Below are 57,671 nucleotides of genomic sequence, written 5' to 3'. Positions count from 1 at the left end.
ACCAAGATTCGTCATTAACTCTGTCTCAAAATAATGGTTCGTTCTTCATCACCACTGAGCGGCCAAACATCCCTGCAGTAAAGCAAGCAATCAAATACACCTTTGGCTATGAACCGCTGCAGCAGTACATGGTTGAGGATGAACGCGGAGGATATGCATTCATCCCATTGGCTTGGGACAGCAGGACTAAAGCACAGGGCGGACAAAGATGGTTTGTGCTACATCCTGAGCAAATGCCAACTGATGAGTTTCACCACACTCAAATGGGGCAAAGTTGGAATCACATGTGTGCAGATTGCCACAGCACGGATTTTGAAAAGAAATTTGACCTCAATACCAAAAAATTCGCTTCGCGCTATTCACAAGTCAACGTAAGTTGCGGCGCTTGCCATGGTGATAGCAATCGACATTTGGCATGGGCAAAAGGTGATAAAGAGATAAAAAACAGAGGGTTTTCCAAAAATATAGGCACACAAGTCGCCTTATTTACGCAACAAAGCGACGGCACCATGCAAGCCGTAGGTGAACAAACTGACTCAGAGCAGTTACACATGTGTGCCACTTGTCATTCACGCCGAGCTCAATTAGCCCCAAGGGATAACAGCAAAGATTTTCTCGATTTATTTCGCCCATCTTTGGTGACTCCTGAGCTCTATCATGTTGATGGGCAAATTTTTGATGAGGACTATGTGTGGGGCTCATTTTTGCAAAGCAAGATGTTCGCAGCAGGGGTAACGTGCAGCAATTGCCACAATCCTCACTCAGGTAAATTAAAGCTCGAAGGTAACCAAACCTGTACACAGTGTCACAACGCAGCGCAATTCGATAGCAAACAACATCATGGGCACCCGAGCGATGTCGCTGGCAGCCAATGCGTTGATTGCCATATGCCAGAAACTACTTACATGCAGGTTGATCCGCGTCGAGATCACAGTTTACGCGTGCCACGCCCGGACTTAACAATAAAAACCCAAGCACCCAATGCCTGTAATACCTGTCATGAAGATAAAACGCCACAGTGGGCAGTGAATGCTATCAAGTCATGGCACCCTGATAGCTCACGAATGGGCAGCGAACATTTTTCACTGGCATTTCATGCCGCCGACCAAGGGTTACCTAATGCGTCGCAGTTACTGACTCGTATCGCACAAAACAGCCAGTACAATGACATTATTCGCGCCTCAGCTTTAGCCCGCATGCGCAATTTCCCTGACCAAAACACGGTTGTTGCGATTAGCCGAGCGGTCCGAGATGAAGAACCTCTCAAACGATTGGGTGCTATCAATGCCGCACAAGGATTCCCTCCTGCGCAGCGCTATCGTTTATTACAACCATTGCTCACTGACTCGCGCTTGGCTATTCGCGCCGAAGCGGCCCGCAGTCTTGCTGGTTTACTCAGCGTCCCTTTTCCAGACAACCTCAAAGGTAAGGAACGTGAGCAGCTAGAAAAAGCGCTAGAGGAATACCGACAAACAGAACGTTTTAATGCTGAGCGCAGTAGCAGCCACACTAATTTGGGTAACTTAGCGCTGGAATTAGGTAAACCGGATGAAGCAAAAGCACACTATAAGCGAGGTATTGAAATTGAGCCCATTTATATTCCTGCGTACGTGAATTTAGCTGATCTACATCGTCGTCTAGGCAATGAACAACAAGCACAAAAGGTATTGAAGCAAGCGCTTGAGATTGATGCTAATAATGCCGATGTGCACTATGCCTTAGCGATGAGCTGGGTTCGTCAAAAGGACAGAGAAAAAGCCAAAGACCATTTGAAAATTGCCGCTGAGCATGGCTCTGTTAATCACATTTATACGTATGGTTTGCTTCTCAATGAAATGGGGGAAAGCCAACACGCCATGACACAATTGGAGAAGGCGTTTACGCTCAATCCAAACAACCCTGACTTATGTTACACCCTAGTGCAATTACATATCACAGGGCAAAATTACGCTGAGGCGGTACGCTTTGCCAGTAAGTTGCAACAACTGGTTCCAAATGATCCGCAAATACACGCGCTCGTACAAAAATTAACAATGATGCAAAGTGTGTCAGGTAACTAAATGCTGGCATTCGAACGATGTTGAAATTACGAATACCGCCATTAATATTGGTTTTAATCGTGCTGTGGTTAATGTTTCTTACCGCTGTTAAAGCACCACAGGCACGATGGCACTTACCTTTTCGTGAGTTGATATCTCTAGCGATTGTGATGCTTGGCGGTGTGTGTACTGCATTGGGTGTTATGCAATTTCGCCAAGCGCAAACCACCTTTGACCCACGTATTCCTGAGCAATCTTCAAAACTAGTCACTTCTGGGATATACCAATATAGCCGCAACCCAATGTACGTAGGGTTTGTGCTCATTTTAGTCGGCTGGGGAGTATTCCTTGGTAACTATGCAGCATTTGTGTGGGTACCCGTTTTTGTGCTTTATCTCAACCAGCACCAAATCAAGCCAGAAGAACAGGCGTTACTAAGAAGCTTCAAGAGTGAATACGTGCGGTACTGCAAAAAAGTACGGCGTTGGATTTAATCACCCACTAGGCGAAGAACCCAGTGGATGATCTGATGTAATTAGCGATTGTTAGCCGCTGATTTTGCTTTACTGATCGCTTCATTAATATTGAGTGAAGCTGCCTCTTGACGAGGTGGGAACTTCTCAAAAGTCTTGATGTGTTCCGTCAGCAAGGCAATTGCAGGTTGCATTACCCAGCTCTTCTTCATGATCTGATGGAAACCAGTGACGCCATCATAGTGTTCCATTGGATCTTTTCTTAAATTGAACAGCTTAGGCATGGTATGCGTTACCAAATCCTCGTAGTAACGACCGCCAGGCTTAGATGCGAAGTGCATTTTCCATGGGCCAACACGAACTGCAGTCAACTGCGATTCATAGTAATAGAAGAAGTGATTACGCGCTGACTTATCCGTTTTACCGCGCCAGTAATCAAGATTGTTTTCACCGTCGATGTAGACGTTGAACTCTTTTTCCATTGCTTTACGCAGGTTTTTCTCACCCACGGCGGCCGCAATGGTCGGGAACACGTCTTCGTGTGATGAAATACCGTTGAGTTTCAAACCGGCAGGGATTTTGCCTGGCCAACGCACCATAAACGGAACGCGAACGCCCCCTTCCCAGGTGGTCATTTTCTCACCACGGAATTTAGTGGTGCCCGCATCCGGCCATGAGCTCTGCTCTGGGCCGTTATCTGTGGTGTAAAGTACGATTGTGTTGTCAGCGATTTTGAGCTCGTCAAGTTTATCGAGTAATTGTCCCACATGACCATCATGCTCAAGTAAACCACTACCGAACACGTCTTCTTCAGAGCTGATATTCGTTGCCAAATGGCGGCTTTCTGGTTTTAAATGCGTGTATACGTGCATACGACTTGGTGCGTGCCAGATGAAGAACGGCTTGTCTGCTTTAACCGCACGTTCCATAAAATCTAAACTGCGAGCTAGCACTTCTTCGTCAAACGTTTCCATACGCTTACGTGTGAGTGGTCCTGTGTCTTTAATACGACCGTCAGCGTAAGATTCGATGACGCCGCGCGGACCGAACTTTTTCTTAAACTCTGCCGTTTTAGGATAGTCTTCCTGCTCTGGTTCTTCTGACACATTGAGATGATATAAATTACCAAAGAACTCATCAAAACCGTGGCGGGTGGGCAAATGCTCATCCAAATCACCCAAATGGTTTTTACCGAATTGCGCCGTCATGTAACCTTTGCTTTTTAAAAACTCTGCGATGGTTGGGTCTTCTTCCTTGATACCCAATGGGTTGCCGGGTTGACCGACTGTTGTTAAGCCCGTTCGCACTGGCAGTTGTCCCATCAAGAAGGCAGCACGACCAGCCGTACAACTTGGTTGCGCATAGTGATCAGTGAAAAGTGCGCCTTCGTTAGCAATACGGTCAATATTGGGAGTATTATAGGTCATACCGTGGGAATATGCGCTCAGCGACACCTGCGCAACATCATCCACCATGATTGCCAAGACATTAGGGTCCTTGGCTTGAACAGACAGGGACAGCACCCCTGCAATTACACTTACTAATGGTAATTTCATCATTTCTCCTTGTGTATTAGTAAGATACAAATTGAATTCGATAAGAAACACTGCAATCTTAAATCCAAGCTTTTACTATAGCCCTTTCACATAAATTTGCATGTAAAAAAGGAACAAAATAGTGACTAAAATCAATACTTCGTCACTACAACTTAGACAATACGATGCTATAGATTAATTGGATTTATTTTAATCAAGGAGAGAACCGTGCTACGTCTTGTAGTGTTTATAGCTAGTCTACTTACCGGTATTCCCTCTTCGCCCCAGAAAAAACCAACGTATTAGTCATTTGGGGTGATGATCTGGGGGATGTGGAATATCAGTAGCTACCACCGCGGCATGATGGGTGGAACCACACCCAATATCGACCGTATTGCCAATGAAGGCATGATGTTTATGGATCATTATGCGCAAGCGTCTTGTACTGCGGGCCGCGCTGCGTTCATCCTCGGCCAATACCCAATTCGTGCCAGCCTGAGCACTGTAGGCCTACCCGACGCTAAAGAAGGTATTCAAACTTCCGATCCAAGTTTAGCAACAATGCTTAAAGCACAAGGCTACACAACAGGTCAGTTTGGTAAGAACCACTTGGGTGACCGAGATGAGCATTTGCCTACGAACCAAGGTATTGATGAGTTTTCCGCCAATTTGTATCACCTTACAGCCGGTGATTTCACTGAACAGATAGAAAATGACGGCAGGGCAAACGCCCTGCTTATTTACTTACGCACCAGATGCCAGGTTGCGTTAAACGCAGGATGGCAACCTTTAATTCCTTCGCTTACTTCCTTATTAGCTAGCATAGATACGCTGTAATCATGCGCGTACAGCTCGCGCAAATGGCTATGGGATATTGATTGCGGCGTGCTGTCGGCTTCTGGTTGCGGGTACTCTACAGTCACCACTAGCTGATTTGCTGTTGGGCACAATACACTGAGCGCGTTAGCATACTTCACACGCAGGTTATAAGGCAGAGCAACTAATGCTGCGCGGTCATAAATGGCGTTGGTTTCGCCCAGTTGTTGTGTAGTTAAATCAAAGATATCACCAACAAAAATACGTAATCGGCCATGTCGATAACATAAGTGATCACCACTTTTATCTACCTTAGGCTGAATACCCAGTGCCGCAAACAGAGACTTCACGGCATCTTCACTGAGTTCAACCCCCGTGATCTGGAAGCCTTGCTCTAATAGCCAAATAACATCTATACTCTTGCCGCACAAAGGCACAAAAATATGTGCCCCCTCATGCAATTCCAAGGTATTAAGATAAGTCACTAAGTTGGTGTTAGGCTGGGTTTGATCAAAACCAATATCCCCTGCCTGCCAACGAGATAACCAATATTGCGGTTCCATAGTATCCTCTTGCATGCTTCGCACAGCGTTTAGCGCTCTTTTGAACCGTGCCATTATATGTTAACTCGTGCATAATAAGCAGGAGAATTGGCACATACTCAAAGAGAGTTAATTGTGAATTTCCACTCGTTCACACTGGCTGGAGTTTAATGAATTACCTAGCTCATCTTTATTTAGCGCAGCCTACTGCAGATTCCCATATTGGCAATCTGTTAGGTGATTTTCGCCGAGGTGTTAATACAGATGAACTCAGCAAACCGGTCAAGTTAGGGTTAGACAACCACATATTGGTAGACAAATTCACCGACAATCACCCTTTCGTAAAGCGCACAAGGGCACTGTTCAGCCCCCACAGACGTAGGTTCGCAAGTGTCGCAACTGATGTGTTGTTTGATCATCTCTTGATTCAACATTGGTCAACATTCAACTCGTTGCCATTTAGCGATTTTTGTGCGCGCAGCTACCGTTTATTGCAAACTAAATCACAATCTATGCCAGCGAGGATGCAGCATGTGGTCGGGCGTATGTGTAACGATGATTGGTTTGCAACGTATGCCTCACTCGATGGTGTGGACTTAGCGTTAAACAACATCGCCAAGCGCATCCGTTTCACTAATTCATTTGCAGGTGCCGTGCACGACATCGAAGCTCACTATGATGAGTTCAATGCCGTGTTTTTAACATTTTTCCCAGAGCTCGTGGCTCATGTAACTAGTTACAATATTGAGCAAGCCACAGAATTTCGACGCTAGTCCTGCAAACGGTACAACTGCTGCTGATAGGCCATTGAACTAAATAGAACATGGGCCAGCGCTTTGTGACTAATCACTTTCATACTCGCATCTTCTGGCACTTCTGTTTGCTCTTTGGCGTGTTTGTCATAGTGCCAATAGCTCACTTTTTTCCCCGGCATAAGTATGCTGGCGGTGTTATTTTCAATGTAAGCAAAATTGTCGTAGTACTGCATCATTGCCCGCTCTACAGGATACTCTTTGGTAAGATCCAAGCCTGTCATCGGAGTCGGTGCATCAACACCAACAAGGGATAGCAATGTGACGGGTAAATCAATTTGGCTCACTAAGCGCTGATCTCGCTTTTGCACCCCGGCATTGAGAATAACTGCTGGGATGTGGAAAGATTTAATGGGCACTGGCTCTTTGCCGTAAACCCGCACATCATGATCAGCAACGACTAAGAACACCGTATTTTGCCAATATTCTTGGCGTTGCGCTGTGGTAATAAATTCACCTAACGCTTTGTCTGCATACATAATGGCCTTGTCTCGCGCAGGGTTGTCACTACTAAATCCCTGAGGTAGCTCAACACTGTCTTGTGGTATCTCAAATGGGTCATGGTTGCTAGAAGTAAAAATAAGACTGAAAAACGGTTTGTCCTGAGCATTCAACTTAACAAGCTCCTTATCAGCTTGGCGGAACAAATCTGCGTCACTGGCTCCCCAAGATGACACAAATTGTGGGTCTTCAATGTCATCGAAATCAACAATTTGCTGCACGCCGTTGCCTAAAAAGAAGCTTTTCATATTGTCAAAGTGGCTTTCTCCACCATACACAAATTGAGTTGTATAGCCTTGATTTGCAAGCACTTGGGCAATTGTCGAAAAATGTTGCTGAGATTTAGAAAGCTTTACCACAGAACGTGACGGGGAGGGTAAAAAGCCTGTCATGACTGCTTCAATTCCACGTACAGAGCGCGTACCTGTGGCGTATAAACTATCGAAGCCCCAGCCTTGCTCGTAAAGCTTGTCAATGTAGGGCGTGAGGCCCACACCACCCAGCGTGCCGACAAAACGTGCCCCCAAACTTTCTTCTAGGATTATCACAAGGTTCTTTTTAGGTCCCTGATTGAAAGGTGTATTGGTTGCAAGCGTCGGTATTTGCTCAGACACAAACGACCCTTTAAAACTCTCGTGTTTAACAATATCGATAATCTCATCTTGACTGAGTCGTCCATACAATTCCTGAGCACCTTGTTCACTGCTCATATTTTTATATGCGAAGGCAACGCTATAAAGTGAATTCAGTGTCAGGGAATTAACTAACGCATCTTGTGAGAAATAGACAAGAGCTGGATTTATCGGGCGATGACCTAGTGTGCCTCTTGCCCCCAATGCCACAAGCGGTAAAACCAACAAACACAACAAGCTAGCGCTCAGCAAAGAGCGTGAGTCCTGCTTGTTTTGTCCTATTCGAGTGAAAAATTGTTTAGCGATGACAAAAGCACCTGCAGCCAATACCACACTGACTAAAAGCGCCGCCAAGTGACCATGTACCAGCATCGAAAACACTTCTTGTGGGTACGCCAAGTATTCGATGAATAGTCGGTTAGGGCGAACATCATATTGGTTTATAAACGCTGGCGTAGCTAATTCAGTGAGCACCACAAGGGTGACTACAAATGCGCTATACACAGAGGTAACACGATTTAGACTATTGGCACCTTTGCCAACAAATGAGGTAAGAATGGTTATCAGTAGCAACGGCGCACTTAGATAAGCACTGGTGCTGATGTCTATGCGTAAGCCGCCTATGAATAATTGTGCTGCATTGATGTCACCAATACGTTGTTGCAACCACAAAAACAGCGCAAGTCGACTGATTGAAAGAATCGCTAAAAGTACAACTACCAACGCGAGATAAGGTTTTAGAACAGTGTAAAGATGGTTTATTGCTTTCATAACATACTACAACAATGACGCTGTTAGCAGGTTATAAAATGAAACTTAAGAAAAACTTAAGAAAGTCTTAAGTATGGGTAAAGTGGGTAAAACTGAAAATAGAAAGGGGTTTATGAGCGAAGCGAACGCTTCGCTCATTCGTATCAGCTAATTAGATAGCTTTAACGTCAGAAGCTTGAGGGCCTTTTTGACCTTGCTCTACTGTAAACTCAACGTTTTGACCTTCAGTTAGAGTGCGGAAACCGCCTTCTGAAACGATCGCACGGAAGTGTACGAATACGTCTTTGCTGCCGTCAGCAGGAGTAATAAAACCAAAGCCTTTTGCTTCGTCGAACCATTTAACTGTACCAGTTGCTTTAGACATAATGTGTCTCCAAAAAATAATGTATATCATAGTGTTGCAAATGCAACGGAATTGCCGAGTTAAGTACTAGCTAACACGATTGGCTTACGCTGCTTTAATTCGGGGTGGAACATTACTTAGATAGAACACACGAAGAACTGAAGTACAAAAGCAAATTTCGAATCTGGGTAGAACTCATCAGACGCGTGCATATTAACACAGCACTTTCACTTTACCTAGGCATTCAGCGCACTTTTTGTGCAAAAAACAGTCAACTCAATCAAACTTGGTAGTTAATTGATTGAGTTGACTGAAATACTAGCCGATTGGTGGCAATAAGCCGCTGTATTGGATACCGCTGAGTAACGCCATATCGCGATTCCAAGTGGCGATATCATCTGGGTTGAACTGATTTAATGAATCGTGCCCGCAGGCTCTTGCCATTACTTGCATGAGCTCTGTACTGGCTGCTAGGAAATTACCTAGTCGTTGCGCCGAAGCATCTATATTTAGACGCGCTCTTAATTCTGGCTTTTGCGTTGCTATGCCTGCAGGGCAATTATTGGTATTGCACATGCGCGCCCCCACACAACCAATTGCTTGCATTGCAGAATTAGCGATTGCGACGCCATCCGCTCCGAGCGCAAGCGCTTTGACGAAATCAATCGGTACTCGCAAGCCCCCGGTGATGATTAGGGTGACTTCACCACTCTTCCCTTGAGCATTGAGATAATGGCGAGCACGTGCTAACGCAGGGATAGTAGGGACACTTATGTGATCACGAAACATCTCTGGTGCAGCACCTGTGCCACCCCCTCGACCATCGAGTATGATGTAATCTGCACTGGCATCGAGTGCAAATTGGATATCTCGTTCAATGTGATTCGCACTGAGCTTAAAGCCTATCGGAATGCCGCCGGTAATTTCTCTGACTCGGTCAGCAAATCGTTTGAAATCCTCTACGGTATGCAAGTCTTTAAAGGTTGGCGGAGAAATAGCAGGTTCCCCTTCAGGGATACCACGTACTTGGGAAATTTTGCCAATATTTTTGGTGCCAGGTAAATGCCCACCAGTGCCTGTCTTTGCCCCCTGCCCCCCTTTAAAATGGAACGCTTGCACGTTTTTGAGCTTCTCTTCATCAAAGCCAAATTGTGCGCTCGCCAATTCATAAAAATAACGAGAGTTGGCCTGCTGCTCTTCTGGCAACATCCCCCCTTCACCAGAACATATACCGGTGCCCGCAAGTTCAGCCCCCTTCGCTAGCGCCGTTTTTGCTTCTTCTGACAAGGCACCAAAACTCATATCCGAAACAAATAGAGGGATATTCAATATCAGTGGTTTTTTTGCCTTTGGCCCGATCACTAACTCAGTGGATACAGACACATCTTCCATCAATGGCTGCGTTGCCATTTGTGCCGTCATGATTTGAATATCGTCCCAATGTGGCAACTTATAGCGAGGAACCCCCATGGAAGTCATTGGTCCATGATGACCAAAGGTGACAAGACCGTCTTTCGCCAACTGATGAATGAACTCAACCGTTGGCTCTTCTTTTGTTGCCTTCGCTTGAGGCGCACCACCTTGCTTGTCTTGTTGTTGAGGCCCTTCACTTCCGACGTCCTCGGCTTCAAATTGCTTATGCGTGCCATCGCAAAATGGCGTATTCGCGCTGTATTTACATTGGCACAAATAAGCATCGCCCGTTTCTTGCGCTACAAACGACTTGGGTTTGAATTCAGTACCCGCATGAGAACCATCACAAAACGGCTGGTTATTAGATCGACCGCAGGCGCAAAAATAGTATTCCTCTCCTTTCGTTAGGTTGACTTTGGCAGGTTTGTTATCGGCTATGACAGGTTTCATATTTCCCTCGATGACTGATAAGTTGCTTCAATCTAGAATTACTGTGAACAAAGCTAACTATAGACGCTGACCGTGATTTAATTTGTACCCCAAAAGCAACCAATTAGAAACTAGAAAGTTAATTCAATAAATGTAACTATCTGCTTTGGGGCGTTATCGCGATTTTTAGCCGTGCCGTAATGACACTAAAAATGGCCAACGCGCATTACAACTTCCTAAGAATAAAGATAGAAAGGACATCTTATGAATCGATTGCTCTGCTCTTGCATTGCGGCCAGTGCGCTTTTTTTGAGTGCTCAATCACATGCAGAACCTACTGTTTTTGAATACCAAAAAGTTTCTGGTGGTGTTTCAGCTAAGAAAATGAAAGCCATTTACGATTTGATTCCCAACCCAACTGGCAATTCAAAAAAAGCACGATTGGCGATTCTCAAAGGCATGCAACAAACGAAAGGAGTAGCCTGGTTGGTCGAAGGTGAAGGAGAGGGTTATGTGTTAGCTCGATGGGATTATAAAGGTCATGCAATAATCCATCGAATCGAATACAACGATGATGCGGTGCAGATAAAATTTGCAGGGGGCGTGAATGACTATCAATGTGCCATCCAAAAAGGTGATTTTTGCTATAAAACGCACCGCAATTATTACAAATACAATCGCTCGTTGGTAAAAGAGCTCAAACGTGCTTTGGGGAATGTGTAACATGAAATCATTACAACGATCAGTACGCTTGTGTATCGCGGGCATCAGCCTAGGTTTAGTTACAAACGCAATTGCCCAGACTTCTGTAGAGTATACCTTTTATAATGATCCCTTTTATCTGTCAGACTATGTGACCGACCCCGCAGCGGTTATCAATAAAGGCTTGAAGCAGTATGAATGGAACGTTGTGGAGCAATCTCCCGGTCTTGTTAAAGCCTTGCTGGATCACAAAGGCTACACGCTGCGCCTTGATATCCATTATTCCGAAGACAAGATTTGGTTTGAGCAAATATCAGCAGAAAATAACAATTGCTCCAGAAAACCCTGTGAAGTTGAGCAGCGCCATATCGATCGCTGGCGTATGGGATTGCGCCGCGGAATTGCCAAGGCTATTACTGACGAAGCTGTAAAAGATGCCTACAACGCGGTTTACAGCAACAAATAAAACTAAAAACGGCGCTTGAATTAGCGCCAATTTTTTATTTCACCACGAAATCAAAATAAGTATCCGCATAGGGTTGCGGTTTAAGTGAGAAATGCCACCATTCCATTGCGTATGGTGCAAACCCATAGGCAACCATGATGTCGCGCAGTAAATAACGATTCGCTCTTTGCGCATCCGTAACGCGTGGATCGTCGGTGTTCGATAGCGTATCGAACATATCAAACGGCGACCCCATATCCAGTTCCTCACCCGTTTTGTTATCAACGAGGGTCAAGTCCATCGTCGCCCCGCGACTGTGACCAGACTTTGCCGCGATGTAGCCACCGAGTAATTTGTCCTTTCCTAGATTAGGGTAATATTCTGCTTTCGTTTTAAGATCTGTTTCATCATTCACCCAGCGCACAAAGTGGTCCACTGCGCGTTGTGGGCGATAACAGTCGAATACCTTAAACGTGTAACCTTGCTTGCTGGCTTGTTTTTGCGCAGCCGCCAATGCCTTTGCTGCATCACGATGCAAAATACATTTGGCCGCTTCATAACCATCCACAGGCGCACCAACAAAGTTATTATCTGTGAAATAGCGAATGTCTTGTATAACATCAGGCGCGATTGACGCTATCGCCACAAACTCCCCTTTATCTTGATTAGCAGGGACCTCCGTCGCCGCTGCGTTGAGCGACAGTAACAAGGTGGTTGCAGCATATAGATACGCTCTCATCGACTTTCCTTTTTATGTTTTTAGACGCGACACGAAAAATACATTATTCTAAATTAAAATTATAAATAGAATAATGATTTCCTTATGTTTAAAACTACACTAGTTTGCGGTGCTTTGTTAACCCCCTTTACAGTTATGAGTGCAAATAATCCTGAACATGCAAGCATTGCCAACACCTATATAGAGAGTTTCAACGAACTCGCTATCGCGCCAGATGACATTTACCCTGTTATCGAGTCCTTGGCTAAGCGGGATGATATAAAGGTCGAACTGCTCGGCAATTCTTACGAGCAGCGACCAATATATGCTATCACCCTAGGTAACGGACCAACCAAAGTGTTGATGTGGAGCCAAATGCATGGCGATGAAAACACCGCAACCAAAGCCCTGTTCGATTTCCTCTCTTTTAGCCTTGATGATAACCAAGAGCAATGGCGAGCGACGTGGCAAAACAAGATCACGCTAAAAATGATCCCCATGCTCAATCCAGACGGTGCAGCCAAGCAAACACGACGCAATGCTCAAGGAATAGATATAAACCGAGATGCTAAAGCACTCAATACACCCGAAGGCAATATCCTCATGGGTGTTGCGCAAGAGTTTGGCGCCGATTTCGCATTTAATCTTCACGACCAAAATGCCTATTATGGTGTGGGTCAAACCGCCAAACCAGCCACTATTTCTGTGCTGGCACCTGCTTATAATCATGCACGCGATATCAATACGAGTCGTGGTGATGCCATGCGCTTAATCGCGCATTTAAGCACCAGCATTAACCAACACGTTCCAGGGCACCTTGCAAAATACGATGATAGTTATTCCTATCGCAGTTTCGGCGACACCTTCTCAGAAATGGGCATGCGCACCATTTTGATTGAGTCGGGCGCTTACTTTAATGACCCCGCTCGCAGCGTAGCTCGCAAGCTTAATCGCGTGATGTACAAAGAAATAATCGACAGCATCGTCGCTCAGTCATGGCAAGGCACCGATATTGCTGTGTATGACGCTATTCCTTTTAACGCCAAAGATGCCTTCGTTGACGTATTAATTAAAAACGTCACCGTCCGAGGTCCGTTCGGTAATTATCAAACTGACTTGGCCATAAAGAACGAAGGCAACGGTGCAAGAGTGAGTGAACTAGGCGATATCGACAGCGTTCGCGCAGGATTTCAGGAGTTAGACGCACAAGGACTGTTTTATCAATTACCGCTTCCTATTAGTCGTGATATGGGAAATGAGCTAACCCAGATGCAATTTACTGATGCAATGAGACGAGGACAAGGTTGCACTGAACCATCTGTCGTCACCCTTGTTAATAAAACACCGCTCCTTGTGTGCCCAAAACAAGCGTTCCCTTATCGTCATCAAAGCGCGGCTTTTTTATTGAGCGATGATAAAGGGCAAGTCCACTATGGCGTTGTTGGCACTGACATAATTAAGGTGAGTATCAAATAACAGGCATAAAAAAGGGCTCTTAATGAGCCCTTTGGGTTTCTATGAAGTCTGTAGCTAATTAGCTACGCTTACGTCTCAATAGCGCAAGAGGGCTCAGTAGTAACAACCAAGCGAGTGAACCTGAGCTTGATTTTTTAGGCTCAACTTCTGGCTCTGGCGTTACCACAACTGGTGCATCTTCACCATCCGATACAACCGTTAGGTTGAAGGTACTTGATACTGCATCAGCTGGGTTCTCAATATCTTGAACCGTCACTGTTACTTCGATATCACCGTAGAAGTACTGCTCTGGCGTGATAGTTACAGTGTCACCGTCAACTTCTGCGCTCATGTGGTCACCCGTTACGATGATTTCATTTGCAGAGTTGTGCTCGTCTACATAGGTAACGTCGAATGAGATTGCTTCATTCTCGTCAGTTTCCATGTCATCAAGCTCTACCATTACGATGTTGCTTGGTACAGAAAGCGTGTGTGACTTAACCATAGTGTCCATGCCATCAACTTCGATTGTCGCAGTGAACTCCATGTCACGGCCTGCTGAAGCAGTCGTGATATCAGCCCATGCTGTTACTTCGAATTGTGAAGACTCAGGACCTACATAGTCCATACAAACAACCATTCCATCTTTAACCACTTCATCAACTTCATTTAAGCTGATTTGCTTACCAAGGTATGCACCTAGTGGACCACGTGAGTAAGATTGACCTTTAAAGCCTTGAATACCAATACTGCCGCGTGTATTTGTCGAACCGAAATCAATGTTGTCATAAGCCAAATAGATCTCATGCTGGTTCTCGCCAAAGCGAGTAAACGGTGTGAAAATCACCTCGAAGTCGAACGAGTTGTCACGTTTCGTCCACTCATATGAACGCGTAGCACGGTCATAAATTGGGTCGCCATAGTCAGCTGCGTTATCCCACTCGATGATGGCCCATGTGCCTGTAGTTGCAACAGTGATACCTTCTTGTGAACTCAAGCCTACACTCATCACGTCATTTGGATAACCTGGGAACCAACCACGCCATAGTGCACCAATACTCTCATACGGGAATGACTCGTATGGGAATGGCAAAGCAAATGGAGAGAAATGACGAGTTGGGCCAAATGACACTTTACCATTGCCGTGTACAGACATGGTGCCGTAGCTTACGTTAGACGCATCAGCATTGTTATATAGGTTCACATCATCAACACCACTAAATAATGTATTTACCGGTAATGTGTAACCACGGTCGAAAGTGATCAGGTTGTTTTCGTCAAAACCAGATAGAATCGGTGTCAAACCAAATTTTGACAAGTCAACGTAACCACCTGGGTTCGTGTTACCAAAATCAGGTGTGCGACAAGATTCATCAGTGATGTTATTAGTCACGATGTAATCTGGTGCTAGGTCACGCGTGTCTTCTTGTGTACCAGAAACAATCAATTTGCCATCAGCGACTTCGATGTTCACATCTTTACGTGAGCTCAACACATTTTGGGCATTGATGTTAAGGCCTTCAGGGATTTCTGCAGTGAACGTGAAGTTACGATCGCTACCTGTGTTGTTAGCTAATACTTCAAACGTAAACGGTACTTTTTCACCGATTTTGGCTTTTGCTTGCGGTACATCTAGGTGTACACGGTCCACGCCACGCTCTAGTTTGAATGGAATTGAGCCAATGTTATTTGGATTAACATCAGATGTACCCACATCAATCAGGCTGTAGAAAACGTCATCTTGTTCCATTTCCATGTCCCAAGATACGTTCATATCGACCGTATTGATACCGTCACTTGAAGGAAGTGACGCTGAGATAGCACTGTCTACTTCATCGTTTACAACCGCAACAGCATAGTCGAATGTTTCTTCTAAACCTTCATAGCCGTTGTCACGGTGGTTATATAACATATACCAATATTCACCCTCTTCTGGGTTATTGATGTTACAGAAGTTGTCGTAAATAACGTGACTTGATACACATAAGATTTCATCTTGAGGCTGAATCTTGCCATCGCCATTGTAATCTTTACCTACATAAACACCTGGGTTACCAACAGCGAGTGTATTCTCAAGTTCAGATTCAACACCTAGCACTTCAACAACAAGACGTTTCGCATTAGGGCCAACTGTTACTGTACCCGTGTGTACCGCTTCATCAAGAATATCGGCTTCATTAGCCTCAGTTGTTCGATTAAGCGCCCACGGGAATGTACCGTCGTCATCTTTTGGAATAGTCGCCGTTTTTACATCTGCTTTTACTGGCTTATAGGCACGTGCAACTGGGTTATCTACCAACGGCATTACAATGCCTTTAGCCACGTAACTTTCGTTATCAGCATGCGCTACGGCGTTCAAACGTGAAGGTAAGTCACCACGGTCATATTTGAATGCCATTGGCCAGTGTGCGTCTGGAATGTTCTCTTCTTGCGCTTGGAAAACAAGATTAGTGTGCAACTCTACTTCTGAGTTAGAGAACCAATCTTGCGTGTCCATGACCGATGCTTTAACAACGATTGTTTGCGTTTCACCCGCTTTAAGTGAGAACGTTTTCGGAGTAACTTCGATGTTCACACCGTTTTGCGCAGACTGTGAACGCATATCAAATGCCCAGTTCACTACGTCCTCGTGACTTACCGTCCAAGTACCATCTTTGGTGGCTTTAACAGTACGTACCCACTGACACTCAGGTGCACATGAGAAGTCAACAAGGTTAGGCATGTTTAACTGGTGAGGAGTACCACCATTGAATGGGTCAGCAGCTAGGAAGTTCGCTGCAGTTTCATCCATTACAAGACCTGATTTAACCGCGTTTTCAACGTTGATACGGCCTGTACCTGCACGGTAGATACCCGCTTGGTCAGACTCTGAACCAACTTGGTTTAAACGCCAGTACTGAACTTCATTGTCAGTCGTCATCATCAACGCCGATTGCACTTCAGATGCAGTCCACTCTGGGTTCGCTTGACGAATAAGCGCTAATGCACCAGCAACATGAGGAGAGGCCATTGATGTACCACTTAGTGCCGCATAGTCAGCGCCAAATGGCATAGATACGAATGGGTGCTCGTCTGAGAACGCTGCATAAATATCAACACCCGGTGCTGCTACAGTCGGCGCTAGAATTTCAACGTTTGAGTATGAAGGGCCACGTGAAGAGAAGTTTGCTAACCAATCCGCGTTTTCTTCATTGATACGACGCTCAATTGCAGTCGGTTTGATAGTGATCATGTGACCTTTTTCACTAAAACTATCAACCCAATCTTCTAGACCATCATCAGGGTAAACACCATTCCACTGATTGTATGTGAAGTGGACACCTGGTAGAGAGTATGACTGTGGAACCGTACCTTGGTCTTTATTTTGGTTGTACATGATGAAACCATCTGCACCGCCCGCCTTAACATTGTCTACTTTTGCAGTACGCGCGTTACCATTAGGATCTTGTGGATCATGACGCTGACAGATAACAATGACGTTCGTATCGCCAGAAGCTGCGCCTGGGATTTCAGAACCATCTTTGAAGAAATCGAACGTACCTGCAGGGTATTCAGTTACGCAATAACCTTGGCTGTCTTTTGCACCATTGATGTCTTCATAGTCTTTTGCCCAAACCACGACACCCGTGATTTCTGTGTCGTTCAATGCACCACCCACTAGGCCCATATCAGCCCATTTAGGTACTTCTGAACCCATTGCAGGGTCGATAAAGCCTGCATATTCAACAACAGTATCAATCGCCACTTCACGGCCATGCGTTGTTGCAGCAACTTGCGCTAACCAAGGTGACGAGTTATCAAGGTAACCCATACACTCAGAGCCACCGCAAACGCCCGTACCTGAGTTACCCGCCGCTGCTGCAACGTTGATACCTGCTTCACGTGCTGACAAGAATGCTAACTGAACTGGGTCAGCCCACACATTTGAGTCTGCACCACCGATTGAGAAGTTAATAACATCAACGCCATCAGAAATGGCATCTTCGATACCCGCTACAAGTGCTTCACCAGGACAGCCACGGTAACCTGATTCGTTGTCGGCGTGACACACTTGATAAGCAATGATGTTAGCGTGTGGAGCAACACCTGAAATCTCAGGGAACAATGCTTCTTTTAGTACAACACCGTCTTGGTTTTCACCCACACCGGCCATCATATAGGGCACGTCTTTTACAACGTTACCGGCTGCGGTAGAAGCTACGTGTGAACCGTGACCTTGGTAATCTTCACCGATTGCTGGCCAGCCTGGAATCATCGCAGAGAAAGTATCTGTGATAATGTCGTAAGAACGTACACCGATTAGTTTGTCGTTACACTGGATGTGCTCTGCATCTTCAACACAGTCACCTACGTATTGATCTGGCCCCCACGGGTTAGTGTGATCGTAACCGTCACCGCCCACATCTGCGAAAGATGGGTGATCCGAGTTGATACCGGTATCGATAATACCGATGATTTGACCTTCACCTTTATGCTTTACACCTGTTGGTGAAGCTGCACCTGACCATACTTTGTCAGCGTGAATTGTTTTTGGACCTTCATCACTGAGTAAGTCGTAATGCTTAGAGCGCATTACAGATGCTACGCTGCCAAGATTTGCAATGTTTGCGGCTTCTTGCTCAGTCATTTTCACTGAGAAACCGTTAATCGCTTTAGTGAACTGATGGCGCATTTCAGTGCGGCCAGTCACAGCGGTTACTTCTTGCATTACGCTTTCTTGCTTGTTACGTAGTTCACGCTCGTACATAACAACGGCTTTTGAAGTAGGCTGTCCACGTTCAAAAAGCTTACCTGTATTAGGACCCATTGAACGAGTTAGTGCAGAGTTGGGATCCTGAGCAGCGACAGCTACCGACGCGTCGCGAAGACGAACGATATAAATATGTTCACCTTCGATGTTTTCCTTAACAAATTTACCTGCTTGCGCATTCAGCTGAACATTAACACCGTCAATATTTCCAGCTTCAAGACCTTGAGTACTTAATTGTTGTTGTAGTGCTTGAACACCTTCAAGGCTGATTTGAGGCGCTTTTAGTTTGTTTTCTACATTGACCGATTGGCCACTTGCGTTCACTGCAGCATACAATGATGTCGCACTAAACAGTGCAACACCAACAGCAGTTGCGATAGTTGTCTTCTTCATAATTAACCCTAACTATGTGTATAAAAGAGGATGTAATTTCGAATACATCGAAAATATTTAACATCTCGATTCAATCACATTAACTCAGAGCACAACTAACAACTCCGTGTACACTTTTGTACATTGCTGATACAAAAATATTAATTAGTGTTAACACTCTAAATACTGTTGCAACCTTCCATCAGTTATGTAGCTTTTTGTACACCTAAGCAGAATTCTTGAAATAAAAATACCATTTAAATCATAAGGTTAATTATTGGTGAAAATTTTATACTGGTTATAGATGCTACAAAGGTGAGAGACTATCGAAACCTGTGTTGCACAACGGCGCCAATTAATTAAGATTCAGTTAACACTGAAAAGGAACACACTTGAGTTATGAATAAATACATACTCTTAGTATGCACACTATTTCCCTTATCAGGGCTTGCTCAAAGCAAGGCTCCTGAGGCTGCGCAATACATAGAGGTTGGCACGTTTGAGGCGTCTATCACTGTGGGATACGGTGGTATCGAAAATCCGATACGTGGCGCAGAACACGTACGTTCTGTTGTCTTGCCTCACTTCGCTTATTATGGCGAAAACTGGTACTTCGATGATTTTTCCCTAGGCTATAGTCTTTATCAAACTGATTCTTTCTACGTTGATGTGGTAGGTACATTCAACGAAGATGGGTTTTTCTTCGAATTAGACGGAATTGACAAGTTATTCGCAGTGAATGCAGTGCGAGACTTAGAGCGTCCGGGCAGACCACAAGCAACGCCAATCTATTTAACGCCAATAGAACGAAGCATCTCCTATGAAGCTGGACTAACATTTGGTTATGCTGGCAAAAACTGGGGCGTGGAATTAACAACATTGCATGACATCACCAGTGTTCACAACGGTTCTGAAAACAAGTTTGCTGCGTATTATGCAAAAACGATTTTCGGTGGCCAGTTCGTCAGTGAAGTGGGTGCCACCCAAAAAAGTAGCGAGTTAATTGAATACTATTATCGCGTACAGCCAACTGAGTCCATATCACGTATCCTAAGATATGACTTAGGTGGTGCTGCTGTGAACTACCATGCAAAGTTAGAATACACGTACCCACTTAGTGAACATTTTAGTGCTATGCTAAGTGTCTCAAATACGTGGATTGATAAGGATTTAAGTGATACTCCTATGTTCAATCGAGACCAGTATATGACTGGCTTTACGGGAATTACATTTGAGTTTTAATCTAATAAGAATCACATGCTGATTGATTACTTTGTTGCTTTAGCGTTAGTACCGTCTGCGTTGCAGGGTAACGTTGCGCCTACTTTAGACGTGACGCCGCACACCTGTATTCAAGATAACGAGGCAACAAAGTGTAAAATGGAGGTGCAAGTAAGTGCCTCATCATCGGTTCACCAAGGGTTATGTATTGTTATTGATTTACCCAAGGTGCAACGCGAATGTTTCGCCGGCAACAGGGTGAAAACCACATACAGTTTAACTCTTGCGACAACGACAAATATCACATTAATCAGTGAATCAGGCGAAATACTTGCTCAAAAAAAGCTCACCGTGGGAAAACTGACATCTAAGAATTATCGCGTTCGAAGACGCTTTGGTTGGGGTATATAACAGTGAATCATCAAGTTTTATTAATTGAAGACGACAAGGAATTAGCCAACTTAATTAGTCGTTTTTTGAGTCAAAACGGACTTGATGTTACGACCGTGAACACAATTGCTCAGTTCAAGGCTGAATTCGCACAATTTCATCCTGACATTATTTTATGTGATGTAATGCTGCCAGACGGCAACGGTTTTGAACTTTTCCCCATGCTGAAAAAGAACTTCAGTTGTCCGGTGTTATTTCTTACAGCATTAGATTCTGATCGCTCACAAATTAAAGGGCTAAATTTGGGAGCCAATGACTATCTAATTAAACCAATTCGACCCGAAGTCTTGCTTGCCCGAGTGAATAACAGCTTACGCCTCAGTGGCAAAGGGGAAGCAAGTAAAGTAATCGGCCCCTTAAAACTTGATACAGCCCATCGCTGCCTCGTTTGCCACAAACAACAGAATCACCTTAAATGATGATGAAATTCGTTTGTTGACGCTGTTCATTCAAAACTACCCAACCCCATTGTCCCGAGAGTCTTTGTTTAAAGAGATTATCGGCCGAGAATATGATGGGTTAGACAGAGCCGCAGATCTCAAGATCAGCCGACTAAGACGTAAAATTAGAGAACATGACATCGAGGGGCTCGATATCATTTCCATTCGCGGCGAAGGCTACCTATTGCAGATACCCAGCGAGCCACATGCGTAAGCAATTTTTCCGACTCTATGCATTCATCATTTTTAGCGTCATAGCCGCGTTAATTGCCTTTGGACAGATATATCAAAACTATGTATTTGAGCAATCTCCAAACATCGCGCTACCTATTTCGCAGTGGCCATCCCTGATAGAAAATAAAACTGAGTCCATGGCAATGTTAGCTCGACAAGAGCTCGCTTTGCCTCCTTCATTACAGCAGCAACTCAATGAGCATAAAATGCTTACTGTCAGCCAAGAAGAAGGCAACTATGTGTATTTGCTCGGTGATGATATCAATAAAGTCTATCGTATCGGTCCCATCACTGTTGCGCCCCCACCCGAAGAGCACAGCATATACTTTTTGCTCGCTTACAGTGCAATTGCATTACTTGTGATGTCATTTATTTGGCCTGTTTTTCGCGATCTAGCGCGCCTAAAGCGTGCTGCACGGCGCTTTGCAAAAGAAAAGAAAGCATTCAAAACCAAAGTAAAGCCCAGCTCAACGGTCTATCCTTTAGCGCAAAGTCTCAGCGACATGTCCGAACGAATTAGCAAATTCATTCAACTTCATGAAGACTTATCCCGTATTATTTCCCATGAAATTCGTACGCCGTTATCGCGCATGCGCTTTATGTTGTCATTGAAAAGTGGTGTTGATGACGAACTCGAGCAAACGATGCAACGAAATATAGACGAGATAGAAAACCGTTTATGCCAGTATTTAGACTTTGCACGCGTTGAATACTTAACTAAACCGCTTGAACTCGATGGCATTGATGCAAACCACTTTATCTCTCAAGAGGCCAGCAAAAATCAAGTGTTCACTGATGTGAGCATTGAAACAATTGTCGACGTTGAACAATTGTTTTGCGAACCTGCGAGCTTTTCTGTATTGGTGCAAAACTTGCTCTTCAACGGCGTCAAATATGCGCAGAAAAAAGTGGTATTAACTTTGAAAACTGACGGCGATAAGCAAGTTCTTGAAGTTTACGATGATGGTCCTGGGCTGCCTAACGATGCCGACTCCCTGCTCGATCCATTCTCATCATCTAAAGAAAGCGCGGTGGCCAGTGGCTATGGTTTAGGCTTATACATCGTTGATCGCATATGTCTGTGGCATGGAGGTCAATTAACACTGAATAATCACCCGCACACAGGCGGCGCGTACATCACTGTCGTGTGGCCAAAAACAAACTAGTGCCACCATCTTTTCCTCTGTAGCACTGCTCGCGCTTAATTCATTCATGACTTAGCACTTTGTTACATTACACAGCCACTCATCAAAACCAATACTTTAATCTCATTTTTTAAATATTAGTTATTAATAACTAGTTAAATAGCATGGTTAGGCATACACTTTCGCCAATCTAAACTAACACTTTAGGATTGGCCATGTACCGATTAATCAGTATTTTAGTACCAATTTTGGTTACACTAGTATTTTCCTTCAACGTGGACGCCAGAGGAGCAAAGGACGTCACAACTCAGGGAAAGAAAACACAAGACCCTGATTCAGGGCAGACCTGTCGTCCGCGTAAGCGATGCCAACCTGAAGAGCCGCCAACAGATCCAGAAGATCCGCCAACTGAACCACCTACAGAGCCACCAGCAGATACATTTTTAACCGCAGGCGCGAGTTATCAAATGCAATTACAAGGCGCATTGAACCTCGAGTATACAGTGGATGCCTATGTATTCGACTTGTTTGACGTGAGCGAACAGACAATTGCCGATATTAAGAACTCTGGCGCCAAAGCGATATGCTATTTTTCCGCTGGTACATTCGAAGAATGGCGAGAAGATGCCACTGATTTTGCACCAGAAGCCTTAGGTGAGCCATTGGGTGATTGGCCCGGAGAATATTGGTTAGATACGAGGCACGAATCTGTGCGAGCAGTGATGTTAAACCGCATTGCGCTCGCTAAAGCAAAAGGCTGTGATGCAGTAGACCCTGACAATGTAGACCTGCATACACAACAGAGTGGTTTCCCTATAAGCTACGCCCAACAACTTGAATACAATCAGTTTATCGCCACCTCCGCGCATGACGCCCAGTTGTTTGTTGGCTTGAAAAACAATCTCAGTCAACTTGACGACTTACACACATTCTACGACTTCGCTATTAATGAATCCTGTATTCGCTGGAATGAGTGCGAGATGCTCACTCCCTTCATCGAAAATAACAAACCGGTATTTCATATCGAATATTTGGGTGTGATCGGTGCAGGCAGCAGTGAGTTCGAGCAAATGTGTACACAGACAGGTGATATTGGCTTGTATTCGCTGGTTTTACCTCGGGCACTGGATGACGGTTTCCGTTTTAGTTGCCAGTAACCCTGTATGAAGAGCAGCCCAAGTACACTGCTTGGGCTGATTTAGTTCCTATTTTTTTTAAAGTCGTAATGTCGTGTAATAACCCTTGAAAGAAACCTCCACTAGAGTGTACTGATACCAGTCTATCGCAAGGGAGTGCTCTTTCGGAGTTACGACTATGAATAACAAAGCCAAAGCGCAATACCACACGCACAAACACGTGTTAGCTGTGGCTCGTTCAGTACTCGTGGATGCAATCACTCTATTTATCCGCACCGTTATAATGCTATACCACGCGTTCACCAGTAAAAACTGTTCCAATGCACACCGTTTGGCCATTTATGGTGTCTTCGTGTACCTATTTATTCCTGCTGATTTGCTGCACGACCTCACACCCACACTGGGTTACGTTGATGATGGCCTGTTGATCATCGCCGCTATTGCATCGCTGTTGTCCTGTGTAGATTTAAACATTCGCATCGCAGCCAAAAATAAAACCTATAAGCTAATGGCGAAATGGTTTCATCGTTCAGCGCCCTGAGATTGTTCATCAAGCAAGTGCAATAACGACTTAAAAGGCACGCCACTGTGCTCTTTTAAACCAATTTCACAGGTGCGGCTGTTTGAGTAACCTTGCTCGCAGGTAGACGGTTTATTTGCTTTGAGGCCACGTAGTGCATGAGCATTTAATTGTGGCTGGGTGAAGCCTTTGTCGCCAGCAAAGCCACAACAACTCACCGACGTTGTTTGCACGTCTTTACTCAGTGCATTGGCCAGTTGCAACATGGTTTTGCCGCCATCCATATGCTGAGAACTACAGGTAATATGCACCCACACGGTGTCATTGCGCTGCTCAACATCAAGGCGTGGTAGTAAGTGTTCTGTAGCAAACGTCATACTATCAATGACTTCAATTTTATCGCCAAGTTGGCTTGTCATCGCACACGGACTTGCGTCCATGACCACTGGCCACTTGCCATCTTCGCTCAACGAAGCAATTGTTTGGTGCAACTGTGTTTGCTTGTCCTTTGCTTGCTCGTTCAGCCCTTTACTTTTCCATGGCATGCCACAGCATAGCTCTTCAAGCTTAGTAGGGGACACTATGCTGATACCGGCTTTTTGGCACAGGCTTGCAAATACAGATTGCACACTGCGCTTATCATCATTCGCGAAGATACGATTGGCGCAGCTGGGGACATACACCACTTTACGAGGTGATGTGCTTTTATCCGTTACAGTAATTTGCTGCTGTTGCGCGTGCGGCCAAGCACTGTAATAAAGGGGCGCACCAAAATTCTTGTGCAGCCAACGGCTCATGTTCTGCATTCGTTGCTGCCCCAAGGTGTTAGCAACAACGTGCGCGCTACGAATTCCCACCCGGGCAAATGTTGATGTAGTCGAAAAGTGCGATGCCGCAATCTTGCCCACTGCACGGATAACGCGACTACTTTGCGATTTTTGCGCCCGTAGAGACTTAATGTACTCGCCGGTATTGATGCCCACAGGACAGCGCGTTGCACATAATCCAGTCGCAGCACAGCTGTCGATAGCTAAATGCTGATAGCGCTGCTGCACTGCGCCCAGTTTCTGACGCAAACGTTGGGTTTGGCTTGCATCTTGTTGCAGGCGCAACTGCTCGCGTATTTGTTGTTCGTGACGTTTGAGGCTGATACGCTGACGCGGCGTTAAAGTGTATTCTTTTGACGGGCAAACAGGTTCACAAAACCCACATTCGATACAGGGGTCAATTTGCGCATCACTTGCGGGCATTGCTTTGAGGTTTTTCACATGCGCTTTTTCGTCAGGGTTGAGGATCACCCCAGGGTTTAAAATACCCTTCTCATCGAACAAGGCTTTGATGCGCTGCATAACCTGATAGCCATCACTGCCCCACTCCAATTCAACATAGGGTGCCATGTTTCGACCCGTTCCATGCTCAGCTTTAAGCGAGCCATTTAAGTCAACAGCGACTAACTGTGCCACGTCAGCCATAAAGCGCTCATAGCGGGTTATTTCCTCTTCACTATCAAACCCTTGCGTGAAAACGAAATGTAAATTTCCCGCCAAGGCATGGCCAAAAATGATCGCTTCATCGTAGCCGTGTTTATCAAACAATTGATGTAGGCGGTGAATGCCTGTGCTCAAGTCTTCAAGCGCAAAAGCAACATCTTCAATAATCACTGTGGTGCCCGTTTTGCGCACAGCCCCTACCGCTGGAAAAGTGCCTTTGCGTACATTCCAAAGTGCTTGCGCGCGTACTTTGTCATCACTCAATGGGTAGTGATGTACTAGGTGGTCGGCGTATGTATCTAGCAGCTCAGTCACTGTCGAGTTGATTGCATCGAGCTGCGCTTGGCTTCCACCTGCAATTTCGATTAGCAGCGCCGCAGCATCATCAGGAAATTCGTTAACATTTTGCGGCATTACACTGTGGTCTCGCACCGACATGAGTGCCCGCTTATCAAGCATCTCCACCGCTTCAATTTCCAGTGTACTTAATTGCTGAATGAGCGCACACGCGCTTTCAACGTCAGCAAAGGTGTATAGGCCTGTTTGTTTGAAGCGCGGGTCAACAACCGTGTTATAGGTGATATCGGCGATAAAGCCTAAGGTGCCCTCAGAACCGATAAGCAGATGCTTAATGATGTCGATGCCATCGTTGTAATCCACAAGCGCGTTAAGGCCGTACCCCGTGGTGTTTTTCAAACGGTATTTATGGCTGATACGATGTGCCAAATCCGTGTTTTCTTTGACCTCTTGGGCAAGCGTTTCTAGCGCTTCTATAAAGGTTTCATGAGATTGCTTAAACTGCTCGATGCTGGCCACACTACTGGTATCCAGTCGCGTGCCATCGGCGAAGATAAGGGTCATGTCTTTAAGCGTGTGGTAACTGTTATTCTTTACCCCACAACACATACCCGAGGCATTGTTAGCAGCAATACCGCCTATCTTACAGGTGTTGATTGACGCCGGATCAGGGCCAATTTTTCGCCCGAATGGAGCAAGTAAGGCATTCACCTTCGCCCCTATCATTGAAGGGCATACTTTGACCCACTCACCACTTGGTGCAATATCGATATCCTGCCAATCATCGCTGAGTACCACTAACACACTGTCGCTGATTGCCTGCCCTGACAAACTGGTTCCAGCAGCCCTAAAGGTCAGTGGGATAGCATAACGGTTTGCTTGTTTAATGATATGTTGTACTTGGTGGGCGTTTTTTACCATCACCACATAATGCGGTATCAATCGATAAAAACTGGCGTCAGTCGCCAACGCATATCGCAGGGCATAATCATCCACAACTTGCTCTTTTGGCAATGTGGGTTGGAGGGCCTGAATGAAGGCTTCCATGGCGCTAGGAGACTCTGACATAATGAGATGAACGGTTATTACAACTAGCCCTAGCATAACTTGGAATAAAATATTATTAAACTGCTATTCATTAAAAGTGAATTATGAACAGACCTAACAAAGGATTGAGCGTTATTTATATTCATCGACAAAGCTTGTTTTTTTACCAGTAACCGCTATAGAATCATGAATACTTTATTCCAAACGCGTAATTAGAATCCTGCTAGGGAAGTGATGTGAACTACCGCACAATAACAAAAGCGTTTGCCGCAGGCATGCGCAATAAACTGAATCTCGTATCGATTGTAGGATGTGTTTTTATGAGTGCTACCGCTCACGCGAAGGCGCCAACGTTAGCAGAGCAACTTGGCCAAAAATTGATGTTGGACTTTCGCTATTATTGCCAAGATAGCACTGACGAAAGTGAAAAGTGCCGTGTGCCTATGACTTTTTTGCCCCCGGCATTGGCAGATTTAGTGGCCAAACACAACATTGGTGGGGTGATCTTATTTGCTGAAAACATCCAAAGCGCACCGCAGGTTGTGACCCTAAACCAACAATTGCAAGATGCCGCTAGACGCAGCTCACTCGGCGCCCCTTTATTTATCAGTGTTGACCAAGAAGGTGGCCGCGTAGCCCGTATTCCACGCGATATCGGCACTGCGATGACAGGTAATATGTCTATCGGTGCCACTTACCAGCAGCATGGTACCCACTACGCCACTGCTGCGGCACAAGTATTAGCAAAAGAGCTCAATGTACTCGGATTTAATGTTAACTACGCGCCCACTGTGGACGTAAACATGAACCCAGAAAACCCAGTGATCAATGTTCGCTCCTTCGGTGAAGACCCATCACTCGTTGCTGAACTCGGGGGTGCACAAGTTGCAGCTATGCAAAAAAATCAAATCATTGCAGCACTCAAGCATTTTCCAGGACACGGCGATACCAGTGTTGATAGCCACACAGGTTTGCCTAAAGTGGAACATGATAAGTCACAGGTGATGAGCCAAGATATCGCGCCATTCAAAGCCATTATCGATGCTGGCCATGCGCCAGGTATGATCATGACCGCACATATTCAATACCCAGCACTGGATAACTCGACCTTCGTCAGTAAAGACGGTAAAACGATGGTCAAACCCGCAACCATGTCACGGGCGATCATGACCGACCTGTTACGTGATGAAGTTGGGTATGACGGTGTAACGATTACCGATGCACTCGACATGGCCGGTATAAGCCATTTCTTCACGCCAAAAGACGCGGTGATCAACACCTTCAAAGCAGGTGTGGATATCGCTCTTATGCCAATTCCTATTCGCAATGAGGAAGAAATAGCGCAATTCGACGCACTCATGAGTGACATCATCACTGCAGCAGAGCGCGGCGAACTAAACAAACAAGAAATTCAGCAATCCAGCGCGCGCATTAAGGCATTGAAAACCCGTTACGTCCTAGGTGCACAATCTCTGAGTGTGGAAAAACAGGTTAGCCAAGCGCAAGTCGTGCTCGGCAGCAAAGCGCACCGCGTGATTGAAGCACAACTCGCCGAAGCCGCAATGACAGATATTAAAAATGCGCAAGAGGCACCAGCGCTCTTGGCCCAAGCCAAACGCATTACACTTATCATGCCCGACACGCGTAAATGCGTCGCCCTACAACAAGCATTAGCAGCGAATGGTGTTAAGGACAAAACGTTTCATTGTGTGAGTCTGCAAGGGTTTGATCCTGAGCTAACACAACAAACACTTAAGAACACAGATTTGGTCATTGCGGCTAATGCAAGTCCTGCGCAAAGTGCAGTGGAAATTGGCGGCATGGATGACGTTGAAGCGCTTGAAGCCTTTTCATTGTCGCGTTCAGAGCAGCCAAAAGCACTCGAAACTCTGATGGCACAAGCACAAGAAAATAACGCTAAAACCATTTTCATAAGCTTGCGTGCGCCCTACGACGTCGCTCAATTTGGTAAATATGCGCAAGTAGCACTTGCGACCTATGCCTACAATATAGATAGAGACGACGGGCAAACAGTCAAAGGTCCTGCATTTAGTGCTTTGGCTAAGGTGTTAGTCGGCAAAATCAGCGCACAAGGCACCTTGCCTGTGACGATTAACCAAGCAGCAACCGAGTAGCAACACGATGAACGCCAATGCCTCTTTAAAAACGCCACACGCCATTCGCGAACTTATTCGCAATGGTGATTACAGTGGTAACACTTCGGGTTTTGCACCCGGTTTTGTGCAAGCCAACCTAGTCATTCTACCTAAGGCCTATGCCTATGACTTTTTGCGTTTTTGCCAACTCAATCCACAATCATGCCCCTTGCTAGGGCAAACGGATGAGGGTGCCATCGGCTTAGATGCACTGGCTGAAGAGTTAGATTTACGCAGTGATTTACCGCGTTATCGCGTCTTTAAACATGGCCAACTCGTTTCTGAGCCTACCGATGTCGCTGATATTTGGCGCGACGATTTAGTCAGCTTTTTAATTGGCTGCTCTTTTTCCTTTGAAGAAGCGCTTATTGCCGATGACATTGAGATCCGCAATATCACCGAACAAAGAAATGTGCCTATGTACATCACCAACATGCCTTGCCAAAGTGCCGGTCCGTTCCAAGGCAATATGGTTGTGAGTATGCGACCGATGAAACCCAAAGATGCCATTCGCGCAATTCAAATTTGTAGTCGGTATCCGAAAGTTCATGGCGCCCCTGTTCATTTTGGCGACCCAGAGGCCATTGGCATCAAGGATATCAACACGCCTGAGTTTGGCGAGGCAGTCACAATCAAAGACGGCGAAGTACCGGTATTTTGGGCTTGTGGTGTCACGCCGCAAGTTGCCATCAGCAATGCCCGCCCTGATTTTTGCATTACCCACAGCCCGGGTCATATGCTGGTGTTAGACATTAAAAATACGTCACTGGCGACGTTTTAGGAGCGCGTATGTTACTCAATTGCGACTTAGGTGAAAGTTACGGCAGCTGGAAAATGGGCGAAGATGCATTGGCCATGCCCCATATTGACCTTGCCAATATCGCCTGTGGCTTTCACGGTGGCGACTCCCAAGTGATGACGCGCACCCTAGCGTTAGCAAAAGAGCACAACGTGAAGGTCGGCGCACACCCAAGTTATCCTGACAGACAGGGCTTTGGTCGTCGCTCTATGGTGTTGAGTAAACATGAACTCACTTGCGATATACACTATCAAATAGCCGCGCTCAGCGGTATGGCTGCGGTACAAGGTGTCGATGTTCACTATGTGAAACCACACGGCGCACTTTATAACGACATGATGGCCAATGAAGACATTCTTATCACCGTGCTTGAAGCCGTCAGTCGCTATCCGAGCGATCTCAAACTCATGATGTTGGCAACCAATCAGGCTGCGCATCACATTGAGCTTGCCAAAAACAAGGGTGTCGCTGTGCTTTTCGAGGCCTTTGCCGATAGGCGCTACACCGATGTGGGCACCTTAACACCACGCAGCCAAGCTGACAGCGTGTTGAATAAGGAACAAATGCTGGCGCAAGTTTCGCAACTTGTGAATGAAGGGTCAGTGACAACAGACACAGGTAAGGTGATTGCGCTGCAAGCGGATACCTTGTGCGTACACGGCGATAATGTAGAAGGTGTTGCCGCCATTAAAGAGATACGAGCGCTATGCGCCCGCTAACGCCTGAGTTGCAACTGAGCCGAGCAATCGAGGATTTGCTGGTTGCGCGCAATTTACGTGGTATGGCAACCATTAAAAAAGTGCTAAGCGCAGGCTATGTGCATCGCGCTGCAAAAACCTTGTTCGAGGCACAAGGTGAAGTTCTAATTAGCACAGGATTTCCGGTCATTGGCACCTTTGAAACCGATGGTCCGGTAGGTGCCATTGCCCTATATAATGCACTTGCTGCAATGGGGAAAAGCCCAATTTTGGTCTGTGGTGACCCGCTTTACAGCAAGTTAGTGACGGACTTTGAATGCCTCCAACTGGCTATCAATGACCTTGAGGGTGCGAAACAGCAGGCGTTAAGCTTTTACGAAAGCCGCGACGTCGGCTGTGTTGTCGCAATCGAAAGGCCCGGCCTCAATGCCCAAGGGAAATATTGCAATATGCGCGGCGAGGATATAAGCCAAGGCTGCGCGAACTTCGACCCCTTTATGACCTTTGCCCCTTGCCCTACCATTGCGATTGGCGATGGCGGTAATGAAATCGGCATGGGCAATGTGATCAATGCGCTAAGCGAATTAGACATCACTCCGAGCGTGACCAAATGCGACGAGTTAATCGTTGCCGACGTATCAAATTGGGGTGCTTACGCCCTCATTGCGTATTTTTCACTATGGCAAAAGCAGGATTTGCTTGCCCACATTGATTGCCAACAACTGCTCGCCTATTTGAGCAAACACGGCAGTGTGGATGGCGTAACACGACGAAACGAGCCAACGGAAGATGGGCTTGATGCAACACAAGGTGAAGCTTTGATCACCGAATTGAGAAGGCTAACGGGCTATTTGCCCAATGAATGAGGAAAAACGATGAGCCTAGTGTATTTGAATGGCCAGTATATGCCGCCAGAAGAAGCGAAAATTTCGCCTATGGATCGCGGCTTTTTGTTCGGCGATGGAATTTATGAAGTGGTTCCGGCATATCATGGCAAAATGCTGGGGTTTGACGCGCACGTTGCGCGCATGCGCGATGGCCTTGCAGCCATTGAAATCGACCTCGACTACTCCAGCGATACATGGCGTGACATCTGCGACACCTTAATCAGCAAAAATCCAGGGCCAAACCAAGGGATTTACCTGCATGTAAGTCGCGGTACAGACAGTAAACGCAACCACGCCTACCCGCAGGGTGTTCAGCCAACTGTTTTTGCGTTCTGTTTTGAACTGCCGGGTGAACCAACAAATGATGAGAGCACAGCCACTTCTTATCAGGTGTCGCTGGAGCAAGACCGTCGCTGGCAACGTTGTAATATTAAATCAACGGCACTGCTTGGTAATGTGATGCACTACCAAACAGGTGCACGCGCAGGCAATAAAGAAACCATCTTGTTCAACGCCAAAGATGAAATCACCGAAGCGAGTTCGAGCAATGTATTTATCGTCAAAGATGGGGTTATCTCTACGCCGCCATTAGACAACCAAATTTTGCCCGGGATCACCCGTTGGTTAATCTTGCAAATCGTCCACTCTCACAGCGATCTTTAAAATCCAAGAGCGAGTGATTAGCAAAGAGGAACTACTCAATGCCGATGAAGTATGGATCACCTCGGCAACCAAGGAAGTAGGTCCTGTGGTTAAAGTGAATGAAACCGTAATTGGCGAAGGTAAACCAGGCCCAATGTGGCAGCACGTACAAACGCTATTTACCGCCCACAAGTTCGACTATTGATCGGTGTGGCTCTAAAGAAAAACCGTTCATTTTGAGCGGTTTTTTTATGGCTCACTGTGCTTTCTGGCGCTGTTTTTACTTCTTGGCGCTCCTAACAATATGGCTAAGTGGCAAACGCATACAGACAAAAACGCACTCACGCCAATGGCGCCACCATATCCTTGTAAGCGCGGCACGAGATACTGAAATAATAGAGCGAACATGACGGCAGCACTTACTTGTGTGTACCAGCCAAAGCGATGAGGGGCACTCATCCCGACAAAGGTACCGCCAAAAAACACGGCCGCGTATAGGTTTGGCTCTTCAGTGCAAAAATATAAACCGACATAGGCAATAATAGCCAACAACGATGACGCGCGAATAGCATCGAATTCTCTGAGCTTAGCCAAAAAGAAGGTACTGAGCGCACCTGTAATTGCGAGTGAGATGAAAATGACGGTTAACATAACCCACCCTGCGTCAACATAAATAGCGCAACACTCACAAACGCAACGCTTCCGAGCTTACCACCGAACCCATGAAAGATATTCATGGTGAGCGCATACAGACTTGTGCCAATTAACGACAGCAAAGTCAGCTGCCAATAATCACTGATTAATTCCGCTGAACACATCCCAGCAAAGCAACCAGCATAGACTGCAGCCCGAGGATGGGCCCCATATTTTTCCCAAACGGGAATAAACGAACCAACAAATGCAGGTAAGGCCGCCGCCAATACCAGCGGAACATGCCATTGTGAATGCAATACAAAGCACGTGGCGCACCCTAATAAAAAGGCGATGTATTTAAGGAGAAAGAATTTAATCATAACGCGTCAATGGTAAAGCAAGTGCACGAAAACACATTAAGAATTTTTACGCTAGGACAAATTCACGTGTAGTGGTGTAGAGCTTACTCATAAATAAAATCAGACTTTAATAAACCAAAGCATTTCAAATCGTGAAAAGCCCCTTTCCAATACCCACTGCCACGTCGAACTCCCTCTTCCACAAAACCCAGTTTTCTGAGCACCGCTTCCGAGGCATGATTGCCCAACATAGTATCGGCCTGAATTCGATGTAATTCTGTGAAAGGAAGTTTACCAGCAAATGCAGCAGATATAATTTTATGCAGTGCTTCGGATGTATAACCTTGTCCCCAATAATCCGAAGCTAGCTCATAGCCGATACCGGCGTTTTTCATTTTTGCGTTCCAAGAGTTAAAACCACAAGTGCCTATCAGTTGGCCAGACTCTCTCAAGCGGATTGCCCAGCGTATCCCAGCTAACTCAGCGAAGCGCTGATTAAAAAAATTGATGAGGTTTAACGCTTGTTCGTTCGATTCGTAAGCCTCGATATCATAAAAGCGTACTACTTTTTGATCTGAAAAAATGGTCAGTAAGTCGTTACTGTCTGCACTGGTTAATTGAGAAAGAATTAAGCGTTGCGTTGCTAGTTTGGGAAAAATCACTGTGTCCTCCATGACCGAATGGCTTATTTTCACTGTATCCAATCGCAGTACTAGGTGCAATATAAAAGCTGAGTGCAGACATACATTTAGATGAAGTCGTTTCCACAGAGCAGGTTACGAATGATGCGCATCCTTGCGCATTTAGTGGCTGTTTACACATCCACAATCATGTCAAAACCGCCATAAATAAGGCGCTTACCATCAAGCGGCATGGGGTTGGTTTGTGGGTCCATTCTCGGGTCTTCCATCATTTTCTGCCAACCGGCATCGCGCACTTCCTTTGACGGCCAAATAACCCAAGAAAACACCACGGTTTCATCATCTTGGGCCTTCACCGCCATGGGAAAAGACGTGACTTCGCCGTCGGGAACATCATTCCCCCACGTTTCCACGACCCTTAATGCACCATACTCTTTAAAAATGTCTGCAGTCATTGTTGCAAACTCAATGTATTTTTCTTTATTTGCTGTGGGTACAGCAACAACGAATCCATCTACAAAAGACATAACCGTGTTCCTTTTCTTATTGCTGGTGAGCCATAACTATAGTGCAGCTAAAGAGATTTGCAGTGTAAGGAGGAGATTAGTCATTCAGAGCCTTAGTCTTAAACATGTCACGGAACAGATCTCCCAGAGACTCAAAGCTGAGCCTAATTACTTTTGCGTACAAACCATGCATTCGAATTCACTGGGCTACTCGTCTCGTTCCTCTTGTAAAGACGTAATCAAGTAATTTATCATACAATTAAGCTATTCCAATTCATGCTTGGTGGCAATCTACTTATCGCCAACATGAGTCTTTTATTATCATCAACTAAGTAGGCTCTTCCATGCACGAATCTCGCCCAGCGAGTTGGGTTATATTACTCATATTGGCATTAGGCACATTTATTCTAGGGCTCACCGAATTTTCGATGATGCCGATGCTGCCTTTAATTACAGAAACTTTTGCCATCACCCCAAGCCAAAGTAGTTATGCCGTGAGTGCTTATGCGCTCGGCGTGGTTATCGGCGCTCCGACTTTGATGCTGCTGTGCGCGAATATGCGCAAGCGCAACGCGCTCGCAATATTTGTCGCGATGATGTGTATATTCAACGGGCTAAGTGCGTATGCACAGTCTTTGGAACAACTCATTTTGTTCAGGCTTCTTAGTGGTTTGCCACATGGCGCTTACTTCGGCACGGCCATATTGTTGGGTGCACAAATAGCACCTGCAAATCGTCGCGCTTCGTTTATGTCCAAAGTTTTTATGGGCTTGACCATTGCCACCATTGTCGGCGTACCCGTAGCAACCTTACTGGGTCAACAGCTTAGTTGGCGATATTGTTTAGCGTTGGTCGCCCTTATCGCATTCATTACTTTTTTCCTGATCCTTTGGCTCGTGCCTAATCAGGAAAATAAAGAAAAATCGACCTTCCTTGATGAAGTTGCGGTACTAAAATTACCCCTTGTATGGTCAGTGTTAGGCATCGTTATTATTGGCTTTGGCGGTGTGTTTTGTATCTACACCTATATTGCCGACACCATATTACAAGTGACGCACACGCCCCCTATTACGATTTCCATCGCCATGGTGATGTTTGGTATTGGCTGTACACTTGGCAACTATGTGTTGGGAAAAGCAGCTGACCGCTCAACACTCATCACAACAGGCGCTGCATTGGCTGGCGCTACACTCTTTGCGTTGATGTATGTCCCGGCAAGCAGCAACATTTATGCCCTCTATGCGGTAATCTTTTGCATTGGTTTTAGCGTGGGTTTGGGCACCGTAATTCAATCTTTGCTAATGGATATCTCACCCCAAGGACACGCCATGATTGGTGCTCTGGTGCAGTGTGCATTCAATACAGCTAATGCCATCGGTCCCTGGGTTGGCGGCTATGCGTTGGCAAACGGTGCTCAAATGAATGAGACAGGCTATGTTGCCGCGGGTCTCTTTTTCGGTGGATTGATGATGTGGGTGCTCAGTGCTGTCATGCTGCAACGCCAAAAGCGTCAAGAATTAGCGCCGTGCCTGAACTAAATTGAAACCCTACCTCACAAGGCCTGATGCAGATGTGGGCCTTGGCTGTCCACATCGAGTAAAAAGGTATCGCCATTATGCGGGTATTGCTGATGATGAGACTGCTCAAGCCCCACCCGCGCGCTCGTTACCAGTAATATTTCCCGCTGTACCCCCACAAAAGCGACACTGGTTACTTGCCACGCTGGTAAAGCAATAAAATTGATTTGCTCAGCATTGTTATCAAAGCAATACACGCCACCACCTTGAAATGCTGCGACCCACAGGTTGTTTTCACTGTCTACACACATGCCGTCCGGGTAACCCATGTCTTCGCTAAATTGCACAAATACTTGCTTGTTACTCAGCGCACCGTCGGCGTCGACATCAAAGCAGTAAATAGTCCGCTTGGCAGAATCAGTACTGAATAGCTTTTTGCCATTTAGGCTCAAAGCTGGGCCATTACTGACCGTATAACCTGAGTCCAATTCATCAACAACATTCCCAGCGCAGTACTGCAATAGGTGACCACACGGTGCAATTTCGTTGTCATCCATCGTGCCAAACAAAATTGCACCATTGGCTCCAACTGCAGCGTCATTGAGGCGGATATTGGCAGCTAAGCCGAGTTCTTGAATAAGAGTGCGCTCACCACTGATTGGGTCAAGCTGATACAGTGATTGCCGAAAACCAGCGATAAAACCAAAGCGCTCACTCGGAAGTACCCAACACAGTGGCTCAGGCATGGCGAGTTGTTGCCACAGTTCAGAACATAAATCGTAGGTATGCAGTGCTGGCTTTTTTATATCAACCCACAACAGTGACGTGCCATCACCGTAGCAGATGGGCCCTTCTCCTAAGAGGCACTGGCTGGGAATAATCGCTTTAATCACAGGCTATTAGCTCGGTAGGATACGAGATGCTAATGAACAATCGAGTCGTTTTTCAACTGCATCCATGCAACGAAGGGCTCAGATTTAATAAAGATATCGTACATAGCATCCTCTGCAAAATCGGCTTCTCGGAAATCAAAATCCCAATTTTGTTCCATCGTTTGCAGCAGTGACACCATTTGTTGATGCTCGTTCGCTTCATTAAGTAAAGTCAGTTCAGTCCAATATGCACCGATGAAAAATGGCTCAAGCTGACGCGATTTTTTTGCAAATATACGCGCCTTTTCTTTGTCGTTAAGCATGTAATACACATTTGCTAGCAAATTGTTCAGCGCTGCTTCTTCGCCGTATAAATCCTGCATCGCACGAATGCCTGCTATGGCCTTATCGTACTCGCCCACGGTGAAGTAATAATCGAGGAGCATAAACTGAGTTGTGGGATCATCACCGTGATGTTTTGCAAGCAATTGCAGTTGCTGGGTATAAAGCTCTTCGGATAACAGTTGGGCAATTCCTATTGAGATATCTAGCAGGCCCCGACTGGCCTTTGCTTTGTCCGGCAACTGTTCATAGGTATCCCATGCCTTTTGCATCTCCCCCTGACGCACGTGTTGAGTTAATTCACGATACGCAGCAATTAACTCTTCATCCAATTGCTTTACGCCAATCAAACGTTTCAGCAAGTTCGATTTTGAGTTGAGCATAAACGTGAGATTTTCTGCCATCTTTTGAGTCACGCGTTTGCCAGCTGTAGCAACATACATATCGTAGGCTTGCCATTTTCCCTGCTCATTTTTATGAGCAAACAAATGCACAAAGTCATGCCCACCTGTCTCTAAATCAACTCGGACAACAGGTGTTTTTTCACCATCAGTTTCAATTACTTTGAGGAAAGTAGCATCGGAGCTAGAAGCTTGCTGGAAAGCGAATAGATTCGTTACGAAACTCTCTTTGGAGTTACTCATGAAACCATTGAGGAAATGAGTACGCTCTTTTTCGCCATCGTAAAGTTGTTCTGCAACTAATTCGCCTGTTCGCTTCATATCGTACATCGTGATAATCGCATTAATGTTGCCATGTCGAATCGCGGCAGCAAACTCAGTGCCTAGTTGTTCCAACTCATCATTCAAATCATTACTTTTTGAGGCAATAGCCTGAGCTGAAAGGAAAAAAGATAAAATCAGTGGCAGAAGGAGAGTGTGTTTAATGGCTATTTTCACTGAGAATCTACGTCTTTGGTTCTAAATGCTGATGGTTCTAGACTACCGAACATTGGTTAAAATTGATATGTGTATTCAATAATTGTCTAAGCGCAGTTTTAGACGGGATCTCAACTAATGCAAAACAACCAGTGCTACACCAGAGAGCGCTGCAACCAAGAGTATGAGATACCGAACATAGCGATTGTCTAAGCTTCGGTTGATGAAATGCGAGAGCCCCCACCCTATAAGGATGGCCGGAATACACTGTACAAATAAAATGAAGTCGCGCTCATTAACGCGTCCTGTGGCCCACAATACAGTGATCCCAAACAAGTTAATATACACAAAAAACGCGCTGAGATTGGCTTTAATTTTTTGCTGTTCTTGACGTTGATAGAGCAGACCCATAGGTGCACCACCTGCCGCTGTTGTTGTGCCCATAAACCCTGACAATGCTGAAGCCACTAGGTTGTTGGGGATACTTACACGTGGCGCGTAACCTATAACGGATAGCAACACAGCGAGAATAATCGTCACCCCAAGCAACAGCTGATATTGCTCAGGCTTTACAATACTTAATACACTTCCCGCAATCAGCACACCGACAGTACCACCGATGATCGATATCCCAGTAGAACGCTTATCGATGGCACCGCGATGGCGAATCGACAATAATCCTGTGATGAGTAACGCGTTGAGGATCATAGGTCCAGGCACGAGCTCAGGCATTAACCAGAACAAAACAGGTGCGCACAATAAGCCAAGGCCAAAGCCTATTACGCTTTGTAAACAGGCACCTATGATTAAAATGATGTATACCCAGAAAAAGTCGGCCAAGCTTTCCTCACTGTTCGCCGTGCCACACAGGACAAATTAAAACACTACTGTTGATATTATAATACTTTTAATTTCAGTCAAATGAATTGCAGTGATAATTTCACTCAATGTGGGGAAATTAGGTCCAGCCGCCGTCCACGACCATACTTTGCGCGGTCATCATCTCGCTGTCATCTGCGGCGAGAAATAAAGCAGCTTTAAGAATGTGCTCTGGCTCAAGCGTTTGTGGGATACATTGGCTTTGGCGCACACGCTCAAGGAGTTCAGGAGTGAGCCAGTGCGACAGCTGCTTTTCAGTCATGACCCAGCCTGGAACTAGTGTATTCACACGAATACCATCTTGGCCATGGGTCGCAGCTAAAGAGCGGGTTAAGCCTTCTATTGCTGCTTTGGCTGTAGTGTACGCAGGCATGCCGGTTTGCTTTATGCGCCAACTCACCGAGCCCATATTGATAATACTGCCCTTGCCCAGACGTTTCATCTGCGGGATTGCGGCTTGCGCGGCAAAAAAGCAAGGTCTTAGATTGACGGCAAAACGCTCGTCCCAATAGGCTTGATCCATTTCATCAAACGTATGACGCGTATCATCGGCAGCATTATTTATCAGCACTGCTATATCACCATGAAGTTCAGCGGCTTTGTCTATGCAGGCTTTAAGCGAATCGATATCGCGTATGTCACAATACATAAAGTGGGCATCGTGTGGGTAACGCCCTTTGAGGTCCTCGGCAAGTTGCTCACCCATTTGCTGAGCAATATCTATGAAGGTTACTTTTGCACCTTGGGCACAAAATCCGCGCACCATGCACTCACCAATGCCTGAGGCACCACCTGTAATGAAAACGTGCCTCTCTGATAAGCTCGAATAGTGTGTCATTTGCATGGTTGCGTTACTCATGATTGCTCTGGGTTGCCAAGCGACCAATGGGCGAAGCGCGTGGTGCGCTTATCCCGCCTTTGCTTTATTAATTTCTGCGTCAATAAACGCCATCGCTTCTTCGATCATGTAAGTCATCATGGTCTTAGCACGCTCAGGTTCACCATTCATGATGGCTTTGTAAACCTTCATATGCTCTTCAGCGATGGCTTTTTTACTGCCCTTTGCTGGCGTTGTATGTTGAATACTGACATTGAGCGCTGTGCGAATAAAATCACGCAGTTGGAAGAAGAAACGGTTACCACTAGCAAGTAACACAGCCGTGTGAAACGCTAAATCAGGGGTATGAATGTCGCCATCATCTTGCGCAGCTTCTTCCATGCTGTTACACGCTTGCGCTATTTGATCGATTGCTTCTGAAGAACCATGTTTTGCCGCTAACGCCGCAGCTTGTGGCTCGATAGCCAAACGCATTTGCAAGAACTCTTTAAGCACATACAGCGAAGGGCTGCTCTCTAGCATCCACTTAAGCACACTGGTGTCATACAAGTTCCAGTTGTTCTCAGGCTCGACGCGAATACCTTGGCGTGGGCGAGATGAAATTAAGCCCTTGGCTGCGAGCATTTTTACCGCTTCACGTACGGCGGTTCGGCTAATACCATACTGCTCACACAACTGTGCTTCAGTGGGTAACCCAGAACTACCGTCAAACTCACCGGCAATAATTGCGCGCCCAAGTTCGTTGGTAACCTGTTGAGACAAATTTAAATTTTCAATTTGCGCCATTCTTTAAATCCTATGCTGTTGCCAGAGTATCATACCGAGTTCAACCCCAAGGGTCACCCAATGTACATGGGTCTCTCATCAATTATGATGTAATTCAACTTCCTCATTTAGGCCATATTAAATGATTTTTATGTTGCTGTGCAGCTATTTAACGCAACTTTGTAAATAATCGCGAAAGCCCGCTAAATTGATGAAAAATTCCACCTGAATGGCGCTAATTAACAGCGAATAACTCGCTATTGGTAACTACTGGTTAACACAAACCCTTTGACTTAATCATTTTATAATATAATACTTCAAAATTCATATTGGGATTGTACTATTGATGCAGTCCACGTTTGTTACAACACATTGTGAGTAAATTATGGTTGAATTAAGCACGTTGGACTGGGCGGTCCTAGCGGGGTTTTTTATCCTGCTAGCAGGTGTCGTCGTGATGTCCATTCGTCAAAAAGAAGAAGACACTACCGACTACTTCCTCGCGGGTCGAAATGCGAGTTGGCTCGTGATTGGCGCCTCTATTTTTGCCTCAAACATCGGCTCTGAGCACCTTGTTGGTCTGAGTGGTTCAGGCGCACAATCGGGGATGGCACTTGCACATTGGGAATTGCAATCTTGGATCATCTTACTGCTAGGTTGGCTTTTTGTGCCTTTTTACTGGAGCAGTAAAGTCTATACCATGCCCGAATTCCTCGAACGTCGTTTCAACTCGTCATCTCGTACCTTCTTGTCGGTTATTTCATTAGTCAGTTATGTATTAACCAAGGTGGCGGTGACTGTTTATGCCGGTGGTGTGGCCTTTAAAGCAATACTCGGTATAGACAGTATTTGGGGCATCGACTTTTTCTGGATTTCCGCACTGGGCCTAGTGATTATCACCGGTATTTACACCGTGCTTGGCGGTATGAAAGCCATCATGTGGACGTCAGTATTACAAACCCCGATCCTCATAATCGGGTCCGTCGTGATCTTGGTGGTCGGTTTAGACAAAGTGGGTGGCTGGTCTGAGGTTGAACGCTTAAATGAAGCCAACATGCACCTAATTCGCTCGGCTAGCGACGCTGAGTTCCCATGGCCTGGCATTATCTTCGGTTCATTCATTATTGGCTTCTGGTACTGGTGTACCGACCAATATATCGTGCAACGTGTACTCTCAGCAAAAGGCATAAAAGAAGCTCGTCGTGGTACTATGTTCGCGGGTTATTTGAAGCTGCTACCTGTATTTATCTTCTTGGTGCCGGGCATGATTGCCTATGCGCTCAATGCCAAAGGTATTATCAGCTACGAAAGCGCCGACCAAGCTTTCCCAACACTGGTTGCTGAACTACTTCCATCAGGCATAAAAGGGGTGGTTATTGGTGGCCTAGTTGCGGCACTGATGAGTTCGTTGGCCTCTTTGTTCAATTCATCAGCAACTCTATTCACCATTGATTTCTATAAGAAATTCAAGCCAGAATCGAGCGAGAAACACCTGCTTAAAGTGGGCCGCATCGCCACTGTGGTTATCGTGGCTCTGGGTATTCTATGGATACCGGTTATGAGTCTCATCGCCGACGTATTATATGAATACCTTCAGAGTGTGCAGTCGCTCATCGCCCCTGGCATTGCTGCGGTATTTTTACTTGGCCTGCTTAGTCGCCGTGTAACCCCTGCAGCAGGTTTTGCAGGCCTCGTAATTGGCTTCATTCTTGGTATGTTCCGCCTGGTGTTACTGCCAATGAAAGAAACAGTTGCTGGCACGCCAATCGGCTGGGTGGTGACGATGAACTGGCTGTATTACTGTATTTTACTGTTCGTGATCGTAACCGTCGCTATCGTAGTTATCAGTGCATTTACACAGCGCAAGAGCGACGAAGAGTTGGCCGGGCTTACCTTTAAAACGCTGGGTAAAGGCACAATGCGTGAAGTCATTGCGGGCCTAGATAAATGGGACTACATTCATACCTTTGGTATTTTGGCTATCACCGCGTTTATCTACATTCGCTTTTGGTAAGTGATTGTGTAAACAATTTATGGTTCTGCACAAAGGGGCTCTTCGCCCCTTTTTTATGGCATTTAAGTGCACTCTCCCCTAGCGGACAAGCCGCTGACTTCGCTACAATGCAACTGACCATTATTCGCCACTACTGTAACGAAATATGAGATAAGCCATCTTAAAACAGGTACTAATCTATTTTTAAGTTGCACAATGCTCATTCGAGACAACACAAGGAACCACTTTGAAAGCTTCAATTATTGCCTGTGCCATCGCGCTTTTTAGTGCATCGAGCTTTGCGGCAACACTCAGCGTAGACAAAGATGCCATTGCCAATTATGCCGTTGAACAATATCAAGATGCGCAAATACACACACTTGAGAACATGGTGTCATTTGCCACGGTTAATACTGGCGAAATTGAAACAACCAAAAACCCTGAGTTCATTGGTTTCAAAAACCTGCTCAAAATGAAAGCCGCACAGCTAGGGTTTGATTACCAAGATCACGGCGAAACAGTACTCATTGGTATGGGCCAACAGCCACAAAAAGTGACGATTGTGACCCACGGTGATGTACAACCGGCCGATGCCAGCAAGTGGGCACAAAGCCCATTCAAATTGGATAAAACATCCGAGCCGGGCAAATTAATTGGCCGCGGAACCGAAGATGATAAAGGCGCAATCGCTACTGCACTGTACGCAATGAAAGCGATTAAGGACAAAGGCATCGAGCTTGATAACCGCATCGAACTCATGATTTACCTTGCTGAAGAATCCGATTGGGCGCCGCTTCGCGCGTTCATGCAAACATATGAACAACCTAAATACGCGGTTACCATTGATGCCAGCTACCCCGTTGTGGTGGCGGAGAAAGGCTGGAGCTTAATTGCACCTACATTCAGCGGAACTGATGTCACAAGCGGTGTGTATGCGAGCGACCTTAAAGGCGGTGCCTTCGTAAGCCAAATCCCTGAAGATGCCAGTGTAGTCATTCATAATGCCGACGACGCCACGAAAGAAATCTTACAAGGTAACATTGGTAAATTAGAAAGCGTAAAAGTGTCTATGGTCGAGCAACAAGACGCTTTGCATATCCAAGTTAAAGGCACCTCAGCACACTCATCTGAGCCAGAAGCAGGTGTAAATGCCATTGCTCATCTTGCAGCAATTTTTGACGGCGTGAAGCTAGCAAACAACGCAGATGGACAAGCGTTATCGTTTATTAATGAATTGATTGGCTTAGGTTTATACGGCAAACAGTTCGGTGAAATAGCTTATGAACATGATTTTATGGGCCCGATGACAGTGGCACCAACGCTACTGAAACGTGCGGGCAATGAGATTACGCTTTCAGTCAATTTACGTCGTCCTGTAGGCAAAGACGCCGAAGTGCTATCGCAGCAAATCGAGCAAGCACTTGGGGCGTGGCAGCAATCTCATCAAGTCACGTTGAAGAATGTAGAAGTAGAGATTGGCACACCGATGTTGCTTGACGGCGCTCCACACGCCCAAGCACTGCTGGATATCTTCAAGCACTATACCGGTGATGAAGACGCATCGTTCGTTTCAATCGGTGGCGGCACCAATGCTAAATTGTTTAATAATGCCGTGTCGTTTGGCCCTTCGATGCCAGGAAAACCTTATACAGGTCATTCAGAGCATGAATTTCTAACCGTTGAGCAAATTGAGCTTAACTTGAAAATGTACACAGCCATGATGCTGACACTTGGCTCAATGTAACTATTTTATGTAACTCAAAAAGCCTGCTTCATCGCAGGCTTTTTATTATTTTTCGTCAACACGCATCTAATCTGACTTCTGTGGGTAAACCGTCAACATGCCATTTTCATCGAATCCAACAACACGTGCGCGCGCGTGACGATTCGGATCGGACAGTGGCGAGCCTTGCAACTCTTTGTAATCCCTGCTGTGGTAAATCATTAACGGTGTCTTGCCGTCTTCAGCCAATGTGAAGCCATTATGACCCGGGCCAAAACGTCCTAAGCCTGCATTCGTTTCGAATAAAGGCTGTGCTTGTTTGTGCCAACTCGCAGCGTCAGCCAAATCAGCATCAATATCAGCCCACAACAGTCCCATAGCATAGCGGTGATCCGTTGCACTGGCCGAATAAGTAATGAAAATACGCTTACCATGTTTTATCACCGCTGCCCCTTCGTTTACTTTGTAACCTTGCACTTCCCATTCAAGGGTTGGTTCACTCAGTAACGTGACTGGCATTTTGATAGTGGTTGGTGAGTCCATCTGGGCAAGCCACAATGCTGAATTGTAAGTGCGTTCTTTATCCTGTTGTGCCCACACCAAGTAACGTTTACCACGGTGCTCAAAGGTGGTTGCATCCAGCGAAAACGTATCCAGATGAGTCTTGATTTGTCCTGCTTCTTGCCACTGTCCTTGCATCGGATCCGCATGGGTATTTTTAAGCGCATACATACGAATATTAAACGGCTTATCTTTTGGCGCCGCGGCGTAATAGATGTACCAGCTACCCTCAATTTGATGCAGCTCTGGTGCCCAGATGTTCGTGCTCATAGGCCCTGTTTCATGCTTACGCCAAACCACCTTGGGCTCGGCGAGTTTTAAATCATTAAGGCGACACGCTTGGCGAAGCTCAATTTCATTAAATTTTGGCGAGGTGCCAATAAAGGTATAGCAGCCCGTCTGTTCATGACGGACTAACCATGGATCGGCACGTTGAAGTACTATAGGGTTATCTATGTTTGCTGCAGCGCCAGTTGATTGTGCTTGCGCCAGTTGCAACCACAGAGTACTTATCGCAAATACAAAGATGCAACTTATCCGAGAGAGCAACGCATCCATCGTGTTTTCCTTGCTAATTATTAATATTGTATTACATATATACAAAGTATTGTTACACTGTGCAAATGAATAGGGTGAAAGAGACTCACTATGAACAACAATAAAGCGCTGCTTAAAGGGTTAGCGATAGCAAGCTCACTTCTAGCTACCGTCGCTTGTGCCAAGCAGGTTGAAGTACATGATCCGGTTATGGCCAAAGAAGGTGATACATACTATGTGTTCAGTACAGGCCCAGGCATCACGTATTACGAATCCAAAAATATTACAAATTGGCAATTAACTGGCCGCGTTTTTAAAGACGAACCAAGTTGGGCTCAACGCGTAGCTCCGGGCTTTGGTGGCCATTTATGGGCACCCGACGTATACCAAAAGGATGGCAAATTTTATCTTTATTATTCAGTGTCAGCATTTGGTAAAAATACCTCCGGTATCGGTGTAACCGTCAACACCACGCTTGACCCTGATTCTCCCGATTACAAATGGGTCGATCATGGAATTGTGGTGCAGTCAGTGCCCGAACGCGATAACTGGAACGCCATCGACCCCGCCATTATTGAGGATGACAATGGCGAACATTGGATGAGCTTCGGTTCATTCTGGGGTGGTTTGAAACTAGTGAAGCTCGATGATGATTTAGTGCGTCTGGCCGAGCCACAACAGTGGCACACCATTTCAGCACGTCCGAATACCGAGCATGGGCCAGTGGAAGCGCCTTTTATTTTCAAAAAGAATGGTTACTACTACTTGTTCGTCTCATTCGACAAATGTTGTCAGGGTCTCGATAGCACCTACAACGTGCGTGTAGGGCGCAGTAAATCTGTAACAGGTCCATATCTAGATAAAGATGGGAAATCACTCAATGACGGTGGTGGTTCGTTAGTTATTGAAGGTAACAAAGACTGGGTCGCGCTTGGGCACAATTCAGCCTACACCTTCGATGGTCAGGACTACCTTGTTTTGCATGCTTATGAGCGCGCAGACAAAGGTATTCAAAAATTACGTATTCTGCCTATGAATTGGGAGAATGACTGGCCAGTCGTTGACGAAAAGGATCTCAATAAACTACGCACCAAGTTGATTGAGAACTAACGCCACTCCATTCAAAAAAAGCCGCATTCGCGGCTTTTTTTATGCCGCTTCTGCGACAGAGTCTAACGGCTTCTGTGCGGATTGTTTGAGCATATTGAATAACAGCAAACACAGCAACGCAGCACTCGCCGCAACCACAGAGCCTAACGTGGCAAATCTAAAACTATAAAACTGTGCGATTAACCCCGTACCCGCAGTTCCGAGCATCACTCCTAATTTTATTGCATTACCATATACCGCAGAGGTGAAACCGATGCGCCGTGGCATCTGGTCTTGCAATACAGTTAAACCAATCCCCGCAAATATGCCGTAATACAGCGCGTTTACAAGTTGTAACGCAGCAAACTGCCACACGTCCTGCGCAAAAAACACGCCTGTATAAAAAGTTATGGCACACACAAACGCAAAACCCAGCAGTTTCATTTTACTGACGCTCTTTGACAACTTGGCGGCATAGAGCATAACGGGAATTTCACCAAGGGCAACAAGGCCCATAAAAACGCCAGGTACATGACTGGCAAAGTTGAGCTCCTTGATTACGTAAAGCGGCAAAGCTGAAAAATACATAATATTGGCGATAGAGCCGAACATAACCGCCCCAGTCAACAGCCAAAATGATAACGACGCCGACTGTGAGTTGGGATGTGCATGTGAATAGGAGCATCGGCTCTGCTTTGGAATGAACAACACAGCAAATGTCAGCGCCAGCAGTGCCAACCCCGCAGCAATATAAAACGAGCGCTCAAACGCCACACCTGCAGCAAAAAAATAGCCCACTGGCGGCCCAGCCACCCACGCAAAAGAAATTGCAGCTCTGAGTTGAGAGTTAAATTGGGTGATATCGACGTCTGACTGCTTATCGGCCCAAAATCGAGCGATGGTCATGACTTGGGGGATTGCAGCGTTACCCAAAGAGAGAAACAGCACGCCTGCAGCAAAAACTTGCCAAAATGAGGTGGCGTTAGCAAACATGAGCAAAGCGATTGCCATACCGCTGACAGCTATCATAAACAAGTTGCGCGCGTTGACGCCCTTGTCTGCTAGAGAGCCGAGCCATTGGCTGGACACAATGCCCATTAGCGTGACACCTGCGGTATACACACCGAGATACATAGGCGGGCTTTGTAGCCCTTCAACGATAAATAAGCTCATCAGTGGGTTCACAAACGCACCGATTAAACCCGTAAGTAAGCTCAGAAAAATAAATAGCCACGCATTGCGATTCATGGATAAAACAGCCCCAAGAAAAAGAGCCGCATATTGTACGACAATTAAAATCTTTACGCTAAGCCACTAGGTGTTTTTCTAAGAAACTCTAGCCGTGTTCCTGTGCATCCTGCAGGAGACTGACCGTTGGAGATAAAAGTGGGGAAATAGTATTGGCTTTGCACAAAGCAAAACGCCACGATAACAAAGAGCGAGTACGTTTATTTTTAGATTTATTTCCAATGCCCTTTGTTAATTACTTATCACACTAGATTATATCTGTTTGATTTTCACTCTATGAAAATTATATGAAATACTGCTAATATGAATTTTAAGTTATATTTTTTAACAGGTTTAACAATCTAATCATTGTGAGTCTGGAGATGACAGGCAGTTTAGTCACAGGACCATGGGCTGATAAAAAATAATAACTATCAAAGGTAAAACCTCTATGGATAAGGAAATATTATGAGAAATTTACTTGTAACCCTTCTAGCTACAAGCGCTGTATTATCTTTTAGTGCTGCTGCAGGTGGTATGTCATTAGCAGAAAAAGACAAAGCCTATGAGCAATACATTGCTAGTGAAAAACTTGAAAGCGTTGAAAAGATTAACGCTAAAAAAATTACGAGCTCAACGTCTCTCAGTGAAAGCTACGTGATTATTAACGCCCAACATAATGGTAATTACCTCGTAAAAACCGCTCAAAAATGTGACGACATGGACCAACAAGCCGTTACATTGTCTCGTGTTTCTGATTTATCGCTCGATAAAAAAACAGATCACATTGTAAAGCCAGGTTCTAAAGTGGGCGAATGTGATATTGAATCAATGTATCCGATCACTTGGGAACAGCGTAAATACTTGACGAACGTTGGTCGCGGCTAATAACCCATATTGCTGCTTATTAATCGTTCTTAAAGGGCCCTGACTAGGGCTCTTTTTCTATCTACCTTCACCTAACGCTCTTCGTGCTATCTCTTTGTAAATCAAATAATATACAGAAATAGGCTACTAAGCTGGCAACTCTAAGCACATAATAATGGAGCGTTAATAAGCATGAATTTTATATTACTGATAGCTGCGACAGCTTTTGGTGGTCTTGGCCTATTTATTATCATCGACTACGTTCGCTTCAATCGCGTCGCGATTAAAACCAAAGGTACAGTTGTGCGCTACGATGAATATCAATCTAAAGGCAGCAATGGTCATAAGAAAACCATGTATCGTCCGTATTTTGAATTTATCCATTTAGGCACGGCCTTTGAAGTGAAATCCACTACATCATTCAGCCACAAAGTGATACCTGTGGGCAGCGCAGCAGATGTTCTTTTTGTTCCAGGGCAAGAAGATAAAGCTCGCCTAGCAGAGGGACATAGTTATACATTAGGCGTGTTGTTTCTGTTTTTATCCCTGCCCGCATTTTATTTGGGGTTTAAAGGGTAAATTAAACACCGGTAACAGCAACTATCGTCAACCAATTAACCGAGTAAGGCTGGCAAGTAATAGAAAAATTAGTTAATCTGCTCAATCATTCTGGCTTGAGTAATTCGCTAGAGTGCAATCCTGTTATTGACGAAACTTTTCTATTCTGAAGTAGGGACGACCCTACCGCTCAATCTTTACCAGAGGACGACCTCTACTTAGAGGTATCTATGAACTGGTTTATCCTTATCCTTGCTGGCCTTTTGGAAATTTCATGGGCTATAGGTCTTAAATACACCGATGGCTTTACCAAGTTGTGGCCGACCCTAGCCACACTCACGTCCTTGATTCTCAGCTTCCTGTTATTAGGTATTGCCTTAAAATCACTACCTGTAGGCACAGCCTACGCAGTGTGGGTAGGTATTGGCGCAATCGGCACCGCTATTTGCGGAATCGTATTGTTTGGAGAGTCAGCAAACATCTTAAAGTTGGTAAGCTTAGCGCTGATCTGCGCCGGCATAGTCGGCTTGAAGTTAGCTCACACATAATAAAGCCATACAGAAATGAAGGAGGCTCCAGCCTCCTTTTTTTAGCAATTGAACTACTCTATGCCCACAACCGCACACCGATAAGTCCATTGACCAGCAATACACAGGCAACACCCACCGTTAACACATTACAAATCAAGCAAAAGTAAACAAGTACCGGCTTAATGTCCGATTTCACAGCGCGCCACCAAATAAAAATAGCGTACAAGGAAGCTATAAAAAATCCGATGCTTAACATGAAGATAGATACTGAGAGCCAAGTCGGCTGGCCCACCAACTCAAATAAATGCGCACTGGATTTAGCTTTGAAGACCAAAATCATCGTGGCTATAAACACAACCACAGGTGTTATTGACCATGCGCGGATCCGAATACTTTCACGGTTTGATATTTTGCCAAGGCACATCCGTGGAACCCAAATTAAGGCGAAAAGAAGTGCACACACTGAAGTGATGAGCCATATAATCATCAATAGCAATGGCATATAAGCGCTATAAGCAGGCACACGTTGCAAGGTCATTGGGCCATAATAAATCACCTCCCCTGCCAGTGTGTCATTGCCAATTACCAGCACCGTTTTTCCGGTTTCTGCCTGCGCCAATTGTTTTTCTGTGAGCGCGCTTAATTGCCTTGATTTCATACCAAATAGTGGCCCTATTGTCGCTTGATTTTCACCAACCTGCAGTCGCCATGGCATGAGCTGCGAAAACAGTGTAGTCAATTTGGAAGTGGGGTTTATGACACGATACACACCAGAAAGAGTTTGTGTGTGTTCGCTAAAGGGCTGACTTAAATCGGTGTTGTCCTGTGCAGATGATCGCGTTATTGCATCCGCCAGTAACGTATGTAACTTCATGATAGCTGGGCTTTCACTGTTCATGGCGATGACAAAGCCCTTTCTTAATTGCGGCTGATACATAAGTTGCACCATTGCACCACGCACTGACCCTTCATGCCCAAAAAGCACCCAACCATTTTTATGATATAAATTCAAACCTTGAGAATTAGTAAATTCCAACCCAGCGTCAGTAAAGCTTGAGCCACTAGGCTTTTGCATCAATGCTATTGATTTTTCGTTCAATAATGCATGCTCATCTCGCCCCTGGGAAAGCAAAAACGCAATTAACTTTGCCATGTCAGCAATAGAGCTGTTTAACCCACCTGCAGCGCGATTATTGATGTGCTCATAGGCTATAGGGCGTTGCCTAACATAGAGAGTCGCCGCATGCTCACGGTAACTGTCTGTATAGAAATAATCACTACTGTTCATACCTAAAGGCGCAAAAAACTGCTGCTTTACAAAAGCTTCGTAAGGGGTGCCACTCAACTTTTCGACTATGTATGCAGCGACCAGTGGACCGTTATTGTTGTAAGCGAAGCGACTACCTGGCGGCCAACGCGATTCACGACTGTGTGGATGTAGTTCCAAGACTTGCCGCACAGAAAGCGGCGTATGCTTTTGTGCCACATTTTCAGCGAAATGCATCCCATCCCAGCCAGTAGTGTGATTCAACAAGTGCTGCACGGTTAAAGGATGCTCTGCCGCCCAAGGATTAGCGAAGGCGATCTCTGGCGCGAGATCTCGCACCTTGCTATCCAGAGACAATTGCCCCTGTTCAACCAGTTTCATTACCGACATCGCCACCAAGATTTTCGCTACCGAGCCAAAACGAAATTGAGTGTGTTCAGTGATTGTTTTATTACTTTGGATGTTAGTCACTCCTGATGTAAATATCTGGGTAGGCTTGCCCATTTCGACCATTGCAACGGCAATACCCGGGACTCGGTACTGGGTCCTAATATTGTCGATGTATGCTTGAATCTGTCCATTTGACAATTCCTCATCATTAGATTGGGAGTAACTTGTTGAGCAGAATATAAATAAACAGAGAATTATCAGAATGCGGTAATTCATTGATTTCACCTTTTGAGTTATTGTGGTTCAAACAATGACTTAGCCTTTGCTACTTGCCTAAGGACTTAATGTGACTTCAGCAACAATGCATTAGTCACAAATAGTCACATGCAGTAAGATTATGAAAAGGTTATAAAAATAATAAACAAGTGGGATGTCGTGTATCGTATTGGTGAATATGTTTTCGATTATCAACATGCGCTGTTGAGCAAAGGCACAGAGTCAAAAAAAATAGAGCCGCAGCTCAATGAGTTGCTCAAGCTATTTGTCGATAACAGAGGTGAATTAGTGCCCCGACAGGCGCTAATAGATACGCTTTGGCCCAACCGCGTTATTACCGATGATGCGTATCGAGCAGTGATCAAAAAGCTACGTAAATGCTTAGCTGATGATGCAAAATCACCTCGCTACATTCGCACTGTGCCCACAAAGGGTTTTGTGCTAATTGCTATCGTGGAAGACCTTGATAGCCAACCTCCTGAACCTAGAGTCAATGCCCAACACATTGCCCTAATTGCCACAGCCCTGTTCGTGGCCGCCATTGCTTTATTTGTGCAATGGCAAGTCCCTAGTACGACCGAGCAACGCATCGAAAAATTAACCACTATGCTTGGCTCCGAAGTCAGTCCCGCATACGATGCAACAAACCAAGTGCTCATATTTTCGCAGCGCGCGAACAAAGATGACTTCCTGCAACTTTTCAGCAAGCAGCTCACCACCAACACCACAACTCGCTTAACCTTTGATGATGCGAATTATGCGAATGCACACTTTTCTCCCGACGGTTTGCTCGTGGCCTATACACGCAGCACGCCAGAGCACAATGATATTTTTATAGCCGACTACTCATTAGAAACTGGGATAACGAATGCGATAGCATTACCTAAAGAAGTAGCAGATAAGCGGTATTTACAGTCTTGGTCTGCAGATGGTGAAGGCCTGTACTTGAGTGACACAAAACAACCCAATGCCTCTCAAAAAGTGTGGTACTTCCATTTAAGCTCATCCACATTGACCAACATCACCGCCCCCGCCACGCTAGGGCAAGGAGATTATGTCGCCCGAGAATCCCAAAACGGTCAACGTATCGCTTTACTGCGCAGTACTTCTGACAAGGGTACTGAGTTACTGATACAACATAAACAAAGCGGTGAATTAACCCATATTCAAGCACTTCCGCAGCCATTTCACACACTAATTTGGGATGAGGAAGATACTTCTATCACGCTTTCAAGCTTCACCGGAGAGTTCGCTCAATTTAATTTAGACACTCAGGAGCTTTCGGAACTGCCCATTCCCACAAAGCATATCAATAACGTATTTTATCGTTGTGCCAAACGTTGCGTGTTCGCCAGACAACACAATGGTAATTACCTTGATTTGACCACGTCTCCTAACCCATTTAATGAAAATCAACAAGTAAGTCACGAGTATCACGAATTCGTTGGTAATGAAGACCTGGTCCAACTCAGCGCGAATACACAGACTGTGTATTTCATTACTCAGCTTGGTGAGCAGACTCAACTGGTTTCACTTAAAGGCAGCCAAAAAGAAATCCTCAAAACATTTCCGAAATTAAGCCAATTCAGTGTATTACAGCTTAATCATGCGCAAACCCAGCTAGCAGGTATCCTCGATGGGCGATTATTTACCTATGATCTTAAAAGCGGGGCGTTCACATACCTAAGCAGCGAACTTGAACAAATCGCCACGGCTTACTGGCAGCAAGAAACCGATGCGTTGATGTTTAGCAGAATCGAATACGCACAACCCGTTTTGTATCGCTACGACCCAAAAGCGCAAACTAAAATTAGAATTAGCCAAGGGCTATATGCGCAAGTGCATTTGGGTGATAAAGCAAAGCTACTCATTGATAATAAGCTCAAAGTTTGGATAAACGTCCAAGGGCAAGAGCCGCAGTTTGTCACGCAACTGGACGACGCGAACCCAAATCGCTGGCGGCTAAATAACGAATGGTTTTACTACGCTGCGCACGAAGAAAATTTAGCATTCTTATACCGACAAAATGTAAAAACGGGTAAACACGAAAACACCTTGCTCGCGAAGAATCGTTACCGCTTAAGTTTCGATTTATCTAGCGATGGGGACACCTTTATCGGGATCCGCTCAGTGTTAGCGCAAAGTGATTTGGTTAAGGTAAGTTACTAAACAAAAAGGAGCCTAACGGCTCCTTTTTTACTTAAGCGATATCAATCAAATCAGAAAGATAGATTGTTTAGAATGTCGTCATCAACACGGTTTGCTAAGGTTACTTTTAGCTTAGGCGTGCGCGCCATTTCACGTTTAATCGCAAAATCAGCTTCTTCGTTGCGAGCCCAACTACGACGTGCAATACCGTTGTTCACATCAAACAGTAGCATAGACTTAAGGCGACGCTCTGCATCTGCTGTTCCATCCAGTACCATACCGAAGCCACCGTTGATCACTTCACCCCAACCAACACCGCCACCATTGTGGATAGACACCCACGTAGCACCGCGGAAGCTATCACCGATTACGTTGTGAATCGCCATGTCAGCCGTGAAACGACTGCCGTCATAGATGTTCGATGTTTCACGGAATGGTGAATCAGTGCCGCTCACATCGTGGTGGTCACGACCAAGTACCACCGGGCCAATTTCGCCGGCGTTAATTGCATCGTTGAAGGCTTTGGCGATTTCAGCACGACCTTGCGCATCTGCGTACAAAATACGTGCTTGTGAACCTACAACAAGTTTGTTCTGCTTCGCGTCTTTAATCCAAGTAATGTTGTCTTGCATCTGTTGCTGAATTTCTTCAGGTGACTCGGCCATGATCTTGTTAAGAACGTCTGCGGCAATCGCATCTGTCTTGTCTAAATCTTCTGGCTTGCCTGATGCACACACCCAACGGAATGGACCAAAACCATAGTCAAAACACATAGGGCCAAGAATGTCTTGCACGTATGACGGGTATTTAAAATCGATGCCATTGTCAGCCATCACATCGCCACCAGCGCGAGATGCTTCAAGCAAAAACGCATTGCCGTAATCAAAGAAATAAGTGCCTTTTGCCGTGTGCTTATTCACTGCATCAGCATGGCGCTTCAGTGTTTCTTTTACTTTTGTTTTGAATACTTCAGGCTCTTCACGAATCAAACGGTTTGATTCTTCAAAGCTGATATCCACTGGGTAGTAACCACCTGACCACGGGTTGTGCAATGATGTTTGATCCGATCCTAGGTGCACAAAAATATCGTGCTTGTCGAAGCTTTCCCATACATCAACGATGTTACCAACGTATGCGATAGACACGACTTCTTCGTTTGCTTGTGCTTCACGTACACGTGCAATGAGCGCGTCCATGTTGTCGATTAACTCATCTACCCAACCTTGCTGGTGACGCTTAGCCGCCGCTTTTTCGTTCACTTCAGCACACACGGTAATACAGTTCGCGATATTACCCGCTTTTGGCTGCGCGCCACTCATGCCGCCAAGGCCCGCTGTTAGGAAAATCTTGCCTTTCGGGCTTTGACCTTTTTCTAATACTTTACGGAATGCATTCATCACCGTAATGGTGGTGCCGTGAACGATGCCCTGTGGGCCGATGTACATGAATGAACCCGCAGTCATTTGACCATACTGAGTCACACCCAATGCATTGAACTTTTCCCAGTCATCTTGGCTTGAGTAATTCGGGATCATCATACCGTTAGTTACAACAACGCGCGGTGCTTCAATGGATGAAGGGAATAACCCCATAGGATGACCGGAATAAATATGAAGCGTTTGGTCGTGCTCCATCTCGCTCAGGTATTTCATCGCTAACAAGTACTGCGCCCAGTTTTGGAATACCGCACCGTTACCACCGTAAGTGATAAGCTCCTCTGGGTGCTGTGCCACAGCAGGGTCGAGGTTGTTATCGATCATCAGCATGATCGCCGCTGCTTGCTCACATTTTGCAGGGTAGTCAGATACCGCGCGCGCCTTCATCTCATAGTTAGGCTTAAAGCGATACATGTAAATACGGCCAAAGTCTTTTAGCTCTTGTGCAAATTCAGCGGCAAGTTCTTGATGCCACTCTTTCGGGAAATAACGCAATGCGTTGCGAACCGCGAGTTGCTTTTCATCGGCACTGAGAATGTCCTTACGCTTTGGTGCGCGGTTCACGCCAGCAGGGTATGGCTTTGGCTCAGGTAATACGCTTGGAATACCTTGTTTAATTTGTTCTTGGAAAGTCATGGTCACTTGCCCCTTAGTTCACGCTAAACGCTTGTGATTTAACTAATGCAATCATGGCATCAATATCAGGTTTTAGTAGTCTGTCTTCTTCTAGCTTGGCTACTTTCTCACGGATAATCGCAAAGTTCTCTTCGATGATTTCTGAGCACTTGTTTGGACGACGGAAATCAATCGCCTGCGCCGCATACATCAGCTCGATAGCGAAAATCTTTTCGAGGTTGCCCAAAATTTGATTCAATTTACGGCCAGAAATACTGCCCATCGACACGTGATCTTCTTGACCCATTGACGTTGGTACGCTGTCAGCTGACGGCGGGAAACAAAGTGATTTGTTTTCAGTCACCAAGGCTGCTGTCGCATATTGCGGGATCATCATGCCAGAATTAAGACCGCCCGATGTAGTCAACAAGCGCGGTAAGCCGTGCAGACCTTCAAGCAGAAGATAACAACGACGGTCTGAAATGTTACCTAGCTCAGCGGCCGCAATTGATGCGTAGTCTAAAACCATCGCCAAAGGTTGACCGTGGAAGCTACCGCCAGAAATCGCTTCTTCAGAACTGATCACGATTGGGTTGTCAGTCACTGAGTTCATTTCAATCTCAACCATGTCTTTTAAGTGATTGAAAGCGTTACGAGATGCACCGTGTACTTGCGGAATACAACGCAGTGAATATGGGTCTTGAACACGGTCACAATCAGTGTGCGACGCCATGTTTTGCGAATCTTTAAAGAAGTGACGCATGCGCTTAGCTACTTCGATGTTACCCTCAAATGGACGCGTTGCGTGTAGCTCTTCTCTAAACGGCGATGCACTGCCCTGCATGCCTTCAATGCTCATCGCGCCTGCAAGATCCGCTAAATCAAGTAGGTAGCGCATCTTGGTTAATGCTGTAATACCGTGAGACAAGATAAATTGCGTACCATTGATAAGCGCTAGGCCTTCTTTTGCGTGCAACTCAAGCGGCTCTAAATTATGTTGTTTTAATAGTTCGATTGCCGCAACGGGTTTACCCTCGTACCAAAACTCACCTTCACCGATAAGTGGTAAAAATAAATGTGATAGTGGCGCTAAGTCACCCGACGCACCTACAGAACCTTGTTCTGGAACAACCGGAATTAAATCAAGATCTAAGAACGCAAGCATACGCTCAATAACTTCAAGACGGATACCCGAGAAGCCTTGGCTTAGCGCGTGCACCTTAGTGATCAACATCAATTTAGAGATTGGTTTCGCAATTGGCTCACCCACACCTACCGCGTGCGTGATCAACAAGTTCTTTTGCAGAAGGTGGGTTTCTTCTGGCGAGATTTGCGTATCGCACAATGGGCCAAAACCGGTGTTAATACCGTACACCGCTTCGTTTGATGCCGCCATCACCTCAACGTTATGTCTGCTTTTATTAATTTTATCTAACGCTTCTTGGCAAAGCTCAGCGTTAATGTCGCCGCTTGCAATACCATTCACAATATCAAGATTTAGCTGGTCTACGCCGTATCTAAACATCATTATCTCTCCAAAAAATTAAGCACAAACTGCTTTGATTGCGCCCATACTATCTTGCTGGAGATGTTTCATAAATGCATAATGTTCGTAGTTCATTCCGATTTTATCGAACTAATAATATTATCTAGAAGGTATTAACTCTATGCAGGTTCATGACGTTGATTTAAAGCTCTTGCGTATATTTGTAGCGATCGTTGAGTGCGGTGGTTTGTCCGCAGCGGAGTCACGTTTGAACATAGGTCGCTCTACAATCAGTTCGCATTTATCGGACTTAGAAGTACGCCTTGGATTAAAACTCTGCAAACGTGGTCGCAGTGGCTTTGAATTGACCGAGCCTGGACGCGTTACCTACCAAGCGTCATTAGAGTTACTACAGCAGTGTGAGGCCTTCGCCAGTACTGTCGCGAGTTCCAAAACTGAGCTCTCTGGGCGGCTGAGTATCGCCATCATAGATACCATGGTGAGCGACCCACACTGCCCGGTTGCAAAAGCGATTGCTGCACTGCGTGAGCAAAGCAATCACATTCAATTTGATATCAATGTATGTGAAGCCAAAGAGGTAGAAACCTCCGTGGTTAATGGTCGCGCTTTGGTAGGAATTGGCGTAAGCCGCCATCATCTGCGGGGCCTAGAATACCAGGCGCTGCATAATGAAGAAAATTACCTGTACTGCGCCAGTGGCCACCCGCTCTTTGATTGTGAGCCTGCACGTGTTAAAGCACTGCTAGGAGAAGCTGAAGTGATCACCAGCAACTATATGCGTGATAAAGACGCGCGACAAGATGACCT

49 protein-coding genes and 1 pseudogene (2 of these 50 cut by a window edge) are annotated in these 57,671 nt (G+C 45.6%); 28 read left to right on the top strand and 22 right to left on the bottom strand.

Annotated features, from left to right (window positions below):
• Both ACH19P_RS15910 and ACH19P_RS15905 read left to right on the top strand, forming a co-directional pair.
• Positions 1-2,060: the 3' portion of a tetratricopeptide repeat protein gene (locus ACH19P_RS15910; RefSeq protein WP_462159582.1), read on the top strand. Its footprint begins 133 nt before the window's first position; only the last 2,060 of its 2,193 coding nucleotides appear in the window; the start codon falls outside the window, past its left edge; its stop codon occupies positions 2,058-2,060.
• Between the two features lie 59 nt (positions 2,061-2,119).
• Complete coding sequence (locus ACH19P_RS15905; RefSeq protein ID WP_462159581.1) at positions 2,120-2,533, top strand: methyltransferase family protein; 414 nt, start codon at positions 2,120-2,122, stop codon at positions 2,531-2,533.
• A gap of 41 nt (positions 2,534-2,574) precedes the next feature.
• Here the strand turns inward: ACH19P_RS15905 and ACH19P_RS15900 are convergent, their stop codons facing one another.
• A complete protein-coding gene (locus ACH19P_RS15900; RefSeq protein ID WP_462159580.1) occupies positions 2,575-4,068 on the bottom strand; it encodes an arylsulfatase in 1,494 nt (497 codons plus the stop codon).
• 309 nt (positions 4,069-4,377) lie between these two features.
• Between ACH19P_RS15900 and ACH19P_RS15895 the strand changes: the two genes are divergently transcribed.
• Positions 4,378-4,884, top strand: a complete 507-nt coding sequence (locus ACH19P_RS15895; protein ID WP_462159579.1) for a sulfatase-like hydrolase/transferase — start codon at positions 4,378-4,380, stop codon at positions 4,882-4,884.
• Here the strand turns inward: ACH19P_RS15895 and ACH19P_RS15890 are convergent.
• The gene (locus ACH19P_RS15890) at positions 4,788-5,426 is read right to left on the bottom strand and encodes a class I SAM-dependent methyltransferase (RefSeq protein ID WP_462159577.1); all 639 of its coding nucleotides are present in this window, start codon (positions 5,424-5,426) and stop codon (positions 4,788-4,790) included. The genes ACH19P_RS15895 and ACH19P_RS15890 overlap by 97 nt on opposite strands.
• 149 nt (positions 5,427-5,575) lie before the next feature.
• On the opposite strand from ACH19P_RS15890, the gene ACH19P_RS15885 reads away from it, so the two are divergent.
• On the top strand, positions 5,576-6,178 hold the full coding sequence (locus tag ACH19P_RS15885; RefSeq protein WP_462159576.1) for an acyl carrier protein phosphodiesterase: 603 nt from the start codon (positions 5,576-5,578) through the stop codon (positions 6,176-6,178).
• Here ACH19P_RS15885 and ACH19P_RS15880 read toward each other — a convergent pair.
• From ACH19P_RS15880 to ACH19P_RS15870, 3 genes are all read right to left on the bottom strand, one after another.
• On the bottom strand, positions 6,175-8,121 hold the full coding sequence (locus ACH19P_RS15880; RefSeq protein WP_462159575.1) for an LTA synthase family protein: 1,947 nt from the start codon (positions 8,119-8,121) through the stop codon (positions 6,175-6,177). The two genes, ACH19P_RS15885 and ACH19P_RS15880, sit on opposite strands and share 4 nt — an antisense overlap.
• A 151-nt stretch (positions 8,122-8,272) precedes the next feature.
• The gene (gene cspE / locus ACH19P_RS15875) at positions 8,273-8,485 is read right to left on the bottom strand and encodes a transcription antiterminator/RNA stability regulator CspE (protein ID WP_462159574.1); all 213 of its coding nucleotides are present in this window, start codon (positions 8,483-8,485) and stop codon (positions 8,273-8,275) included.
• Between the two features lie 297 nt (positions 8,486-8,782).
• Positions 8,783-10,339 (bottom strand): glutamate synthase-related protein, encoded by a 1,557-nt coding sequence (locus tag ACH19P_RS15870; protein ID WP_462160186.1) that lies wholly within the window; start codon positions 10,337-10,339, stop codon positions 8,783-8,785.
• 231 nt (positions 10,340-10,570) lie between these two features.
• On the opposite strand from ACH19P_RS15870, the gene ACH19P_RS15865 reads away from it, so the two are divergent.
• Both ACH19P_RS15865 and ACH19P_RS15860 read left to right on the top strand, forming a co-directional pair.
• The gene (locus tag ACH19P_RS15865; RefSeq protein WP_462159573.1) at positions 10,571-11,029 is read left to right on the top strand and encodes a hypothetical protein; all 459 of its coding nucleotides are present in this window, start codon (positions 10,571-10,573) and stop codon (positions 11,027-11,029) included.
• A 1-nt stretch (position 11,030) separates the two neighbouring features.
• Positions 11,031-11,474 (top strand): hypothetical protein, encoded by a 444-nt coding sequence (locus ACH19P_RS15860; RefSeq protein WP_462159572.1) that lies wholly within the window; start codon positions 11,031-11,033, stop codon positions 11,472-11,474.
• Positions 11,475-11,508: 34 nt separating this feature from the next.
• Here ACH19P_RS15860 and ACH19P_RS15855 read toward each other — a convergent pair whose 3' ends face one another.
• Positions 11,509-12,192, bottom strand: a complete 684-nt coding sequence (locus ACH19P_RS15855; RefSeq protein ID WP_462159571.1) for a M15 family metallopeptidase — start codon at positions 12,190-12,192, stop codon at positions 11,509-11,511.
• Between the two features lie 84 nt (positions 12,193-12,276).
• Here ACH19P_RS15855 and ACH19P_RS15850 point away from each other — a divergent pair, with 84 nt between their 5' ends.
• On the top strand, positions 12,277-13,647 hold the full coding sequence (locus ACH19P_RS15850) for a M14 family zinc carboxypeptidase (RefSeq protein ID WP_462159570.1): 1,371 nt from the start codon (positions 12,277-12,279) through the stop codon (positions 13,645-13,647).
• A 58-nt stretch (positions 13,648-13,705) separates the two neighbouring features.
• Here the strand turns inward: ACH19P_RS15850 and ACH19P_RS15845 are convergent, their stop codons facing one another.
• On the bottom strand, positions 13,706-18,769 hold the full coding sequence (locus ACH19P_RS15845) for a S8 family serine peptidase (RefSeq protein WP_462159569.1): 5,064 nt from the start codon (positions 18,767-18,769) through the stop codon (positions 13,706-13,708).
• A 378-nt stretch (positions 18,770-19,147) separates the two neighbouring features.
• On the opposite strand from ACH19P_RS15845, the gene ACH19P_RS15840 reads away from it, so the two are divergent.
• The 7 genes from ACH19P_RS15840 (at position 19,148) to ACH19P_RS15810 (ending at position 23,915) form a co-directional block, all read left to right on the top strand.
• Entirely contained in the window at positions 19,148-19,990 is an 843-nt protein-coding gene (locus ACH19P_RS15840; protein WP_462159568.1) for a MipA/OmpV family protein, read from the top strand.
• A 15-nt stretch (positions 19,991-20,005) separates the two neighbouring features.
• Positions 20,006-20,380 carry a DUF3019 domain-containing protein gene (locus ACH19P_RS15835; RefSeq protein ID WP_462159567.1) on the top strand — a complete coding sequence of 125 codons (375 nt, stop codon included), beginning with the start codon at positions 20,006-20,008 and terminating at the stop codon, positions 20,378-20,380.
• Positions 20,381-20,382: 2 nt separating this feature from the next.
• Complete coding sequence (locus ACH19P_RS15830) at positions 20,383-20,838, top strand: response regulator transcription factor (protein ID WP_462159566.1); 456 nt, start codon at positions 20,383-20,385, stop codon at positions 20,836-20,838.
• Between the two features lie 16 nt (positions 20,839-20,854).
• Complete coding sequence (locus tag ACH19P_RS15825) at positions 20,855-21,073, top strand: winged helix-turn-helix domain-containing protein (protein ID WP_462159565.1); 219 nt, start codon at positions 20,855-20,857, stop codon at positions 21,071-21,073.
• Entirely contained in the window at positions 21,066-22,259 is a 1,194-nt protein-coding gene (locus ACH19P_RS15820) for a sensor histidine kinase (RefSeq protein WP_462159564.1), read from the top strand. The genes ACH19P_RS15825 and ACH19P_RS15820 overlap by 8 nt, the downstream gene beginning before the upstream one ends.
• Positions 22,260-22,453: 194 nt before the next feature.
• On the top strand, positions 22,454-23,395 hold the full coding sequence (locus ACH19P_RS15815; RefSeq protein ID WP_462159563.1) for an endo alpha-1,4 polygalactosaminidase: 942 nt from the start codon (positions 22,454-22,456) through the stop codon (positions 23,393-23,395).
• 157 nt (positions 23,396-23,552) lie between these two features.
• Positions 23,553-23,915, top strand: coding sequence for a YkvA family protein (locus ACH19P_RS15810; RefSeq protein WP_462159562.1), 363 nt, complete (start codon positions 23,553-23,555; stop codon positions 23,913-23,915).
• On the opposite strand, the gene ACH19P_RS15805 is transcribed toward ACH19P_RS15810, so the two are convergent.
• Complete coding sequence (locus tag ACH19P_RS15805) at positions 23,897-26,749, bottom strand: FAD-binding and (Fe-S)-binding domain-containing protein (RefSeq protein WP_462159561.1); 2,853 nt, start codon at positions 26,747-26,749, stop codon at positions 23,897-23,899. The two genes, ACH19P_RS15810 and ACH19P_RS15805, sit on opposite strands and share 19 nt — an antisense overlap.
• Before the next feature lie 299 nt (positions 26,750-27,048).
• Between ACH19P_RS15805 and ACH19P_RS15800 the strand changes: the two genes are divergently transcribed.
• The 5 genes and pseudogenes from ACH19P_RS15800 to ACH19P_RS15780 all read left to right on the top strand — a co-directional run bounded on the left by ACH19P_RS15800 (position 27,049) and on the right by ACH19P_RS15780 (position 32,115).
• Positions 27,049-28,863, top strand: a complete 1,815-nt coding sequence (locus ACH19P_RS15800; RefSeq protein ID WP_462159560.1) for a glycoside hydrolase family 3 protein — start codon at positions 27,049-27,051, stop codon at positions 28,861-28,863.
• 7 nt (positions 28,864-28,870) lie between these two features.
• Positions 28,871-29,665 carry a putative hydro-lyase gene (locus tag ACH19P_RS15795; RefSeq protein WP_462159559.1) on the top strand — a complete coding sequence of 265 codons (795 nt, stop codon included), beginning with the start codon at positions 28,871-28,873 and terminating at the stop codon, positions 29,663-29,665.
• A gap of 8 nt (positions 29,666-29,673) precedes the next feature.
• On the top strand, positions 29,674-30,402 hold the full coding sequence (locus ACH19P_RS15790) for a 5-oxoprolinase subunit PxpA (RefSeq protein WP_462159558.1): 729 nt from the start codon (positions 29,674-29,676) through the stop codon (positions 30,400-30,402).
• Positions 30,390-31,247, top strand: coding sequence for a DUF4392 domain-containing protein (locus ACH19P_RS15785; protein ID WP_462159557.1), 858 nt, complete (start codon positions 30,390-30,392; stop codon positions 31,245-31,247). Before ACH19P_RS15790 ends, ACH19P_RS15785 begins: the two co-directional genes overlap by 13 nt.
• Before the next feature lie 9 nt (positions 31,248-31,256).
• Positions 31,257-32,115 (top strand): annotated as a pseudogene (locus ACH19P_RS15780) (D-amino acid aminotransferase).
• Between the two features lie 44 nt (positions 32,116-32,159).
• Here the strand turns inward: ACH19P_RS15780 and ACH19P_RS15775 are convergent.
• From ACH19P_RS15775 to ACH19P_RS15760, 4 genes are all read right to left on the bottom strand, one after another.
• Positions 32,160-32,561, bottom strand: coding sequence for a hypothetical protein (locus tag ACH19P_RS15775; RefSeq protein WP_462159556.1), 402 nt, complete (start codon positions 32,559-32,561; stop codon positions 32,160-32,162).
• On the bottom strand, positions 32,555-32,923 hold the full coding sequence (locus ACH19P_RS15770; RefSeq protein ID WP_462159555.1) for a hypothetical protein: 369 nt from the start codon (positions 32,921-32,923) through the stop codon (positions 32,555-32,557). Before ACH19P_RS15770 ends, ACH19P_RS15775 begins: the two co-directional genes overlap by 7 nt.
• An 83-nt stretch (positions 32,924-33,006) precedes the next feature.
• A complete protein-coding gene (locus ACH19P_RS15765) occupies positions 33,007-33,564 on the bottom strand; it encodes a GNAT family N-acetyltransferase (RefSeq protein WP_462159554.1) in 558 nt (185 codons plus the stop codon).
• Between the two features lie 152 nt (positions 33,565-33,716).
• Entirely contained in the window at positions 33,717-34,070 is a 354-nt protein-coding gene (locus ACH19P_RS15760; protein ID WP_462159553.1) for a DUF1428 domain-containing protein, read from the bottom strand.
• A 323-nt stretch (positions 34,071-34,393) separates the two neighbouring features.
• On the opposite strand from ACH19P_RS15760, the gene ACH19P_RS15755 reads away from it, so the two are divergent.
• Positions 34,394-35,587 (top strand): MFS transporter, encoded by a 1,194-nt coding sequence (locus ACH19P_RS15755; protein WP_462159552.1) that lies wholly within the window; start codon positions 34,394-34,396, stop codon positions 35,585-35,587.
• A gap of 14 nt (positions 35,588-35,601) precedes the next feature.
• Here ACH19P_RS15755 and ACH19P_RS15750 read toward each other — a convergent pair whose 3' ends face one another.
• The 5 genes from ACH19P_RS15750 to ACH19P_RS15730 form a co-directional block, all read right to left on the bottom strand.
• Positions 35,602-36,459, bottom strand: coding sequence for an SMP-30/gluconolactonase/LRE family protein (locus tag ACH19P_RS15750; RefSeq protein ID WP_462159551.1), 858 nt, complete (start codon positions 36,457-36,459; stop codon positions 35,602-35,604).
• A gap of 29 nt (positions 36,460-36,488) precedes the next feature.
• On the bottom strand, positions 36,489-37,679 hold the full coding sequence (locus tag ACH19P_RS15745) for a tetratricopeptide repeat protein (RefSeq protein ID WP_462159550.1): 1,191 nt from the start codon (positions 37,677-37,679) through the stop codon (positions 36,489-36,491).
• Between the two features lie 114 nt (positions 37,680-37,793).
• The gene (locus ACH19P_RS15740) at positions 37,794-38,498 is read right to left on the bottom strand and encodes a sulfite exporter TauE/SafE family protein (protein WP_462159549.1); all 705 of its coding nucleotides are present in this window, start codon (positions 38,496-38,498) and stop codon (positions 37,794-37,796) included.
• Between the two features lie 118 nt (positions 38,499-38,616).
• Complete coding sequence (locus tag ACH19P_RS15735) at positions 38,617-39,396, bottom strand: SDR family NAD(P)-dependent oxidoreductase (protein ID WP_462159548.1); 780 nt, start codon at positions 39,394-39,396, stop codon at positions 38,617-38,619.
• A 48-nt stretch (positions 39,397-39,444) separates the two neighbouring features.
• Complete coding sequence (locus ACH19P_RS15730; protein ID WP_462159547.1) at positions 39,445-40,161, bottom strand: FadR/GntR family transcriptional regulator; 717 nt, start codon at positions 40,159-40,161, stop codon at positions 39,445-39,447.
• Positions 40,162-40,525: 364 nt separating this feature from the next.
• Between ACH19P_RS15730 and ACH19P_RS15725 the strand changes: the two genes are divergently transcribed.
• Positions 40,526-42,154: a sodium:solute symporter gene (locus tag ACH19P_RS15725; RefSeq protein ID WP_462159546.1), complete on the top strand. Its 1,629-nt coding sequence runs from the start codon at positions 40,526-40,528 to the stop codon at positions 42,152-42,154.
• Between the two features lie 226 nt (positions 42,155-42,380).
• A complete protein-coding gene (locus ACH19P_RS15720) occupies positions 42,381-43,877 on the top strand; it encodes a dipeptidase (RefSeq protein ID WP_462159545.1) in 1,497 nt (498 codons plus the stop codon).
• A gap of 66 nt (positions 43,878-43,943) precedes the next feature.
• Here the strand turns inward: ACH19P_RS15720 and ACH19P_RS15715 are convergent, their stop codons facing one another.
• Positions 43,944-44,975 (bottom strand): glycoside hydrolase family 43 protein, encoded by a 1,032-nt coding sequence (locus tag ACH19P_RS15715; protein ID WP_462159544.1) that lies wholly within the window; start codon positions 44,973-44,975, stop codon positions 43,944-43,946.
• Between the two features lie 90 nt (positions 44,976-45,065).
• Here ACH19P_RS15715 and ACH19P_RS15710 point away from each other — a divergent pair, with 90 nt between their 5' ends.
• Positions 45,066-46,064, top strand: coding sequence for a family 43 glycosylhydrolase (locus ACH19P_RS15710; protein ID WP_462159543.1), 999 nt, complete (start codon positions 45,066-45,068; stop codon positions 46,062-46,064).
• 39 nt (positions 46,065-46,103) lie between these two features.
• Here the strand turns inward: ACH19P_RS15710 and ACH19P_RS15705 are convergent, their stop codons facing one another.
• Positions 46,104-47,291, bottom strand: coding sequence for a sugar efflux transporter (locus ACH19P_RS15705; RefSeq protein WP_462159542.1), 1,188 nt, complete (start codon positions 47,289-47,291; stop codon positions 46,104-46,106).
• A 447-nt stretch (positions 47,292-47,738) separates the two neighbouring features.
• Here ACH19P_RS15705 and ACH19P_RS15700 point away from each other — a divergent pair, with 447 nt between their 5' ends.
• The 3 genes from ACH19P_RS15700 (at position 47,739) to sugE (ending at position 49,243) form a co-directional block, all read left to right on the top strand.
• The gene (locus ACH19P_RS15700; RefSeq protein WP_462159541.1) at positions 47,739-48,158 is read left to right on the top strand and encodes a DUF6491 family protein; all 420 of its coding nucleotides are present in this window, start codon (positions 47,739-47,741) and stop codon (positions 48,156-48,158) included.
• Positions 48,159-48,329: 171 nt separating this feature from the next.
• Positions 48,330-48,716, top strand: a complete 387-nt coding sequence (locus tag ACH19P_RS15695) for a hypothetical protein (RefSeq protein ID WP_462159540.1) — start codon at positions 48,330-48,332, stop codon at positions 48,714-48,716.
• Positions 48,717-48,925: 209 nt separating this feature from the next.
• A complete protein-coding gene (gene sugE / locus ACH19P_RS15690) occupies positions 48,926-49,243 on the top strand; it encodes a quaternary ammonium compound efflux SMR transporter SugE (protein WP_462159539.1) in 318 nt (105 codons plus the stop codon).
• Positions 49,244-49,301: 58 nt separating this feature from the next.
• On the opposite strand, the gene ACH19P_RS15685 is transcribed toward sugE, so the two are convergent.
• Positions 49,302-51,080, bottom strand: coding sequence for a serine hydrolase domain-containing protein (locus tag ACH19P_RS15685; protein WP_462159538.1), 1,779 nt, complete (start codon positions 51,078-51,080; stop codon positions 49,302-49,304).
• A 237-nt stretch (positions 51,081-51,317) separates the two neighbouring features.
• Here ACH19P_RS15685 and ACH19P_RS15680 point away from each other — a divergent pair, with 237 nt between their 5' ends.
• Positions 51,318-53,327: a winged helix-turn-helix domain-containing protein gene (locus ACH19P_RS15680; RefSeq protein WP_462159537.1), complete on the top strand. Its 2,010-nt coding sequence runs from the start codon at positions 51,318-51,320 to the stop codon at positions 53,325-53,327.
• A gap of 50 nt (positions 53,328-53,377) precedes the next feature.
• On the opposite strand, the gene ACH19P_RS15675 is transcribed toward ACH19P_RS15680, so the two are convergent.
• Positions 53,378-55,378 carry a urocanate hydratase gene (locus tag ACH19P_RS15675; protein ID WP_462159536.1) on the bottom strand — a complete coding sequence of 667 codons (2,001 nt, stop codon included), beginning with the start codon at positions 55,376-55,378 and terminating at the stop codon, positions 53,378-53,380.
• A 13-nt stretch (positions 55,379-55,391) separates the two neighbouring features.
• Positions 55,392-56,885 (bottom strand): histidine ammonia-lyase, encoded by a 1,494-nt coding sequence (hutH, locus tag ACH19P_RS15670; RefSeq protein ID WP_462159535.1) that lies wholly within the window; start codon positions 56,883-56,885, stop codon positions 55,392-55,394.
• Between the two features lie 139 nt (positions 56,886-57,024).
• On the opposite strand from hutH, the gene ACH19P_RS15665 reads away from it, so the two are divergent.
• Positions 57,025-57,671, top strand: the 5' portion of a protein-coding gene (locus ACH19P_RS15665) for a LysR family transcriptional regulator (RefSeq protein WP_462159534.1). 268 nt of this gene lie beyond the right edge of the window; only the first 647 of its 915 coding nucleotides appear in the window; its start codon is at positions 57,025-57,027; its stop codon lies beyond the right edge, outside the window.

Source organism: Pseudoalteromonas sp. GB56 (assembly GCF_054923835.1).
This window is presented reverse-complemented; position numbering and strand designations above follow the sequence as displayed.

What these genes read in the sequence shown, in the direction of transcription:
- ACH19P_RS15900 (WP_462159580.1), bottom strand. Translation starts at nt 4,068, where the DNA reads ATGAAATTACCATTAGTAAGTGTAATTGCAGGGGTGCTGTCCCTGTCT.
- ACH19P_RS15895 (WP_462159579.1), top strand. Translation starts at nt 4,378, where the DNA reads ATGTGGAATATCAGTAGCTACCACCGCGGCATGATGGGTGGAACCACA.
- ACH19P_RS15890 (WP_462159577.1), bottom strand. Translation starts at nt 5,426, where the DNA reads ATGGAACCGCAATATTGGTTATCTCGTTGGCAGGCAGGGGATATTGGT.
- ACH19P_RS15885 (WP_462159576.1), top strand. Translation starts at nt 5,576, where the DNA reads ATGAATTACCTAGCTCATCTTTATTTAGCGCAGCCTACTGCAGATTCC.
- ACH19P_RS15880 (WP_462159575.1), bottom strand. Translation starts at nt 8,121, where the DNA reads ATGAAAGCAATAAACCATCTTTACACTGTTCTAAAACCTTATCTCGCG.
- cspE (WP_462159574.1), bottom strand. Translation starts at nt 8,485, where the DNA reads ATGTCTAAAGCAACTGGTACAGTTAAATGGTTCGACGAAGCAAAAGGC.
- ACH19P_RS15865 (WP_462159573.1), top strand. Translation starts at nt 10,571, where the DNA reads ATGAATCGATTGCTCTGCTCTTGCATTGCGGCCAGTGCGCTTTTTTTG.
- ACH19P_RS15860 (WP_462159572.1), top strand. Translation starts at nt 11,031, where the DNA reads ATGAAATCATTACAACGATCAGTACGCTTGTGTATCGCGGGCATCAGC.
- ACH19P_RS15855 (WP_462159571.1), bottom strand. Translation starts at nt 12,192, where the DNA reads ATGAGAGCGTATCTATATGCTGCAACCACCTTGTTACTGTCGCTCAAC.
- ACH19P_RS15850 (WP_462159570.1), top strand. Translation starts at nt 12,277, where the DNA reads ATGTTTAAAACTACACTAGTTTGCGGTGCTTTGTTAACCCCCTTTACA.
- ACH19P_RS15845 (WP_462159569.1), bottom strand. Translation starts at nt 18,769, where the DNA reads ATGAAGAAGACAACTATCGCAACTGCTGTTGGTGTTGCACTGTTTAGT.
- ACH19P_RS15840 (WP_462159568.1), top strand. Translation starts at nt 19,148, where the DNA reads ATGAATAAATACATACTCTTAGTATGCACACTATTTCCCTTATCAGGG.
- ACH19P_RS15835 (WP_462159567.1), top strand. Translation starts at nt 20,006, where the DNA reads ATGCTGATTGATTACTTTGTTGCTTTAGCGTTAGTACCGTCTGCGTTG.
- ACH19P_RS15820 (WP_462159564.1), top strand. Translation starts at nt 21,066, where the DNA reads ATGCGTAAGCAATTTTTCCGACTCTATGCATTCATCATTTTTAGCGTC.
- ACH19P_RS15815 (WP_462159563.1), top strand. Translation starts at nt 22,454, where the DNA reads ATGTACCGATTAATCAGTATTTTAGTACCAATTTTGGTTACACTAGTA.
- ACH19P_RS15810 (WP_462159562.1), top strand. Translation starts at nt 23,553, where the DNA reads ATGAATAACAAAGCCAAAGCGCAATACCACACGCACAAACACGTGTTA.
- ACH19P_RS15805 (WP_462159561.1), bottom strand. Translation starts at nt 26,749, where the DNA reads ATGTCAGAGTCTCCTAGCGCCATGGAAGCCTTCATTCAGGCCCTCCAA.
- ACH19P_RS15800 (WP_462159560.1), top strand. Translation starts at nt 27,049, where the DNA reads ATGAGTGCTACCGCTCACGCGAAGGCGCCAACGTTAGCAGAGCAACTT.
- ACH19P_RS15795 (WP_462159559.1), top strand. Translation starts at nt 28,871, where the DNA reads ATGAACGCCAATGCCTCTTTAAAAACGCCACACGCCATTCGCGAACTT.
- ACH19P_RS15790 (WP_462159558.1), top strand. Translation starts at nt 29,674, where the DNA reads ATGTTACTCAATTGCGACTTAGGTGAAAGTTACGGCAGCTGGAAAATG.
- ACH19P_RS15785 (WP_462159557.1), top strand. Translation starts at nt 30,390, where the DNA reads ATGCGCCCGCTAACGCCTGAGTTGCAACTGAGCCGAGCAATCGAGGAT.
- ACH19P_RS15775 (WP_462159556.1), bottom strand. Translation starts at nt 32,561, where the DNA reads ATGTTAACCGTCATTTTCATCTCACTCGCAATTACAGGTGCGCTCAGT.
- ACH19P_RS15770 (WP_462159555.1), bottom strand. Translation starts at nt 32,923, where the DNA reads ATGATTAAATTCTTTCTCCTTAAATACATCGCCTTTTTATTAGGGTGC.
- ACH19P_RS15760 (WP_462159553.1), bottom strand. Translation starts at nt 34,070, where the DNA reads ATGTCTTTTGTAGATGGATTCGTTGTTGCTGTACCCACAGCAAATAAA.
- ACH19P_RS15755 (WP_462159552.1), top strand. Translation starts at nt 34,394, where the DNA reads ATGCACGAATCTCGCCCAGCGAGTTGGGTTATATTACTCATATTGGCA.
- ACH19P_RS15735 (WP_462159548.1), bottom strand. Translation starts at nt 39,396, where the DNA reads ATGAGTAACGCAACCATGCAAATGACACACTATTCGAGCTTATCAGAG.
- ACH19P_RS15730 (WP_462159547.1), bottom strand. Translation starts at nt 40,161, where the DNA reads ATGGCGCAAATTGAAAATTTAAATTTGTCTCAACAGGTTACCAACGAA.
- ACH19P_RS15725 (WP_462159546.1), top strand. Translation starts at nt 40,526, where the DNA reads ATGGTTGAATTAAGCACGTTGGACTGGGCGGTCCTAGCGGGGTTTTTT.
- ACH19P_RS15715 (WP_462159544.1), bottom strand. Translation starts at nt 44,975, where the DNA reads ATGGATGCGTTGCTCTCTCGGATAAGTTGCATCTTTGTATTTGCGATA.
- ACH19P_RS15710 (WP_462159543.1), top strand. Translation starts at nt 45,066, where the DNA reads ATGAACAACAATAAAGCGCTGCTTAAAGGGTTAGCGATAGCAAGCTCA.
- ACH19P_RS15705 (WP_462159542.1), bottom strand. Translation starts at nt 47,291, where the DNA reads ATGAATCGCAATGCGTGGCTATTTATTTTTCTGAGCTTACTTACGGGT.
- ACH19P_RS15700 (WP_462159541.1), top strand. Translation starts at nt 47,739, where the DNA reads ATGAGAAATTTACTTGTAACCCTTCTAGCTACAAGCGCTGTATTATCT.
- ACH19P_RS15695 (WP_462159540.1), top strand. Translation starts at nt 48,330, where the DNA reads ATGAATTTTATATTACTGATAGCTGCGACAGCTTTTGGTGGTCTTGGC.
- sugE (WP_462159539.1), top strand. Translation starts at nt 48,926, where the DNA reads ATGAACTGGTTTATCCTTATCCTTGCTGGCCTTTTGGAAATTTCATGG.
- ACH19P_RS15675 (WP_462159536.1), bottom strand. Translation starts at nt 55,378, where the DNA reads ATGACTTTCCAAGAACAAATTAAACAAGGTATTCCAAGCGTATTACCT.
- hutH (WP_462159535.1), bottom strand. Translation starts at nt 56,885, where the DNA reads ATGATGTTTAGATACGGCGTAGACCAGCTAAATCTTGATATTGTGAAT.